The sequence below is a fragment of the Ectopseudomonas composti genome (assembly GCF_900115475.1).
GTDB lineage: Bacteria > Pseudomonadota > Gammaproteobacteria > Pseudomonadales > Pseudomonadaceae > Aquipseudomonas > Aquipseudomonas composti.
In genome coordinates this window covers 340,487-396,719 of record NZ_FOWP01000004.1, presented here as the reverse complement: position 1 = coordinate 396,719, position 56,233 = coordinate 340,487, and the positions used below count along the sequence as shown (strand labels likewise).

The 56,233-nt window shown below is 63.7% G+C and carries 54 protein-coding genes (2 of these 54 cut by a window edge); 25 read left to right on the top strand and 29 right to left on the bottom strand.

Translation table 11 applies throughout. The features are described from left to right. Together BM059_RS10310 and pap are read right to left on the bottom strand one after the other, a co-directional pair. A protein-coding gene (locus BM059_RS10310) for a thiolase family protein (RefSeq protein WP_074938423.1) crosses the window boundary here: on the bottom strand, positions 1-449 show its 5' portion. The gene continues 739 nt to the left of window position 1, outside the view; 449 of the gene's 1,188 nt are visible here — the first part of the coding sequence; its start codon is at positions 447-449; its stop codon lies off the left edge, out of view. Positions 450-714: 265 nt separating this feature from the next. Continuing rightward, positions 715-2,202, bottom strand: a complete 1,488-nt coding sequence (gene pap / locus BM059_RS10305) for a polyphosphate:AMP phosphotransferase (RefSeq protein WP_074938421.1) — start codon at positions 2,200-2,202, stop codon at positions 715-717. 143 nt (positions 2,203-2,345) lie between these two features. On the opposite strand from pap, the gene mnmC reads away from it, so the two are divergent. After that, the gene (gene mnmC / locus BM059_RS10300; RefSeq protein ID WP_074938419.1) at positions 2,346-4,307 is read left to right on the top strand and encodes a bifunctional tRNA (5-methylaminomethyl-2-thiouridine)(34)-methyltransferase MnmC2/FAD-dependent 5-carboxymethylaminomethyl-2-thiouridine(34) oxidoreductase MnmC1; all 1,962 of its coding nucleotides are present in this window, start codon (positions 2,346-2,348) and stop codon (positions 4,305-4,307) included. Positions 4,308-4,486: 179 nt separating this feature from the next. On the opposite strand, the gene BM059_RS10295 is transcribed toward mnmC, so the two are convergent. Next, positions 4,487-5,380: a DMT family transporter gene (locus tag BM059_RS10295; RefSeq protein WP_074938417.1), complete on the bottom strand. Its 894-nt coding sequence runs from the start codon at positions 5,378-5,380 to the stop codon at positions 4,487-4,489. Between the two features lie 149 nt (positions 5,381-5,529). Here BM059_RS10295 and BM059_RS10290 point away from each other — a divergent pair, with 149 nt between their 5' ends. The 4 genes from BM059_RS10290 to BM059_RS10275 all read left to right on the top strand — a co-directional run bounded on the left by BM059_RS10290 (position 5,530) and on the right by BM059_RS10275 (position 11,106). Continuing rightward, complete coding sequence (locus BM059_RS10290) at positions 5,530-7,446, top strand: DEAD/DEAH box helicase (protein ID WP_074938415.1); 1,917 nt, start codon at positions 5,530-5,532, stop codon at positions 7,444-7,446. Between the two features lie 20 nt (positions 7,447-7,466). Further along, positions 7,467-8,366 carry a LysR family transcriptional regulator gene (locus BM059_RS10285; protein WP_037003376.1) on the top strand — a complete coding sequence of 300 codons (900 nt, stop codon included), beginning with the start codon at positions 7,467-7,469 and terminating at the stop codon, positions 8,364-8,366. Between the two features lie 105 nt (positions 8,367-8,471). After that, positions 8,472-9,659 (top strand): MFS transporter, encoded by a 1,188-nt coding sequence (locus BM059_RS10280; RefSeq protein WP_074938413.1) that lies wholly within the window; start codon positions 8,472-8,474, stop codon positions 9,657-9,659. A gap of 259 nt (positions 9,660-9,918) precedes the next feature. Continuing rightward, positions 9,919-11,106, top strand: a complete 1,188-nt coding sequence (locus tag BM059_RS10275; protein WP_074938411.1) for a diguanylate cyclase — start codon at positions 9,919-9,921, stop codon at positions 11,104-11,106. Positions 11,107-11,435: 329 nt separating this feature from the next. On the opposite strand, the gene BM059_RS10270 is transcribed toward BM059_RS10275, so the two are convergent. From BM059_RS10270 to bglX, 4 genes are all read right to left on the bottom strand, one after another. After that, positions 11,436-11,969, bottom strand: a complete 534-nt coding sequence (locus BM059_RS10270; RefSeq protein WP_037003320.1) for a cytochrome b — start codon at positions 11,967-11,969, stop codon at positions 11,436-11,438. Between the two features lie 181 nt (positions 11,970-12,150). After that, the gene (mdoH, locus tag BM059_RS10265; protein WP_037003319.1) at positions 12,151-14,691 is read right to left on the bottom strand and encodes a glucans biosynthesis glucosyltransferase MdoH; all 2,541 of its coding nucleotides are present in this window, start codon (positions 14,689-14,691) and stop codon (positions 12,151-12,153) included. Next, positions 14,684-16,219, bottom strand: coding sequence for a glucan biosynthesis protein G (locus BM059_RS10260; RefSeq protein ID WP_074938410.1), 1,536 nt, complete (start codon positions 16,217-16,219; stop codon positions 14,684-14,686). The genes mdoH and BM059_RS10260 overlap by 8 nt, the downstream gene beginning before the upstream one ends. 259 nt (positions 16,220-16,478) lie before the next feature. Continuing rightward, entirely contained in the window at positions 16,479-18,773 is a 2,295-nt protein-coding gene (gene bglX / locus BM059_RS10255; RefSeq protein ID WP_074938483.1) for a beta-glucosidase BglX, read from the bottom strand. A 217-nt stretch (positions 18,774-18,990) separates the two neighbouring features. Here bglX and BM059_RS10250 point away from each other — a divergent pair, with 217 nt between their 5' ends. Further along, positions 18,991-19,863: a helix-turn-helix domain-containing protein gene (locus tag BM059_RS10250; RefSeq protein WP_037003314.1), complete on the top strand. Its 873-nt coding sequence runs from the start codon at positions 18,991-18,993 to the stop codon at positions 19,861-19,863. A gap of 200 nt (positions 19,864-20,063) precedes the next feature. After that, positions 20,064-22,694 (top strand): DEAD/DEAH box helicase, encoded by a 2,631-nt coding sequence (locus BM059_RS10245; RefSeq protein WP_074938408.1) that lies wholly within the window; start codon positions 20,064-20,066, stop codon positions 22,692-22,694. Positions 22,695-22,698: 4 nt separating this feature from the next. Here the strand turns inward: BM059_RS10245 and BM059_RS10240 are convergent, their stop codons facing one another. Both BM059_RS10240 and BM059_RS10235 read right to left on the bottom strand, forming a co-directional pair. Continuing rightward, positions 22,699-23,193, bottom strand: a complete 495-nt coding sequence (locus BM059_RS10240; protein ID WP_037003312.1) for a phosphate-starvation-inducible protein PsiE — start codon at positions 23,191-23,193, stop codon at positions 22,699-22,701. Positions 23,194-23,315: 122 nt separating this feature from the next. Further along, a complete protein-coding gene (locus BM059_RS10235) occupies positions 23,316-24,491 on the bottom strand; it encodes a diguanylate cyclase domain-containing protein (protein ID WP_074938406.1) in 1,176 nt (391 codons plus the stop codon). Positions 24,492-24,849: 358 nt separating this feature from the next. Between BM059_RS10235 and BM059_RS10230 the strand changes: the two genes are divergently transcribed. After that, a complete protein-coding gene (locus BM059_RS10230; protein ID WP_037003310.1) occupies positions 24,850-25,113 on the top strand; it encodes a YebG family protein in 264 nt (87 codons plus the stop codon). A gap of 41 nt (positions 25,114-25,154) precedes the next feature. On the opposite strand, the gene BM059_RS10225 is transcribed toward BM059_RS10230, so the two are convergent. Then, positions 25,155-25,397, bottom strand: coding sequence for a hypothetical protein (locus tag BM059_RS10225; RefSeq protein WP_074938404.1), 243 nt, complete (start codon positions 25,395-25,397; stop codon positions 25,155-25,157). Positions 25,398-25,479: 82 nt separating this feature from the next. Here BM059_RS10225 and BM059_RS10220 point away from each other — a divergent pair, with 82 nt between their 5' ends. After that, positions 25,480-25,884 (top strand): DUF488 domain-containing protein, encoded by a 405-nt coding sequence (locus BM059_RS10220; protein WP_074938402.1) that lies wholly within the window; start codon positions 25,480-25,482, stop codon positions 25,882-25,884. A gap of 282 nt (positions 25,885-26,166) precedes the next feature. Beyond that, entirely contained in the window at positions 26,167-27,048 is an 882-nt protein-coding gene (locus BM059_RS10215) for a DMT family transporter (RefSeq protein ID WP_074938400.1), read from the top strand. On the opposite strand, the gene BM059_RS10210 is transcribed toward BM059_RS10215, so the two are convergent. After that, complete coding sequence (locus BM059_RS10210; RefSeq protein WP_074938398.1) at positions 27,045-28,067, bottom strand: Leu/Phe/Val dehydrogenase; 1,023 nt, start codon at positions 28,065-28,067, stop codon at positions 27,045-27,047. The two genes, BM059_RS10215 and BM059_RS10210, sit on opposite strands and share 4 nt — an antisense overlap. Before the next feature lie 100 nt (positions 28,068-28,167). Between BM059_RS10210 and BM059_RS10205 the strand changes: the two genes are divergently transcribed. Beyond that, on the top strand, positions 28,168-28,971 hold the full coding sequence (locus BM059_RS10205) for a SirB1 family protein (RefSeq protein WP_074938396.1): 804 nt from the start codon (positions 28,168-28,170) through the stop codon (positions 28,969-28,971). Between the two features lie 29 nt (positions 28,972-29,000). Here the strand turns inward: BM059_RS10205 and BM059_RS10200 are convergent, their stop codons facing one another. From BM059_RS10200 to BM059_RS10190, 3 genes are all read right to left on the bottom strand, one after another. Beyond that, complete coding sequence (locus BM059_RS10200; RefSeq protein WP_074938394.1) at positions 29,001-29,357, bottom strand: PilZ domain-containing protein; 357 nt, start codon at positions 29,355-29,357, stop codon at positions 29,001-29,003. 59 nt (positions 29,358-29,416) lie between these two features. Further along, entirely contained in the window at positions 29,417-29,839 is a 423-nt protein-coding gene (locus BM059_RS10195; protein WP_074938392.1) for a DUF4124 domain-containing protein, read from the bottom strand. Between the two features lie 74 nt (positions 29,840-29,913). Then, positions 29,914-30,288: a tetratricopeptide repeat protein gene (locus BM059_RS10190; protein WP_037003302.1), complete on the bottom strand. Its 375-nt coding sequence runs from the start codon at positions 30,286-30,288 to the stop codon at positions 29,914-29,916. 151 nt (positions 30,289-30,439) lie between these two features. On the opposite strand from BM059_RS10190, the gene BM059_RS10185 reads away from it, so the two are divergent. The 3 genes from BM059_RS10185 to pyk all read left to right on the top strand — a co-directional run bounded on the left by BM059_RS10185 (position 30,440) and on the right by pyk (position 33,747). Beyond that, positions 30,440-31,246 carry a tetratricopeptide repeat protein gene (locus BM059_RS10185; RefSeq protein WP_074938390.1) on the top strand — a complete coding sequence of 269 codons (807 nt, stop codon included), beginning with the start codon at positions 30,440-30,442 and terminating at the stop codon, positions 31,244-31,246. A 69-nt stretch (positions 31,247-31,315) separates the two neighbouring features. Continuing rightward, positions 31,316-32,224, top strand: coding sequence for a universal stress protein (locus BM059_RS10180; protein ID WP_074938482.1), 909 nt, complete (start codon positions 31,316-31,318; stop codon positions 32,222-32,224). Between the two features lie 71 nt (positions 32,225-32,295). Then, positions 32,296-33,747, top strand: coding sequence for a pyruvate kinase (gene pyk, locus BM059_RS10175; RefSeq protein WP_074938388.1), 1,452 nt, complete (start codon positions 32,296-32,298; stop codon positions 33,745-33,747). Between the two features lie 97 nt (positions 33,748-33,844). Here the strand turns inward: pyk and BM059_RS10170 are convergent, their stop codons facing one another. From BM059_RS10170 to BM059_RS10155, 4 genes are read right to left on the bottom strand one after another with little or no spacing between them, the layout of a single operon-like run. Continuing rightward, on the bottom strand, positions 33,845-34,048 hold the full coding sequence (locus BM059_RS10170) for a hypothetical protein (RefSeq protein WP_037003297.1): 204 nt from the start codon (positions 34,046-34,048) through the stop codon (positions 33,845-33,847). After that, a complete protein-coding gene (locus BM059_RS10165) occupies positions 34,048-34,821 on the bottom strand; it encodes an enoyl-CoA hydratase (RefSeq protein ID WP_074938386.1) in 774 nt (257 codons plus the stop codon). The genes BM059_RS10170 and BM059_RS10165 overlap by 1 nt, the downstream gene beginning before the upstream one ends. Before the next feature lie 49 nt (positions 34,822-34,870). After that, on the bottom strand, positions 34,871-35,809 hold the full coding sequence (locus BM059_RS10160) for an iron-sulfur-binding ferredoxin reductase (RefSeq protein WP_074938384.1): 939 nt from the start codon (positions 35,807-35,809) through the stop codon (positions 34,871-34,873). Beyond that, positions 35,802-36,929: a GGDEF domain-containing protein gene (locus BM059_RS10155; protein ID WP_037003294.1), complete on the bottom strand. Its 1,128-nt coding sequence runs from the start codon at positions 36,927-36,929 to the stop codon at positions 35,802-35,804. The genes BM059_RS10160 and BM059_RS10155 overlap by 8 nt, the downstream gene beginning before the upstream one ends. 260 nt (positions 36,930-37,189) lie before the next feature. On the opposite strand from BM059_RS10155, the gene BM059_RS10150 reads away from it, so the two are divergent. Then, positions 37,190-38,713 (top strand): fumarate hydratase, encoded by a 1,524-nt coding sequence (locus BM059_RS10150; RefSeq protein ID WP_037003292.1) that lies wholly within the window; start codon positions 37,190-37,192, stop codon positions 38,711-38,713. Positions 38,714-38,787: 74 nt separating this feature from the next. Here the strand turns inward: BM059_RS10150 and dsdA are convergent, their stop codons facing one another. Continuing rightward, complete coding sequence (dsdA, locus tag BM059_RS10145; protein ID WP_074938382.1) at positions 38,788-40,143, bottom strand: D-serine ammonia-lyase; 1,356 nt, start codon at positions 40,141-40,143, stop codon at positions 38,788-38,790. 140 nt (positions 40,144-40,283) lie between these two features. On the opposite strand from dsdA, the gene BM059_RS10140 reads away from it, so the two are divergent. Beyond that, entirely contained in the window at positions 40,284-40,958 is a 675-nt protein-coding gene (locus BM059_RS10140) for a DUF1028 domain-containing protein (RefSeq protein ID WP_074938380.1), read from the top strand. On the opposite strand, the gene BM059_RS10135 is transcribed toward BM059_RS10140, so the two are convergent. Beyond that, entirely contained in the window at positions 40,955-41,929 is a 975-nt protein-coding gene (locus BM059_RS10135; protein WP_074938378.1) for a GlxA family transcriptional regulator, read from the bottom strand. The two genes, BM059_RS10140 and BM059_RS10135, sit on opposite strands and share 4 nt — an antisense overlap. Positions 41,930-42,023: 94 nt before the next feature. Here BM059_RS10135 and BM059_RS10130 point away from each other — a divergent pair, with 94 nt between their 5' ends. Next, positions 42,024-42,572 carry a cysteine hydrolase family protein gene (locus BM059_RS10130; RefSeq protein WP_074938376.1) on the top strand — a complete coding sequence of 183 codons (549 nt, stop codon included), beginning with the start codon at positions 42,024-42,026 and terminating at the stop codon, positions 42,570-42,572. Position 42,573: 1 nt separating this feature from the next. Here BM059_RS10130 and zapE read toward each other — a convergent pair whose 3' ends face one another. Genes zapE through BM059_RS10115 form a run of 3 tightly spaced genes read right to left on the bottom strand, consistent with a single transcriptional unit; the run spans position 42,574 to position 45,160 of the window. After that, positions 42,574-43,683: a cell division protein ZapE gene (zapE, locus tag BM059_RS10125; protein ID WP_074938374.1), complete on the bottom strand. Its 1,110-nt coding sequence runs from the start codon at positions 43,681-43,683 to the stop codon at positions 42,574-42,576. 5 nt (positions 43,684-43,688) lie between these two features. Next, positions 43,689-44,573, bottom strand: a complete 885-nt coding sequence (locus tag BM059_RS10120) for a carbon-nitrogen hydrolase family protein (RefSeq protein WP_074938372.1) — start codon at positions 44,571-44,573, stop codon at positions 43,689-43,691. Beyond that, on the bottom strand, positions 44,570-45,160 hold the full coding sequence (locus BM059_RS10115; RefSeq protein ID WP_074938370.1) for a GNAT family N-acetyltransferase: 591 nt from the start codon (positions 45,158-45,160) through the stop codon (positions 44,570-44,572). The genes BM059_RS10120 and BM059_RS10115 overlap by 4 nt, the downstream gene beginning before the upstream one ends. Before the next feature lie 111 nt (positions 45,161-45,271). On the opposite strand from BM059_RS10115, the gene BM059_RS10110 reads away from it, so the two are divergent. The 8 genes from BM059_RS10110 to BM059_RS10075 all read left to right on the top strand — a co-directional run bounded on the left by BM059_RS10110 (position 45,272) and on the right by BM059_RS10075 (position 52,198). Then, positions 45,272-45,670 carry a nuclear transport factor 2 family protein gene (locus BM059_RS10110; protein ID WP_074938368.1) on the top strand — a complete coding sequence of 133 codons (399 nt, stop codon included), beginning with the start codon at positions 45,272-45,274 and terminating at the stop codon, positions 45,668-45,670. Positions 45,671-45,792: 122 nt separating this feature from the next. Beyond that, positions 45,793-46,482: a thermostable hemolysin gene (locus tag BM059_RS10105; protein ID WP_037003279.1), complete on the top strand. Its 690-nt coding sequence runs from the start codon at positions 45,793-45,795 to the stop codon at positions 46,480-46,482. Then, entirely contained in the window at positions 46,466-47,914 is a 1,449-nt protein-coding gene (locus BM059_RS10100; protein WP_074938366.1) for an AMP-binding protein, read from the top strand. Before BM059_RS10105 ends, BM059_RS10100 begins: the two co-directional genes overlap by 17 nt. Further along, positions 47,911-48,570, top strand: coding sequence for an iron-containing redox enzyme family protein (locus BM059_RS10095; protein WP_074938364.1), 660 nt, complete (start codon positions 47,911-47,913; stop codon positions 48,568-48,570). Before BM059_RS10100 ends, BM059_RS10095 begins: the two co-directional genes overlap by 4 nt. A gap of 4 nt (positions 48,571-48,574) precedes the next feature. Next, the gene (locus BM059_RS10090; RefSeq protein ID WP_074938362.1) at positions 48,575-49,366 is read left to right on the top strand and encodes an SDR family oxidoreductase; all 792 of its coding nucleotides are present in this window, start codon (positions 48,575-48,577) and stop codon (positions 49,364-49,366) included. Between the two features lie 11 nt (positions 49,367-49,377). Further along, entirely contained in the window at positions 49,378-50,028 is a 651-nt protein-coding gene (locus tag BM059_RS10085) for a tetratricopeptide repeat protein (RefSeq protein ID WP_074938360.1), read from the top strand. 29 nt (positions 50,029-50,057) lie between these two features. Further along, positions 50,058-50,714, top strand: coding sequence for a response regulator transcription factor (locus BM059_RS10080; RefSeq protein ID WP_037003270.1), 657 nt, complete (start codon positions 50,058-50,060; stop codon positions 50,712-50,714). Continuing rightward, entirely contained in the window at positions 50,711-52,198 is a 1,488-nt protein-coding gene (locus BM059_RS10075) for an ATP-binding protein (protein ID WP_074938358.1), read from the top strand. The genes BM059_RS10080 and BM059_RS10075 overlap by 4 nt, the downstream gene beginning before the upstream one ends. Before the next feature lie 235 nt (positions 52,199-52,433). Here the strand turns inward: BM059_RS10075 and BM059_RS10070 are convergent, their stop codons facing one another. The 6 genes from BM059_RS10070 to BM059_RS10045 all read right to left on the bottom strand — a co-directional run. Next, entirely contained in the window at positions 52,434-52,736 is a 303-nt protein-coding gene (locus BM059_RS10070) for a ribbon-helix-helix domain-containing protein (RefSeq protein ID WP_037003268.1), read from the bottom strand. A 317-nt stretch (positions 52,737-53,053) separates the two neighbouring features. After that, the gene (locus BM059_RS10065) at positions 53,054-53,635 is read right to left on the bottom strand and encodes a DJ-1/PfpI family protein (RefSeq protein WP_037003267.1); all 582 of its coding nucleotides are present in this window, start codon (positions 53,633-53,635) and stop codon (positions 53,054-53,056) included. 97 nt (positions 53,636-53,732) lie between these two features. Next, positions 53,733-54,341, bottom strand: coding sequence for a DUF2846 domain-containing protein (locus BM059_RS10060; protein ID WP_074938356.1), 609 nt, complete (start codon positions 54,339-54,341; stop codon positions 53,733-53,735). 156 nt (positions 54,342-54,497) lie between these two features. Further along, positions 54,498-55,409: an SDR family oxidoreductase gene (locus BM059_RS10055; protein WP_074938352.1), complete on the bottom strand. Its 912-nt coding sequence runs from the start codon at positions 55,407-55,409 to the stop codon at positions 54,498-54,500. A 111-nt stretch (positions 55,410-55,520) separates the two neighbouring features. Further along, positions 55,521-55,805 carry a hypothetical protein gene (locus tag BM059_RS10050; protein ID WP_037003263.1) on the bottom strand — a complete coding sequence of 95 codons (285 nt, stop codon included), beginning with the start codon at positions 55,803-55,805 and terminating at the stop codon, positions 55,521-55,523. A 97-nt stretch (positions 55,806-55,902) separates the two neighbouring features. Next, positions 55,903-56,233 carry the 3' portion of a DUF1569 domain-containing protein gene (locus BM059_RS10045; RefSeq protein ID WP_037003262.1) on the bottom strand. 200 nt of this gene lie beyond the right edge of the window, so only the last 331 of its 531 coding nucleotides appear in the window; the start codon falls outside the window, past its right edge — the gene reads right to left on this strand; its stop codon occupies positions 55,903-55,905.

Here is a 56,233-nt window from a genome sequence, read left to right as displayed (position 1 = left end):
TTGCCCATGGGATAGTAGATGCCGGGGTTGTCCTTCTGCAGCAGCGGGTTGAACAGGTTGTCCATGTTCATGCTTTTCAGGGTCATGGTGATGGACTCGACGCCGCCGGCAACGATGATATCGCTGCCGCCGGACGCTACCTGGTTGGCGGCGATGGCGATGGCCTGCAGGCCCGAGGAGCAGAAGCGATTGAGGGTCATGCCCGCCACCGGGTTGCCCAGGCGCGACAGCACCGCGACGTTGCGGCCGATGTTCATGCCCTGCGCGCCCTCGTTGGAGCCTGCACCGACGATGCAGTCATCGACCAGCTTGGGGTCGATGCCGTTGCGCACCAGCAGCGCATCGACGCAATGGGCGGCCATATCGTCCGGCCGGGTCATATTGAACTTGCCACGGAAGGACTTGGCCAGGCCAGTCCGCACGCTATCGACGATCACTACTTCCCGCATGACGCACCTCGTTGTTATTGGATGGCGAATGGCGTGAAGATAAATCCAGCCGATCTCAGGGTGCGACCATCATTGATCTGGCGTATACGGGACGATGCCGGGCAGAGCCAGGATGCACTCCGGCACGATACAAAAGCATCGCGGCTAAAGCCGCTCCTACAGATATCCATATGCCCGTAGGAGCGGCTTCAGCCGCGATCAAAGCAGAACCCGTTGCAACCTGTGGGAACAGCTGGGCGGCATTCCGCTTTAGCAGCGACAGGCTTCAATCCCTGGCGAACGCCGCCTCGATGGCCTCATTGATGGTGCGCAGCACCTTGACCCGGGCGAAGCGCTTGTCGTTGGCCTCGATCAGCGTCCAGGGCGCGATCTCGGTGCTGGTGCGGTCGACCATGTCGCCCACCGCATCGGCGTAGTCGTCCCACTTGTCGCGGTTGCGCCAGTCTTCCTCGGTGATCTTGAAGCGCTTGAACGGGATCTGCTCGCGCTCCTTGAAGCGCTCCAACTGCGTCTGCTGGTCGATGGCCAGCCAGAACTTCACCAGGATCACCCCGGCGTTGGTCAACTGCTCTTCGAAGTCGTTGATCTCGCCGTAGGCACGCAGCCAGTCGGCCTGACTGCAAAAGCCTTCGACCCGCTCCACCAGCACGCGGCCGTACCAGCTGCGGTCGAAAATGGTGAAATGCCCGCGTGCCGGGATATGTCGCCAGAAGCGCCACAGGTAAGGCTGGGCGCGCTCCTCCTCGGTCGGAGCCGCCACCGGCACGATGCGGTACTGACGCGGATCCAGCGCGCCGGTGACACGGCGGATGGCCCCGCCCTTGCCGGCGGCATCATTACCCTCGAACGCAGCGATCAGGGCGTGCTTGCGCATGCGTTTGTCGCGCATCAACCCCGACAGGCGCGCCTGCTCGGTGGCCAGTTGCTCCTTGTAGTCGTCCTTGCCCAAGGCCTGGGTCATGTCCAGGCTGGCCAGCAGGCCGCGGTTGTCCAGGCTCGATACCAGCGGCGCGGCGTGCGGACGCTCAGGCTCACGCGTCTGGTTGGCCAGCGCGGCCTGAAGGCCTTCGAGCAGGATGCGTCCGACTGTCAGGCTGCGGTAGTAGTGATCGACGCCCTCGACCACGTACCAGGGCGCGTAGTCGCGGCTGGTGCGGCGCAGCACGCGCTCGCCATAACGCACGAACTTGTCGTAGGTCTTCGACTGCTGCCAGTCCAGCGGGCTGATGCGCCAGCTGTGCAGCGGGTCGTCCTTGAGCGCTTCCAGGCGCGCCTTCATCTGCTGTTTGGACAGGTGGAACCAGAACTTGAAGATCAGCGCCCCCTCGTCACAAAGCATGCGCTCCAGACGCTCAGCGCCGTCGATGGCCTGATCCAGCACGGCGTCCTTGAAATGACCATGCACGCGGCCCTGCAGCATCTGGCTGTACCAGTTACCAAAAAAGATCCCGATACGCCCTTTGGGCGGGAGTTGCCGCCAATAGCGCCACGCTGGTGGCCGTGCCAGCTCTTCATCGGTCTGTATGTCGAAGGTGCTGACCTGGATCAGCCGCGGATCCATCCACTCATTGAGCAATTTCACCGTCTCGCCCTTGCCAGCCCCCTCGACGCCGTTGATCAGCACGATCACCGGGAAACGCGACTGCTGCTTGAGCTCGTACTGCGCCTCCAGCAAGGCCTCGCGCAGCGCCGGCTCTTCGGCCTCGAACGTGGCCTTGTCGATACTGCGGCCGATTTCGGCGGATTCGAACATGCAATGACCTCCCTGGAATGATCATCAGAGCCTAACGGATAGAACGCGACTTTGCCTGACGGCGGCTCGACACGGATTGACCTGCGCCGGGAAAAGCACATGCGCAGCGGTTAGAATCGCCGCCTGTTTTATCGGGAGCCACCATGTCCGACGTCCACAATGCCCAGCTCGACTGGGACGAACACGGCCAGCCGCTGTCGCGCAGCTATGGCGACGTGTACTTCTCCCGCGCCAACGGCCTGGAGGAAACCCGTCACGTTTTCCTCGCCCATAACCAGATCATCGAGCGCTGCCAGGCCTTGCCGGCCGGCGGGCGCCTGGTGATCGGCGAAACCGGCTTCGGCACCGGGCTCAACTTCCTCTGCGCCTGGCAGGCCTTCGCCGAGCATGCCCCGCGTGACGCGCGACTGCATTTCGTCAGCGTGGAGAAATTCCCGCTGGCCCTGTCGGATCTGCAACGCGCCCTGGCCCTGTGGCCGGAGCTTGCGCCCTACGCCGAGCAACTGCTGGCGCAGTATCGCGCCATGCATCCCGGCTTCCAGCGCCTGCTGCTCGATGGCGGCCGCGTGGTGCTGACGCTGATGATCGGTGATGTGCTCGAGTGCCTGCCGCAACTGGACGCCAAGGTCGACGCCTGGTTCCTCGATGGCTTCGCCCCGTCGAAGAACCCGGAGATGTGGACTGACGCCCTGTTCACCGAGCTGGCGCGACTGTCGGCACCAGGTGCCACCCTGGCCACCTTCACCAGTGCAGGCTTCGTCCGTCGCGGGTTGATCGCGGCGGGTTTTGCCGTGGTGCGGGTCAAGGGCTTCGGCCATAAACGCGAAATGCTGGCCGGCCCTTTCCAGGCTGAGCCGGTGCAGCGCCCAGCGCCCTGGTTCGCCCGACCGACATTAACGACAGGCGAACGCCAGGCCGTGGTGATCGGCGCCGGTCTCGCCGGTTGCGCTACCGCCGCCAGCCTGGCCGCACGCGGCTGGCGCGTGACCCTGCTGGAGCGTCACGACGACATTGCCCGCGAGGCATCGGGCAACCCGCAAGGCGTTCTCTATCTCAAACTCTCTGCCCATGGCACGGCACTGTCGCGTCTGATCGTCGCCGGCTTCGGCCATACCCGCCGCCTGCTCGAATGCCTGCAACGCGGCCAGGACTGGGATGCCTGCGGCGTGCTGCAACTGGCCTTCGATCGCAAGGAAGCCGAGCGACAGAGCAAACTGACCGCTGCCTTCCCCAACGACCTGCTGCATTCGTTAAGCCAGGCCGAAGCCGAGGATCGCGCCGGCATCGGCCTACCGGCCGGCGGTCTGTTCTACCCGGATGCTGGCTGGGTACACCCGCCGGCGCTTTGCCGGCAGCTGGTGCAACACCCGCTGATCGAACTACGCCCCTATCAGGAAGCGCTGAGCCTGAGTCGACAGGATGATCGCTGGTGCGTCGAGGGACAGAACGGCGTGCTGGCCGAGGCCCCCGTACTGGTGCTGGCCTGCGCAGCTGAAATCGGCCGACTGTTACCCGGTGCCACCCTGCCGCTCAAGCGCATCCGTGGGCAGATCAGCCGCCTGCCGGCCAGCGACGCGAGCCGTGCGCTGCGCACCGTGGTCTGCGCCGAAGGCTACGTCGCTCCGCCGCGCGAAGGCGAACACACCCTGGGCGCCAGCTTCGACTTCCACAGCGACGACCTGGCGCCCAGCGTCGCTGAGCACGCCGGCAACCTGGAACTGCTGCGGGAGATATCCACCGATCTCGCCGAACGTCTGGACGCGCAAGCGCTCGACCCAGCGACGCTAGAAGGCCGCGCCGCATTTCGCTGCACCAGCCCGGACTACCTGCCACTGGTAGGCCCGCTGGCCGCTGGCCAAGCCTTCAACGAGGCCTATGCCGTGCTGGCCAAGGACGCCCGCCAGGTGCCGGAAACGCCCTGCCCCTGGCTACCCGGCCTGTACATCAACAGCGGCCACGGCTCACGCGGGCTGATCACCGCGCCACTGTCGGGCGAACTGATCGCCGCCTGGCTGGATGACGAACCGCTGCCTGTGCCGCGCGACGTAGCCGAGGCCAGCCACCCCAATCGCTTTATGCTGCGCACGCTGATTCGCGGGAGCTGATCGACGGTGCGCGCGGCGCACCCTACTGTGTAGCCCGCGTAGGGTGCGCTCCAATCTTAGGGCGTACTCGGCGTTGGCTTGCGGTGTCGCGCTACATGCCGATTCGCGGTAGCTGAGAAAGGGCCACGGCGCGCGTCCCTTCCATTGGGTGCGCTGTGCGCACCGAAACGATCCAACACTTACGCTCTGGCCTCGGCCAATACAGGCTTGGGCTTACGAAACACCAACACGTTGCCCAGCATCACCAGCCCGAGACCGAACAGCGCAGGAGCCGTCCACTGGTAACCCTCGGCGAACACCGAGATGTTCAGTGCCACCACCGGGAACAATACGGTGCAGTACGCCGCGCGCTCCGGCCCCATGCGCCCGACCAGGGTCAGGTAGGCGGTGAAGCCGATCACTGAGCCGGGAATCGCTAGGTACAACAACGAGCCGACGTAGCGCGCGTTCCACTCGAAGGCGAACGGCGTGCCGCTGAGCAGGCAGATGCCCACCAGCATCAGCGCGCCGTAGAGCATGCCCCAGGCATTGGTCGTCAGCGGTTTGAGCCCGGCCTTCTGCTGCAGGCTAGAGAGCATGTTGCCAGCAGAGAAGAACAGCGTGCCGCACAGCGCCAGGCCGATGCCCAGCAGGCTTTCGCGGCTGGCCTCGTGCCCGGCCAGCTCCGGCCAGAACAGCAAGCCAAGACCCGCCAGTCCCAACGCGCCACCGAGCAGCACATTGGTGGCGATACGCTGCTTGAAGAACAGCCGCGCATTGATCGCGTTCCATAAGGTGGCGGTGGAGAAGATCACCGCGATCAGGCCGCTGGGGATCCACTGGCTGGCGGTGTAGAAGCACAGGAAGTTGAGGCAGAACAGGCACAGCCCCTGCAGCAGGCAGATGCCCTGGCCACGGCGATCCAGTGGTTGCAGGCGGCCACTGAGCCAGAGCATGGCGAACAGCACGGCCGAAGCCAGCGCGAAGCGATAGGCGATGGAAGCGGCGACGGCCACCTCACCCATCTGCAATTTGATGGCGATCCAGGTCGTGCCCCAGATCAGTACGGTAAGCAGGTAAAGCGACAGGTTCATCGACTATCTCCCAAGACTGAGTGAAGTCTGGAAGCGATACGCGCGGGGCGCTTGCACAAAGTTGCGCATTTATCGCTGAGCCATCACTGCCTGCCATCGCGCTGCAGGCTTTATCATGCGCGCTTTATCAGTCAGGTCATTCTCACCGCATGCTTTCCGCCGTCGCGCGCTATAAACAGCTGCTTTCCAGCGCCCTCTCCCGTTACTTCCCCCGCACCACCGCCTACCTGCGCGCCGAGCGCGAAGCCGCGCAGCCGCGCAAACCGGTGCGCAAGCAGAGCAAGAAGAAATCCACCGGCAACAAGAAAGCCGGCAGCCGCAAGGCCGCCAGCGGCAAGCCTGGCCCTGCTGGAATCTACCCCGCGACCCGACTGAAGATCGACGAAGCCCAGGTGCAGGCCATGCGCGAACGCGTGGCCCAGGCGGTAAGCGCTGGGCTGATCGGCGCGCCGTCTGACGAACAGTGGGCGATGATCCTCTGCCGCGCCCCGCTGGCGCGCATCTTCGCCGGTGCCGGCTCCGGCAAGTCGAGCACCCTGGTACTGCGTGTGGTGTTCCTGCTCTGTCACCTGGAGGTCGAGCCGAAACGCCTGACGGTGATCTCCTTCACCAACGCCTCCTGCCACGAGCTGCGCGAACGCCTGCAACGGTTGCTCGACTTCTGGCACTACTCGCACGATGCGCGCCAGTGCGTACGCACCTTCCATGCCGCCATGGCGACGTTGGCCAAGGAAAGCCTGGGCAACCCGCGCTGGTTCGAACAGTTGGACGACCCCAGTGACGAACCGGACAACCCCCTCACCGGCGGGCGCCTGCGCCCCGCGCAGCAGCGCCTGCTCAAGCAGGCCTACCAGAACGCCTACGCCGCCGATGCACGCTTTCGCACGCTGAGCCATCGCCTGCTCGGTTTACCCGCCCCCGAAGAGCCACTCAAGGGCAAACCCAGGGCGCCGCTGGATGCCTGCAAGCTGCCTGGCGAATTCACTGCCCTGCCGCTGTTCGAGTTGCTGCACGGACAGATCGACTTCGCCGAGAGCCTGGGAATTCGCCTCGACCGCCTGGACGTGAAAACGCTGGGCTGCGCGCCCCGCGAGCGTGATTTCATCGAGGCCATGCAGCGCTTCCACCAGCACTTCAGCACGCTGCTGCACAGCCAGGGTTTGATCAGTTTCAACGGCGCCTTCGCGCAGCTGAGCGAAGGCCTACAAGGCACCGGCGACGGTAAACCCGGCCCCGCCCTGCTCGCCCTGAGCCACTTGCTGATCGACGAATTCCAGGACATCTCGCCACAGATCGTGCTGTGGCTGCAGGCCGTGCATCGCCGCCTGCATGCGGCGGGCGAGCGCATCAGCCTGATGGCCATCGGCGACGACTGGCAATCGATCTACGGCTGGCGCGGCAGCTCGCCGGAGCTGTTCATCGATTTCGACCGGCATTTACCCAGCCGGGGGCGCGGCAAGAGCACCACCCTGCTGATGGGCACCAACTACCGCAGTATCGAGCCGGTGATTCGCGATGGCGAGAAGGTGCTGGCCGAAGTGCGCAGCAAGCAGGCCAAGACCTGCGTCGCGGCCAAAGCGATGCAGCCGAGTGATCATGGCGTCAGGCTGATCCAGCGCTTCGACCTGGCCAGCGGCCTACCGGCGTTGCTCAGAGAAATCACCGCGCAGTGTCAGCACGTCAGCCAACGCCCAAACGCGGATCGCACCGCCGTGCTGCTGCTCAGCCGGCGCAACGAGCCATTGCAGCAGGTGCGCGCACAACTGGACAAGGCGCTGCCGGTGAAAACCATGACCATTCACCGCGCCAAGGGCTTACAGGCCGAAGTGGCGATCATCCTCGACGACTGCCTGCCCGTGGAGAAACACCCGCTGCGTAACGCGCTATACACCCAGTGCGGCTTTTTCGCCGGCAGCTACGACCAGGCCATGCAGGACGAAGCACGGCGCCTGGCTTACGTGGCCATTACCCGCGGTGTGAGCCGGGTGCTGTGGTACACACGCAAGGCTCAGGGCGCCACGCAGTGCTTGGCAGCGAGCCGGCCTATCGCGCAAGCTTCAGGCTGATCGGCACTTCGGGCGTTCCCATGGACAAACTGCTGGCTCTGCGCACCTTCGTCGCCACCGTACGCTGCGGTGGTTTCTCCGCTGCGGCGCGGCAACTGGGCCTGGCCACCTCGTCGGTGACACGCGCGGTCAACGCCCTAGAGCAGGAGCTGGGCTGTGTGCTGCTCAACCGCAACACACGGCAGATCAGCGTCAGCGAGGCTGGACGCGAGTATTTCGAGCGCGCCCTGGCCATCCTCAACGCACTCGACGAGGCCGATGCCGCCGTGACCGACAACGGCGAAGAGGTACGTGGCAGGCTGGCCGTAAGCGTGCCGGTGGAGTTCGCCCGACGCATCATCGCCCCGCACCTCGGCAAGCTGCTGCAGCGACACCCACAACTGGAACTGACCCTGCGCGTGACCGACGAGGTGGTCGATCTGCTCAGCGAACGGGTCGACCTGGCTCTGCGCCTGGGCGCCTCCATCGTCAGCGACGACGTGGTCAGCCAGCGTGTCGGCAGCTTCCACCGCTGGCTGGTGGCTAGCCCGCAGTACCTCGCACGCACCTCGCCGGTCAGCCACCCGGACGCACTGCAGGCGCACGCCTGCCTGCAGTATGACTACGGCAGCCCGGCGAACTACTGGCGTTTCGAGCAGCAGGGCGCGACGCTGCAGGTGCCGATCAGCGGACGCCTGCGCAGCAACAACGCCGATATCCTGCGCCAGGCGGCGCTGGATGGTCAGGGCATCGCGCTGCTATCGGACTGGCTGGTACGCGACGACGTGGACAATGGCAAGCTGCAGCGCCTGCTGCCCGACTACGAAGTCGCACCTGGCCCGCACGAAGGCACCATCCACCTGCTGTACCTGCCGAACCACCGCGGTTCTCGGCGCATCGCCGCCTTCAGCGAATTCCTCCAGGCATTGCTGAAGGATTAGGCCTTTGCACAGTGCGCAACGCACTGTTGCCCAGCGGGTGGATTCTCCATGCGGCGCGGTCTGCCTAACCTTGCGTCTGTCGCCCCATCCCATTGAGACCCGATCATGACCAGCCAGAGCACTTCGCTCACCCACGAGTCCGCATCACTGCCGCAAGCCTTGGTACTGCTGTTCGCCCTGTGCTGCGGCGCCATCGTCGCAAACCTCTACTACGCCCAGCCGATCATCGAACTGATCGCCCCGGATGTTGGCCTCAACGCCGAACGCGCCAGCCTGATCGTTTCGCTGACGCAGATCGGCTATGCCCTCGGCCTGCTGTTCCTGGTGCCCTTGGCGGACCTGCTGGAAAGCCGACGGCTGATGCTGATCACCACCGCAGCCGCCCTGCTCTGCCTTCTGGCCGCCGCCTTCGCGAGTCAGCCGGATCTGTTCCTCGGTCTGGCGCTGCTGATCGGCCTCAGCTCGGTCTCGGTGCAGATGCTGATTCCCCTGGCCGCCAACCTGGCACCTGAGGCCAGCCGTGGCCGCGTGGTGGGCAATATCATGAGCGGCCTGTTGCTGGGCATCCTGCTGGCACGGCCGCTGGCCAGCCTGGTGGCTGGCGAGTTCGGCTGGCGCGCGGTGTACCTGATGGCGGCAGGCCTGATGCTGGTGATCACCCTAGTGATCGCTACTACCATTCCGCGCCACGCCCCCAGCCACCGCGCCAGCTACGGACAACTGCTGGCCTCGCTGATACACCTGCTGCGTCGCTACCCGACCTTGCGGCGCCGTGCGCTCTACCAGGGCCTGATGTTTGCCAGCTTCAGCCTGTTCTGGACAGTGGCGCCGCTGGAGCTGTCGCGTCATCTCGGTTTGAGCCAGCAGGACATCGCCCTGTTCGCTCTTGCTGGGGCCATCGGCGCGGTGGCAGCGCCCATCGCCGGACGCCTGGCCGATGCCGGCCATACCTGGCGCGCCAGCCTGGCGGCACTGATCCTCGCCCCCTTGGCTTTTGCCCCCAACCTGCTGAGCACTGGGCTGGGCTGGATCGGCCTGATCGCCACCGCCATCGTGCTGGATTTCGCCGTGCAGATGAGCATGGTGCTGGGCCAACGCAGCATCTATGCGCTGGAGCCGCAAAGCCGCGCCCGCCTCAATGCGCTGTACATGACCAGCATCTTCGTCGGCGGCGCCATCGGCTCGGCGTTGGCCAGCCCTGTCTACGAGCGTTTCGGCTGGTCAGGCACAGCGCTACTGGCGGCGGGATTGCCGCTGCTGGCACTGCTGGTGTTTATCAGCAAGGAGGAGTGAATATTTTTGGCAGGCAACAAAAAACCCGCCGAAGCGGGTTTCTTCCCAACCACCCGACATACTGTCGGCGGCCAATCCTGGCCTGGTTATCTTCCTTGATCCTCAGCGATCCATCGCTGCAGGGGATGTGTGTAGATTAATGATCAAGCGTTAGTATCAATAGCAGCGCTTGGCGCCAGAGCGTGTAAGACATTCGCCATAGCGTTACTGATTGACGATTCCGCCGGGCACCTTATGCTCAGTGAAACTAGGAGTCGTCATGCATTCAGCCTCGGAAGCTCTCCGTTCAATCCCGGAAAACCGCTATGCCGAACAGTTGCGCCGCGGTTTCCGTTTCTTGCGCTTCAGCCAGCCGCTGGAATGCGAGTACCACCAGTACATCAGCAAGGTGCAGGCGCGCTACCAGAAAATCGCCGTGGTCCTGGGGCTGGGTATATGGATGATTTTCACCCTTGTCGACCTACTGCGCCTGGATCTGTGGCAACGCTTCCCTGACTATCCAGCACCTCTGTGGGCACTGCTGCTGGTGCGTTGCTCGATCATCCTCACCCTCTTCCTGCTCACCCTGCTGCTGTTCAACGGTAGTCGCAAGCACTACGGCCCTCAGGTGATTACCGTCACTCTACTGAGTCTGGTACTGGGCACCACGCTGACGATCATTTTCTACCAGAACCTGAACGTGCCCATCTCCAATAGCGTGCTGCTACTGATGGCCATCACCCTGTTCTTTCCACTCGGCCTGTCGTTTCGCAGCAATTTGCTTCTGGCCGCGGCCAGCCTGCCGCTGGTCGTCTTGCCTGGGCTGTGGCTATTGGCGCAAGCGCAACAGGTCGATTACCTGCGACTGTGCTTCATCTTCGGCCTGGCCCTGCTGATCTGTGCGATGGGGGCCTATGTCAGGGATCACACCCAACGCGAGCAATTTCTGCTGCTGCAACTGCTGGACTGGCAAGCCAACCATGATCCGCTGACCACCCTGAACAACCGTCGCAGCTTCACTCAGCATCTGGACGTCGCCCTTCGCCAGGGTAGGCGCGAGTCAGCCAAGGTCGCGTTGTTGATGCTCGACATCGATCATTTCAAGCGCTTCAACGATCATTACGGACATCAGGTCGGTGACGATGCCCTGCGTCAGGTCGGCAAACTGCTACAGAGCTTCGCTCGCCGCCCCATGGATATGGCGGTACGCCTGGGCGGAGAGGAGTTCGCCCTGCTGCTCTATGAATGCGATGCTGACCAACTGCAAGCAATTGGAGAAGCGCTGCGTAATGGATTAGCCACGCTGAACATTCCCCATTCTGCTTCGCCGACGGCCAATCACCTCACTGTCAGCATGGGCGCCCGCCTGGCCAAGGATGGAGAAAGCAGTGAAGAGTTGTACCGCCGAGTGGATCGCCTGCTGTATCAGGCCAAGCAGGCAGGCCGAAACCATCTGACCCTGGGTTGAACTTTCCCGGGCAACAAAACCGGCGGGAGCGATTTTCGACGTCACTGGCGACAGCCTGAACACTTGCCGCCCGACCGGTTTTTGCTCCTGCAAAACCGGCATTGCCGACATCTTTGGCGGTCAAATCGCAGGCAACAAAAAACCCGCCGAAGCGGGTTTCTTCCCAACCATCCGACATCCTGTCGGTTGCCAATCCTGGCCTGGTCATCTTCCATGATCCTCAGCGATCCATCGCTGCAGGGGATGTGTGTAGATTACTGCTCGAACCAGCAGGACAAAAGCGGCGCTTACCGCCACTGCGTGTAAGACATTCGCTATAGCCGGCAGGATCAACGACCGATCATGCGTGCCAGCACGTCCTCACCGCCCTGACGGCGATGAACGAAAGCCATGGCCGCGTGACCAATCACCATGAACAGCAGCAGCCAGCCAAGATTGCCGTGCAGCAGGCTGGCAGGAGCGATCATCCACTCGATTTTGCCATCGCTGAAACCGGGCATGACGCTCATGCCGAAGGCCACGAATTCGCGCCCCGAGCCGTACTGGCGCAACAGAGCGATAAAGGGAATCACGAACAACAGGCCATACAACGCCAGATGGCCAATGCGCGCGAACGAGCTTACTGGCGCTGGCCGGCGGCCGCTGTTGTACAGCGCCCAAAGCACGCGAATCACCACCAGCACCATGAGCAACAGCCCCGTCGCCTTATGCGTACCCCAGGCGAATTTGTCCAGGCCGCTGTCCTCAACCAGGGTGTGCGCGAGCACGGTCACGAATTGCCAACCGAGCAGAACGGCCATACCCCAGTGCAGCAGGCGCGTCACGGCGCCATAGCGCTGCGCGGAATCATGCAGGTTCGACATCACGGTTCTCTCCAATGTCATCAATGAAATCTACGCGGCTTCATGCCGCTATCGGTGCGAAAGACCCGTTCCAGAGCCAATGGTGCCGCGCCGACTCAAATCATGAGCAAGAGAGATGTTAGCAAGGATGTCAGAAAGGCATCACGACACGTCCCCGTGAATACGAGGACGTGCCGGATGATCAGGCGTCGCGCAGCGCTTCGCGCCAGGCGTGGTATTGCGGTTCCTGCCAGATACGCGCATGCAGGCGCGCCATGCCGTCAGGATCGTTGAGCAGACGCCAGCGGGTCGCCTCGACCTGACCTTCAGGTCCGGCATTGAGGATTTCCTCGATACGCTCATCGCGCAACGCTTCGGCCGCCGGCACCACCTTGGCGTGGCGGGCGCGAGCCATGGCGCAGACCAGGGCGTTGTACAGCGGGTCGACCACGGCACGCAGGAAGCCCTTGTGCAGCGCTCGCGAGCTGTTCAGTTGCTCGTACTCGGAAGTGTTGCTCAGCTCACGCGGCACCTTGTGCTCTTCAGGGATCAGGAACAGCTTGCTGCGCCGCGCTGCCAACCCCGGCGCAGTACGGCTGGTCAACACCGAGACCACCGGCGACAGCACCAGTGACACCACGATAGGCGCCAACCACCAGAGAAAATCCGGGTTGAGCCAGGCGACCAATGCAGTCCAACTGATACCGATCAACACCTGGGTGCCATGACGGCGGAACGCCTCGCTCCAGGGCGTCGAATCATCCACGCGCTGCGGCGAGTTCCACTGCACCGACCAACCAAGGAAGGCGGCGGTGACGAACAGGCTGTGGAACAGCATGCGTACCGGCGCCAGCAACACCGAGCAGGAGGCTTCCAGCAGCATCGATAACAGCACGCGCGTGCGGCCACCGTAGGCCTCCGCGCCCTTGATCCAGATCAGCAGCACGCTGAGCAGCTTGGGCAGGAACAGCAGGGTCATGGTGGCGGAGAACAGCGCAACGGCCTCTTCCGGCTGCCAGCGCGGCCACAAGGGGTAGAGCTGGTTGGGCTGCAGGAAGTACTCCGGCACCATCAACGTATGGATTGCCAGCAAGCTGGTGGACAGCACCAGGAACAGCAGCCACAGCGGCGCGGACAGGTAGGACATCACGCCAGTGAGGAACACCACGCGGTGCACGGCATGCATGCCACGCACCAGGAACAGACGGAAGTTCATCAGGTTGCCGTGGCACCAGCGGCGGTCGCGCTTGAGCTCGTCGAGCAGGTTAGGCGGCAACTCTTCATAACTGCCTGGCAGGTCATAGGCGATCCACACGCCCCAGCCAGCACGGCGCATCAGCGCCGCCTCGACGAAGTCGTGGGAGAGGATCGCGCCAGCGAACGACCCCGTTCCGGGCAATGGCGCCAACGCGCAGTGCTCGATGAAGGGTTTCACCCGAATGATCGCGTTGTGGCCCCAGTAGTGCGATTCACCCAGTTGCCAGAAGTTGAGGCCTGCGGTGAACAGCGGCCCGTAAACACTGGTGGCGAACTGTTGCAGCCGCGCATAGAGGGTATCCATGCCGGAAGCCTTGGGCGCGGTCTGGATGATCCCGGCGCCTGGGTTGGCCTCCATCAGCCGCACCAGGCGAGTCAGGCATTCGCCGCTCATCACGCTGTCGGCATCGAGCACCACCATGTAGCGGTAGTTGCTGCCCCAACGACGGCAGAAGTCGTCGATGTTGCCGCTTTTGCGCTTAACCCGGCGCCGGCGGCGGCGGTAGAAGATATGGCCGAAGCCTTCCACCTCACGGCACAGCTCCATCCAGGCCTGCTGCTCGGCCACACAGATGTCCGGGTCGTTGCTGTCGCTGAGGACGAAGAAATCGAAATGCTCGAGTTGCCCGGTGGCCTTGAGCGACTCGAAGGTCGCACGCAGGCCGGCGAATACACGCGGCACGTGCTCGTTGGCAATCGGCATGACCAGTGCGGTACGTGCCCGCGGCGAAATCGGCTCATCACCGCAACTGCTGGCGGAGATGCTGTAGCGGTCACGCCCCTTGAGCAACTGGAAGAAGCCCATCAGCGCGGTCCAGAAGCCCATCGACACCCAGCAGAACAGCAGGGCGAACAGCGCCAGGATGCTGGTCTGTACCACATAGGGCAGGATCTGCCGTGCCGACTCCTGCCAGGGCTGCTCGAACACCAGACCCAGATCGACCAGCGACCAGCCCTGATAAGGCAGCACCGACTTCATGTACCAGGTGGCGACCACCGTTTGCGTGATCATCAGCACCAGCAGCGCAGTTCGGCGCACTGCGGCGACATGCCGCCAACGCTCTTCGGCGAAGTCTTCGCTCTCGCGCGTGCGCGGCCGCGGGCTCGGTTTCTCGCCCTTCAGACGGCGCCAGCCGCGATCTAGGATGTTGATCTGCCAGGGCTCCGGCACCATGCGTGTGCGCGTGATTGGCGGCGTCGAATCGATGGTTGGACGACCCTGGTGGTCCTGCACGATGCGGCAACCGCGCTCGAGCGCATCCGGCCAACCCAGCGTCAGCCGGGCCGGCACCGAGTCGAGCATCTCGCGGGTTTCTTCCAGGGGTTCAGCGGCCGCGAGATCGTCCTCGTGCAGGGCACGGTGCAAAGTGGCGAGATCCCCACCCTGCTCCTCCAGTTGCTGTGCCAGAGCCTGCTGCCGCTCCTGATCGAGCGGCAGTTCGCCCAGGTACTCCTGGATTTTTGAAGGGTCTAGAGTGTTATTCATGGGAAGGCAGCTGATAGCTCCAGGTTTCCGACAAGGGCTTGCCGTCCTCGACCAGGGCGGCACGCATTTCTACCGGCTGCGCCGGGTTCTTGACCTTGATCCGCAGGGTCAACCGCCAGCCCTTGCTGACCGGGTTGTAACGCAGGCTGTCTTCCAGCAGTTCGGCGTTGCCATCGACACTGACCTGCGCACTCGGCGCCGCATCGGGCGAACGCTTGGCCAGTTCCTCACCGACGAAATCAACCACCAGCGCGGTACTGCCATCGGCCTGACGGATCAGGTTGGCCTGCTTGATGTCGCCCTCGGATAGACGAGTCTGGCTGACCATGGCCAGCTCTGGATCATGCAGCTTGGCGTCGTCACGGCTGAAGTGTAGGCGATAGGCGACATCCAGCGACTCACCCTGGGCCGGCAGCTTGTCCGGGCGCCACAGCGCGACGATGTTGTCGTTGGTTTCGTCCGGCGTGGGGATCTCCACCAGCTCGACATGACCCGTGCCCCAGTCACCGACGGTTTCCACCCAGCCGCTCGGGCGCAGCTCGTAGCGGTCGTCGAGATCCTGGTACTGGTTGAAGTCGCGACCACGCTGCATCAGGCCGAAACCGCGCGGGTTATCGATGCGGTAGCTGCTGACGTTGAGGCGCTGCGGGTTGTTCAGCGGACGCCAGATCCACTCGCCATTACCGGCATGGATGGCCAGACCATCGGAGTCGTGCAGTTGCGGACGATAGTTCGGGCGTGGCCAGGGTTGGTTGGCGCCGAACAGGAACATGCTGGTCAAAGGTGCGATACCGAGCTTCTCGACGTTTTCGCGCAGGTACACCTTCGATTGCACCTCGAGCACGCTGTCGCGGCCCGGCTTGATTTCCATGCGGTAAGCGCCGGTGGCGCGCGGCGACTCGAGCAGCGCGTAGATCACCAGGCTGCGACGATCCGGTTGTGGCTTCTCGATCCAGAACTCGCTGAAGCGCGGAAACTCCTCGCCGGACGGCAGCGCGGTGTCGATAGCCAGGCCACGAGCGGAAAGACCGAACACCTGGCCCTTGCCAACGATGCGGAAGTAGCTGGCGCCCAGCACGCTCATCACCTCATCGTGCCGACCGTTGGTATTGATCTCGTTGATCACCTTGAAACCGGCGAAGCCGAGATCCTTGAGGTCATCCGGGTTCAGGTTCAGATCACCGAAGTCGAACATCGACGGGTCGTACTTGATCTCGTTAGTGCCTTCGGCGGTCACTTCGTTGATCTTCACCGGGATATCGAAGTGCATACCTTGATGGAAGAAATAAAGCCGGAACGGCGTTTTGCCGTCAGCCCAGTGTGCTTTTTCTTCGAGGAAGCGAACCTTCTGATAACTGGCGAACGGCAGCTCGCGCAGCGAGGCCGGCAGGCGGCTCTGCGGCGCACTGTAGCTTTCTGCGGCAAGTGCCTTGGCCTTGACCGCCACATCATCCAGATCGAATGCCCAGCTATGGGCAGCGAACAGCATGGGGAGCACACAAAGGGCCAGCTTGCCGGCCTTGCCCATACGGGCTCCAGAACAACGACTCATCGACACAAAGCCTCCAGGGCAACACGTACTGACAGACAGCGGCCAGCCCACGGGCGGTCGCTGCAGAGAGTTAAAATCGGGCGAATGGTATAAAAACAACGCGAGCACGATGCAGACAGCCAACCGAACGGCGACGTCTCCGCATGCGCGGATTCTTTCTGCGCATTATTACCAGATCGTGAAGTCCGGCACAGGTGCTCGAGCGAGTATATTTTCGCCTCCTAGAGCCACTCCGTCATTGGCGTGGCAACAATTCGAAACGTGCCTCCTGCACGCTCTCCGAATCCAACCCCAGTTGGACACGGAAGGCACCTGGCTCGCTGACATGCTGCAGGCTGGCGTTGTAGAAGCGCAGCATAGGTTCGTCGATCTCGAAACTCAGCTCACGCGTCTCGCCTGCCTCAAGCTTGACCCTGCGAAAATCCTTGAGTTCCTTCACCGGACGGATCACCGAAGCGGCCTCGTCGTGCAGGTAGAGCTGCACCACGCTCGCACCAGCCCGTGACCCGGCGTTCTTGAGCGTGACGCTGACGCGAATCTTTTCATCAGGCCCCATGCGCTCGGCGGACAGCTTTGGCGCCGAAAGCTGGAACTCGCTGTAGCTCAAACCATAGCCGAACGGATACAGCGGACCATTGGGCTCCTCGAAATACTGCGAGGTGTAGTTGCCAGGTGTGCCCGGCGTATAGGGACGGCCCAGCCGCAGGTGATTGTAGTAGGTGGGAATCTGCCCGACCGAGCGCGGGAAGCTGATAGGCAACTTGCCGGAAGGATTGTGCTCGCCGAACAGCACATCGGCGATGGCGTGGCCGCCCTCGATCCCGCTGTACCAGGTTTCCAGCATCGCATCGGCGTTATCCTTCTCCCAGCTCAGCGCCAGTGGTCGGCCGTTCATCAGCACCAGCACCAGCGGTTTGCCGGTGGCCTTGAGCGCGCGCAGCAGGGCCTGCTGGCTGTCCGGCAGATCCAGGCGGGTACGGCTGGACGACTCGTGCGACATCCCCCGCGCCTCCCCTACGGCGGCGACGATGACGTCAGCCTGGGCAGCGACACGCACGGCCTCTTCCAGCATCTGCTGCGGCGTGCGCTTGTCCAGCACCACCTCAGGGCGGTCCCAGTTGAGCTGGTTGAGGTAATTGATCACGTGGGCATCGTCGGTGACGTTGGCGCCCACGGCGTAGAGCAGCTTGCCCTGCCCTGCGAGCACAGTTTCCATGCCCTTGCGCAAGGTCACGGCCTGTTCGGCCACACCGACCGCCGACCAACTGCCGAGCATGTCCACTGGCGAATCGGCCAGCGGACCGATCAGGGCGACGGTGGTCTTCTTGCTCAGCGGCAGGGTGTCGCCGTGGTTTTCCAGCAGCACCAGCGAATCACGCGCCATCGCGCGCGCATCGGCACGGTGCAGGCGGCTTTCGGCGTTGACGTCGGCCGGGTCATCCTCGGCACGACCAATACGACGGAATGGGTCGTGGAACAGGCCCAGGTCGTACTTGGTATTGAGCACATGCGTGACAGCCTCATCCAGCACGCTCTGCGGTACCGCGCCGCTGCGTACCAACGCCGGCAGTTCCTGATCATAGAGCGTATCGGCCATGCTCATGCCGACGCCCGCGGTGATGGCCAGACGCGCCGCATCGCGGCCATCGGCGGCCACGCCGTGGCGCAACAGCTCGGTGATCGCGCCATGGTCGCTCAGCGCCACCCCCTTGAAGCCCCACTCGCGGCGCAACAGGTCACGCAGCAGCCAGGTGTTGGCCGAAGCGGGTACGCCGTTGATTGCGTTAAGCGCAACCATCACCCCGCCTGCACCGGCATCGATGGCGGCGCGATAAGGCGGCAGGTAGTCCTGATACATACGCATCGGGCTCATGTCGACCACGTTGTAGTCGCGCCCGCCTTCCACCGCGCCGTACAGGGCGAAGTGCTTGACGCTGGCCATGATGCGCTGCGGATCGCTGGGGTCCTTGCCCTGGAAACCATGCACCATGGCCGTGGCGATGCGCGAGACCAGGTAGGGATCTTCGCCGAAGCCTTCGGAGGTGCGACCCCAGCGCGGATCGCGGGAAATGTCCACGGTCGGCGCGAAGGTCATGTCCAGGCCATCGGCACTGGCTTCGAAAGCCGCGACCCGCGCACTGTTCTCGATGGCGGCAATGTCCCAGCTCGAGGCCAGCCCCAAGCCGATGGGAAAGGTGGTGCGATGGCCATGAATGATGTCGTAGGCGAAGAACACCGGAATGCCCAGGCGGCTGCGCAGCGCGGCCTCCTGCATCGGGCGGTTTTCCGGGCGCACCACCGAGTTGAAGGTCGCACCGATGCGACCGGCCGCCATCTCCTCGCGAATGCGCTCGCGCGGCATGTCGCCTCCGATGCTGATCAGGCGCAGTTGGCCGACCTTTTCCTCAAGGGTCATACGGCCCACCAGGTCGGCGATGAAGGCCGATTTGTCATCGAGCGAAGGCGCGGCAACCAGCAGGCTGGGGGTGATCAAGGCAGAGACGAGAGCGAAATGGCGCAGGTATTTCATCGGGAGCAGCATCCGGGATGCGAATCATTGTTTGAATGGCCGCCACGATACTCCGAGTCCTCGCGCCGCGCCGCGGGTTGGTGCAAAAAAACTTAAGCGCCATTCAAAGGCGTTCCAGAAATTAAGACCCCAGGCTTACACAAACTTGCGCATTTTTTTCTTCGCTACTGGTTTTGCACTGCGGCGGGCGTAGCATGGCTGCATTGAGGAGAAGGTGATGGCGCAATTCGAACATCTGCAGGTTTTCCAGAGCATGAGCCGCTCGCCCAATGCGCGGCTGCACGCCATGGCCGAGCTGGGCAATGGCATCGCCGTGGCGCGCTGGAGCAATGCCCATGATGCGCGCGACTACCTTGCCCCCAGCCATCACACGCTGTCCTGCTATCTGGCCGGCGGTACCGGCACGTTTCGTCGCGAGCAACCCGGTAATAAAGGCGCCCCGGACAAACTGTGCATCCTGCCGGCCGAGCATCAGTCGGCCTGGATCATCAATGGCGAGATCCAGCTTGCTCACCTTTATATAGAGCAGGAGCAGTTCGCCCTCGGCGCGATGGCCCTGCTCGACCGCGAACCACGCAGCCTGCAACTGGAGGAGGCGACCTTTCTCGAAGACGCCGAACAGTCCGCGCGCTTTCGTCAGCTGTGCGCCCTTGACTGGCAAGAACCCGGCGAACGTCTGTTGGCCAGCAGCCTGGCCCACCAACTGCTCGATCATGCCCTGCTCAACCAGGTTGGAATGCGCCAGGGCCTGCGCCTGAAAGGCGGCCTGGCACCACTGCAACGCAAGCGCGTACGTGAATTCATCGAGCAGCACCTGGACACACCTTTGCCGCTCAGCCAGTTGGCCGCGCTCTGCGCCCTCTCGGAATACCACTTCGCGCGCATGTTCCAGAGTAGCTTCGGCCTGCCGCCGCACCGCTACGTACTGGCTCGACGCCTGGCTCGTGCCTGCCAGATGCTGCGTCAGTCATCGCTGCCGCTGGGCGAAATCGCCCTGGCCAGCGGGTTCGCCAGTGCCAGCCACTTCAGCAATCGCTTCCGCCAGGCGCTCGGAGCAACGCCAGGGCAATACCGCGCAGCCTTTCTGTAAGGTGGGTGCACCCCGCCAACTCCGCTGCGGCGGGTTACCCCTGCCCTAATCACCGAACGCCTGGAGCGATGGCCACGACAGCACGTCGGCAATCTCGATGCCACGCCTGCTAATCCCCACGCGGCTATGCGAAAATCTGCGGCTTTGCATTGCCACGGCCCAGTCATGCGCCCATTACTCGTCACCACGGGGCTTCGTTGATGCCCCTGGATATTCACCAGTTACGCCAGGAAGACTGGCGCTCGGAGTTCGGTGCTGGCGACCTGCGCCGTGGCATCGCCTACGCGGAAGAAAAGCGCAGCAAACTGCTCAACCTCAAGGACAACAGCCTGCTCGCCAATTGCCGAGGCTCGGGCGGGCAAACCTATCAGCAGCGCATCACCCTGCATCCCTACGGGCGCAAATGGAGCGTGACCGGCCATTGCAACTGTCCGGTCGGCTTCAACTGCAAGCACGTGGTCGCCGCCTTGCTCACCTTGGAAGCTCAGCAGCGCGCCGGCAGCGACCTGTCGGACATCATCGTGTTGAACAAAGAGCTGGCGGAAATGCGCCTTGAAGGCATTGCCCCTACGCCCGTCCTCAGCCTTGGCAGCCAGGTGCGCGTGCACTTCGATGCGCGCAAGGGACGCATGCAGGAACAGACCCAGCACCGCGCTGCACTGGCCTTCGACTACGCCGGACACAAGGTTTTCGGCAAGCCGGCCAGGGATCTGGTCAAACGTCTGGACGACGAGACCAACCTGCGCCTGATCCGCGATGCTGGTGCCGAAGCCAGCCTGCGCAAGCACCTGGAAAGTCTTGGTCTTCAAGTCGCCCTGCGGCAAAGCGAAGCGCTGCCGGCTGAAGCTGGCGAGCCGTTCGAACTGGAGCGCGAACGCGACTGGCTGGATTTCGTCCAGCGGCAACTGCCACAGCTGCGCGCCGATGGCTGGCAGATCCACATGCGCCCGGACTTCCAGTACAACCTGGCCGAGGTCGACGACTGGTACGCCGAAGTCGAGGAAGATCCGCAGCAAAACTGGTTCGATCTGGAGCTGGGCATCGAAGTCGAAGGCCAACGCCTGAGCCTGTTGCCGATCCTGCTCCAGGCCATTCGCCGCACGCCCTGGCTACTGGCGCCAGAAGCACTGGCACAACGCTCGGATGAAGACCGCCTGCTGGTCAACCTGCCGCACGGCGGCAAACGCATCGCCCTGCCCTTCGCACGCCTCAAACCGCTGCTGGCCACACTGGGTGAGCTGTATTTCCGTGACCCCGGCGACGATCATCTGCCGCTGCGCCTGGGCCGCGCCGACGCTGCCCGCCTGGCCGAGCTAGCCAAAGGCCCGGCCCTGAGCTGGCAGGGTGGCGATGAGCTGCGTGGCTTTGCCGAGCGGCTGCAGCACCTGTCCATCCGCGAAATCGCTGCGCCCCCCGGGTTGCACGCCGAGCTACGTGCTTACCAGCTGCAGGGCCTGAACTGGATGCAGACCCTGGCCGAGTTGCGTGTCGGCGGCGTTCTGGCCGATGACATGGGCCTGGGCAAGACCCTGCAGACCCTGGCGCACATCCTCTGCGAGAAACAGGCGGGACGCCTCGACAAACCCGCACTGATCGTCATGCCCACCAGCCTGATTCCCAACTGGCAGGACGAAGCCGCACGCTTCACCCCGCAGTTGCGCGTACTGGCCCTGTACGGCAGCAAGCGCAAGGCGCTGTTCGAGGAGATTGCCGCGCACGACCTTATTCTCACCACCTACGCGTTGTTGCCGCGTGATCTCAAAGCGCTCAACCAGCATCGCTATCGCCTGCTGATCCTCGACGAGGCGCAGAACATCAAGAACCCGCGCAGCAAGGCGGCCACTGCCGCCGCCCAGGTCCAGGCCGACCTGCGCCTGTGCCTGACCGGCACGCCACTGGAAAACCACCTGGGCGAGCTGTGGTCGCTGTTCCACTTCCTCATGCCCGGCTGGCTGGGCGATGCCAAAACCTTCACCCGCGACTACCGCACGCCCATCGAGAAACGCGGCGACAGCCATCGTCTGGCCCATATGAATGGACGCATTCGCCCCTTCCTGCTGCGCCGCACCAAGGAACAGGTAGCCAGCGAACTGCCGCCGAAGACCGAGATTACCCAATGGGTCGAGATGACCCAGCTGCAACGCGATCGCTATGAAACCCTGCGCCTGGCCATGGACCAGAAGGTGCGAGACGAGATCGCACGCCAGGGCCTCGCGCGCAGCCATATCGTCATTCTCGAAGCGCTGCTGCGCCTGCGCCAGAGCTGCTGCGACCTGCGCCTGCTGGGTGAAGATGGCAGCGCCTTGAGCGCCAGCGATTCGGGCAAACTCAGTGCCCTGCTGGACATGCTCCAGGAGTTGGTGGGCGAAGGCCGCCGCGTGCTGCTGTTCTCTCAGTTCACCTCGATGCTGGCGCTGATCGAGGCGGAACTGCAGACGCGCAAGATCGCCTACGCCAAGTTGACCGGCAGCACCCAGGACCGGCGTACACCGGTCGAGCGCTTCCAGGCCGGGGAATTCCCGGTGTTCCTGATCAGCCTCAAGGCTGGCGGTAGCGGCCTCAACCTGACCGCCGCCGACACCGTGATCCACTTCGACCCCTGGTGGAACCCGGCTGCCGAAGCCCAGGCCAGCGACCGCGCCTACCGCATTGGCCAGGACAAACCGGTGTTCGTCTACAAACTGATCGCCCGTGGCAGCGTCGAGGAAAAGATCCAGCAACTGCAGCAGGCCAAAGCCAACCTCGCCAAAGGCGTGTTGGACGGTGGCAGCCAGGGTCAATGGAAGTTGGATGAAGAGGACCTGGCGGCGCTGTTCGCGCCGCTCGGTTAACGCTTCAGTCGGACGTATCGTCGCGCTCGGCCTCGGCATCCGCGCGGTTGCGTGCCTTGTTGCGCGGATGCGAGCCAGCCACGGACGGGAAACGCGACGAGGCATAGCGCACCACCAGAATCGCCAACGCCAGCAGCAGGATCGCCCCCGAGACCATCACCACGCCCCAGCTCGGTTTGTGCGTGTGGGAGATATCGGAAATCAGCAAGCGGGTCAGCGCGGTGATCGCCACATAGATCATGAAGCGAATCGGCATATGGTTGGTCTTGAAATAGATCCCCACCATCGCCGCCAATTCCAGGTAGATGAACAGCAGCAGGATGTCATCGACCGTGATGTGGCCCTTATCCAGCATGCCGATGAAGGTCATCACCCCGGCCCAGGCCGTGATCGCCCCGATGGCGAACAACGCCAGGTAATGGAAAGCCTCCATCAACAGATTGCCCAGCGACTCCGCCAGGCCATGCATGCCTTCACGCAGACGTTCCGCCCAATTCATCGTTCACTTCTCCCCAAACAAGCATGACGCCCGAACACCCGACATGGATGAACGCTGACGAGCATGCAGGAAAAACACCAGCTTGAGGATGATGCGAGGATGTGACGGAAAGACACAGGTGCTCAGACTACGGCGAGCACTGGCTGGCGTGACTCGGGCCAGGCAAAGCAGTGCTTGCCCGCCTCCTTGGCGCGGTACATGGCGGTATCAGCGGCCGCTATAAGGCGACGACGATCCTCGCCATGCTCGGCGTAGCGCGCCAGACCGACACTGACACCTACACGAATTTCGGGATACTGCGCCAGCAACGGTACATCCAGCGCATTGATCAGACGCTGCGCCAGTCGCTCGACCGCCTCGGCATCACCGGCAGCGATCACTGCGAATTCGTCACCACCAAGCCGCGCCAGTACCTCGCCTTCACGCATCACGCCCTGCCATAGGGCAACCACGACCTTCAAGGTGGCGTCACCAGCGGCATGGCCATATTGATCGTTGATCGGTTTGAAGCCATCCAGGTCCAAGTAGAGTAATGCTACCTGGCGCTCACCGCGCCGCGCCAAAGCCAGTGCCTGATCCAGCATTTCGTTGAAAGCGCGCCGGTTGGGCACTCGGGTAAGGCTGTCGTGCTGCGACTCGAAGGCAAGACGCTCGAGCAACTCGGCCCGCTCGCTCAGGTCACGACGCAGATCGACGAACAGCAACGTCAGCAGCCCCAGCATCAGCAGCGCACCACCGCCACCGCCCCACAACGCCAGCTCAGAACGCCATTGCAGATCGAGTTTCTGCTCTCTGAGAGAAGCAGCTACACCGCTCTCGATATTGCTTATGCGCAGGCGCATTTCGTCCATGTAAATCTTGCCATTGTCTTCGCGCAGCAGCTTCTGCGCAGCGACCTGGCCCTGTTCTCTACGCACGACGATGGTCTGGGCCAGCTCGCTGCGCTTGAGCTGACTGAGCCTGGCGATAGCCGCTATATCCGCCCCGTAGAATTGCAGCATCGGGTTCTCGGCAAGCAACAGCAGATGCTCATCCAATTGCCCGATAGCACGTTCGTATGGCGCCAGATACTGAACCTCGCCGGTCAGAAGAAAGCCGCGCTGGCCTATCTCCGCATCCTGCAAGGTGGAGAGAAGCGACGACAACCGATACAAAGACCGATACAACTCTTGTACATCACGACCACTGGAGAGGCTCGCCTGGCTTCCCCATATCGCTCCGATCAACAACATCAGGCTCAGATAAAACAACGCAACCAGCGCGAGCAGCTTGCGTTCGACACGACCGACTGACTTCACGGTGAGTACCTGAATTATTGGGGCTTTACGTGGTTTAGGATGATGCGTGAGCTGACTATAGATGCGCTTGCACACACCGTACAAGACGTTATCCGTAAAAGTCTGGGGCGCACTCGTGGCGCGCCTATACATATACACAAGCTGTACAATCTTACCGATTTAGCTTCTGCCTCATGCCCTGCAAAAATACCCACGCCCCTCCCAAACCTGCACCACCAGCACAGGCGAACCGAGCCATCTATGCTCTTCATCAAGCGCGATGCTGGCCAAACGGCAGCGAGTCCTTTATTCTCGCCACCACTGTACAAACAACCAGTTAATTACTGACCGACACATATGAAGGCAGACGAGGTGATGAATGGCCGTCGAAGTGGTGTACCGCAGCAGCCGCGATCCGGAGCGCTTGTTTATGGATAAGGCCGAAGCAGACCGTTACGACAAGATGCTTGAGCTGGCCGAGCGCCTGAGCGAGGTGCTGCACAAGGCGGTGCCGTCCTTGAACGAGGAGCAGGGCGAGGAACTGGGGATCTTCATGGCCAAGAACCGCGACATCTTCGCCAAAGCGTTCAAGAGCCAGCCGGACGCGCTGGACGAACTCGAGATCGAAGCCGCCAGCGAATGACCAAGTGTAGGAGCCCCTTGCACGCGCAAGGGGCTCCGACTTCATGCGTTGCGGTCGGGATATCGCCCCGCCGCCTGCTCCAGCCAGGCCGGCAACTCCTTGCGCCTGACGCCCTCCTCTCGTGCACGGGCCAGCTGTTCGAGCATGTACTGCCGCTTGGGTTCATCGCCATCGGCAAGGGAAAGCGCCAGATCGCGATCACTCCACTGGCGAATGCGCCGGAACAACCACCAGTGAAAGTACAGCCCCGCAGCGGTAGTGACGACGATAATGAAATAGTCCATGGTGAATCCTCCTTTCACCACGCTAATCGAGCCAGCATGTAGCGCCAAGTGCAGCGTTGCCGCAGGCCAGGGAGAGAACTCGGTGATTCATTGCAAGCGGGTTTATCTCGACGCGCAGGCCAGTGACGGGCAGCGCGTGCTGGTCGATCGACTATGGCCACGGGGCATTTCCAAAGACGCCCTGGCGCTCGCTGAATGGTTACCCGACGTCGCCCCCTCGACCGCACTACGCAAATCCTTCGCCCACAGCAATGAAGCCTTCGATGATTTTCGCACCGCCTACCGCCGTGAACTGAGCGCCCACCCCGAGCACTGGCAGCGCCTGCTGCACTCGGCAGCGAGGGGCACGCTGACGCTGCTCTATGCGGCGCGCGACGAAGAGCATAACAACGCCCGGGTGCTGGCGGAGTTCCTCGAAGATGAACTGCAGCGTCATGACTCGCCCAGCTCACCGGTTTGCTACCAGGGCGAATTCGACGGTTATTGACCGTACGGCAACGGCAGGCTAGCCTCCAGGCTTCTGCGACATATCCGAAGCTGTTTTCATGACCCTCACCGCGCATTGCCACAACGACTCCGTCAGCGCCGCCTATCGCGTCGCTGTCGACGGCTGCGCGCCACCACCTGCCTGTCGCGCCGGCACCCCTCCACCGCCGGCCCTTGTCCAAGCGGGTTGATCCCGCTCTTCCTCGCTCCGTTTCATCGCCTTAGCGACGCGCGCCCTTGCGCACGTGCGGAGCTCATGTGGATTTTCGACAGGTGTTCCCTCATGTGTTTCGATTCGACTTCCCTGCGCACCTATGGCGCGACGGCTCTGTTCGTACTGCTCTGGTCCGGTGGTGCGATCTTCGCTCGCCTGGGCCTGGACCATGCTTCGCCCTTCGCCTTCCTGCTGCTGCGCTTTGCCCTCGCCTTTGCCGCGCTGGTGCTGATCGCCAGTCATTCTGGAGTTTGGTTGCCCGAGCGCGACCTGCGTTGGGCAACCGCCAGGGCTGGCCTGCTGATGATCGGCGGCTACAGCATCTGCTACATGCTGGCGCTGGCCGAAGGGGTCACACCCGGCGTGCTGGCAACGGTGCTCGGTGTACAACCCATCCTGACCCTGATGCTGCTGGAGCGGCGTACTTCGCTGCTGCGCGTGCTCGGCTTGCTGCTGGCCCTGGCCGGGCTGGCGATAATCGTCGCGGACAGCCTGATAAGCAGCGCGATGCCGCTGTCCGGTGTGGCACTGGCTCTCGGCGCCCTGCTCTGCATAACCGGCGGCACCATCGCCCAGAAGAACCTGCGGCAGACGCCCATGCGTGCCCTGCCGCTGCAGTACGGTCTCTGCCTGTTGGGCAGTCTGATGCTACTACCCAGCCAGGAGTGGCAGGTGCGTTTTGTCATCGGGTTGATCATGCCGCTGTTGTGGATGGGGCTGGTGGTGTCGGTGGGCGCACAATTGCTGCTGTATCGGCTGATCCAGACCGGCAATCTGGTCAATGTCACCAGCCTGTTCTATCTGGTGCCGGTGACGACGGCGCTGCTCGATTACCTGCTGCTGGGCAATCGTCTTTCGGCCAGCGCTCTGGCCGGGATGGCCGCGATCCTGCTCGGGCTAGCCCTGGTCTTTCGCTTCGCCCCTCGCCTGGAGCGCGCGAATAGCGGTTAGGCGCCGTATAGCAGACGCTCGGCCAGATAGTCGGCGACGCGCGCCGGGGAGCGTTTTTCCGCCTGGGCATGGGCGTAGATTTCGGTCAGCCGGCGGCTGATCTGCGCCAGGTGCGCGTTGATTGCCGGCAGTTCCTCGCCGCGATGACGCAGCGCCACGTAGATCAGCCCGCCAGCGTTCAGTACGTAATCCGGTGCGTAGAGAATGCCGCGCGCTTCCAGCTGGTCGGCCACCTCGGGGTTGGCCAGCTGACTGTTGGCTGCCCCGGCCACCGCTGCGCAGCGCAGGTGGGCGACCGTCTGCGCGTTCAGCACACCACCCAGGCCGCAGGGCGCGAGAATGTCGCAGGGCGTGCTGAGCAGCGCATCGCTGGTAACCGGATGCGCGCCCAACTGCTCGACAGCCAACTGCACACGCCCGGCATCGAGGTCGCTGACCAGTAATTCGGCACCCGCAGCATGCAGCAGCTCGGCCAGGGCGAAACCGACGTTGCCCAGGCCCTGCACAGCGACCCGCAACCCTTCCAGATCGTCACTGCCCAGACGTGCCTGAGCAGTGGCGCGAATGCCCGTGAACACACCCAACGCCGTGTGCGGCGACGGATCGCCTTCGCTGGTAGTGCTGGTGGCGTGTTGGGTGTATTGGGCGATGCAGTCCATGTCGGCGCTGGAGGTGCCGCTGTCGACGGCGGTGATGTAGCGCCCGTTGAGGGTCTCGATGAAACGCCCGAAGGATTCGAACAGCGCAGCCCGACTCGGCAGATGAGGCGGACGGATGATCACCGTCTTGCCGCCGCCGTGGTCGATACCGGCCAACGCTGCCTTGTAACTCATGCCTTGGGCCAGACGAATGGCATCGGCAATCGCGCTCTGTTCATCGGCATAGGCCAGGTAACGACAGCCGCCGAGCGCTGGCCCGAAACGGGTGTTGTGAATGGCGATAACGGCCTTGAGACCGCTGGCCGGATCCTCGACCAGGTGCAGGGCCTCGAGGCGGGCGGCTTCCATCATGCTGAACATGGACGAGCTCCCGGTCGGACTTCAGACCCCAGTATAGGAGAGCCACACTGGACGACGACCTTGCCAGGGACTACAACAGCAGAAGTCAGCGGAGAATGCGATGAGCCCACGCCAAGCCTGCCTGCAGTGCCTGCAACGCGACCCACCCGCCCTGTTCGAGGCGGCCCTGTGGATTGCCGTCGAACACGATGACTCGCTTCAGCCACCCCAGGTGCTGAGCGAACTGCACAGCCTGCAATTGCAGGTCAGCGCCGGACTGCCCGCCCTGCCTGCCCGCGAGCTGGCCCAGCCGCTGCTGCGCAGGCTTGCCGAGCTCGACTTTCAAGAGGACGACGAAGGCGTGACACGTCCACGCCATGCGCTCCTGCATCATGTGCTGCACAGCCGTCGAGGCCAGCCGCTGACCCTGGCTCTGATCGCCCTGGAATTGGCGCGGCGACTGGAGATTCCGTTACAGGGGGTGAACTTCCCCGGACATTTTCTGCTGCGCGTACCCGGCGCGGATCATCTGCTCGACCCTTGTGGCGGACGCCGCCTGTATACCCGCGACTGCCGTGAGCAGCTGTATCGCCAGCTGGGTTCAGGTGTGGAACTCAGCGCTGCGCACCTGCAGACGGCCGATGCCAGTGACATGCTGCGGCGCCTGTCACGCAATCTGCGCCTGCTGCATCTGCAGCACGATGAGCCGGAAGCGGCACTCAAGGACGCCGAGCGCGTCCTGCAACTGGGCCAGCCGAACCTAGTCGACCACCTGGCCCGCGCAGATGTCTATCAACGGCTCGATTGCCCACAGGGTGAGCGCTACGACCTGGAGCGCGCACTGCTGTTCTGCGAGGAGGAAGGCCTGCGCCTGCAACTGAGTCAGCGCTTGCGTAACCTGGCGCGTGTTCCGGCGGTGCATTGACGCTGCAGAGCGAGCGCCCCGAGGAACAATCAGGCAGACGCAGCCAGGCTGTGAAAACTGAAGTAGTAGCGCAGCGCGTCGATCATCTCGACGTAATCGGCAGGTGGTGCGACCAAGGCAAAACCGGAGTCGTAGACACCTGGGTTGACGTCTTCGCGGCACCACTGGCAGTTGGCGGAGAAATCGATGAAGTGCATGCCGTGCTGGCCCGGAATCTTCAGGCGCATGTCAAAGCGTGCGCCCACCAGCATCGGCAACTGGCTGATCAGCATCAGCCCGTCGAGCGAGACATTGCCGATGGAGCCCATCGGCTTGTCGGTAATGCGGTTGAACACCTTCAGGTAGTAGGGCAACTGATGGCGTTCGATTCGGCGCTGGCTACGCATAGTGGCAAATCGCTACAAAGGGTCTTGAGTATGGCCCTACTACGACCACTTAACCACCCTCAAGAACAGCGTTGGGCTATCCGCTCGCGCAACTGGCGACGAGCGGTGTCTGTCTCTTCATAACTGTAGTAGATGCGTTCGCCGTTGGTGTCGGTGCGGTAATAGTTGAAACCCTCGGGTATCTGCGCCAGGCGCCGGCGCAGATCACGGCATTCGTTGTCTCGCTCTTCACGTTGTGCAGCCGCAGAAGCCGCCGCCTGTTGCTGCTCTTCGCGCCGCGCGTCGTAAAAGCGCTGGCTGCGCGCTTCGCGCTCACGCGTGTGCGCGTCACGCTCGACTACCTGCGGTTTCACCTGCACGGTTTCAGCCCCCGCTACCGGGCGCTGACCGAAATGCACCCGCCCCTGCTCATCCGTCCAGCGATAGATCTCGGCCGTCGCCAGCGTCGGCAGCAGCGCGGCGATCAGCAATAAGTGACGCATGTTCATCCTCCATGAAGGCCATGCGCCAGCTTATACCGCGCCGCGGTGCCAAGAAATGCCGAACGACAAAAGGCTCAGAGTGCCGCAGGGCTGGCCTTGGCCGCCGGCGCCGGGCTGTGATGCCCCAGCTGCTCCAGGGTCTGCAGGCGGGCACGGGCGCGATAGGCATACTCGCTGGCCGGGTAGCGCGTGATGATGAACTGATAGGTCTGCGCCGCATCGACGAACAGGCTCTCGCGCTCCAGGCATTGGCCGCGCAGCAGGGAAATCTCGGGCTGCAGGTAGCTGCGCGAGCGGCTCTTGCGCTCGGCCTGCGACAGCTCCAGCGCGACCTGGGCGCAATCACCTTCGTTATAAGCGCGATAGGCGTTGTTCAGATGATGGTCGAGCGAGACACGGGTGCAACCCGTAGCAACCAGTGCCACGGCAAGAATGATCAGGGTACGCATGGGCAAGTCCTCCAATGAGCAGTGTATCGACAGTGCCGGGAAAAACTGAACCGCGACAAACCTCCGATGGGTTTTGCTGCCAGCGCCTTGGCGCTGCCGCACGTGCTGACTAGACTGCGCGGCATCGGCCGACTCCGGCCAAGGAGCCCGCATGTCGCTCGTCCGCCTGCTTTGCCTCGTCATCAGCGCCAACCTGCTGAGCGCCTGCGCACCGACCACGCCGCTGTTCATCGCCCAGATCACCACCAACGAGGTGGTCGAGTACAAGGCACTGAAAACCAAGCGCATGACCGCCGCCATCGAGGAAGAAGGCGACCTGCTGACCTACAGCGCCATGGCCATCCGCGACGCCCATAGCGACAAGGCCGAAACGCTGTACCTGGATGGCTACCGCGACCGCCAACTGAGTGGCGAGGTGCGTGCCATCGCCCTGTATCAGATCGGCCTGATCTACATGAACCGCTTCAACGAGCAACGCGACGATCCCAAGGCGCTCAACTACTTCTACAAGGTGCTCAACGAATTCCCTGCCAGCCAGGCCGCCAGCCGCGCCGAAGAGCGCATCGCGATGATCCGTCAACGCGCGGACGAGCCGATCCAAAAAACCTCGCGCGAGCTGCTGGCAAACTGGCAACCGAGCCAGAACCTCGACCTGTACAAGCCCAGCCTCGACCCGGACATGACCCTGCTATCGCGCCGCGCCGTGCTCAAGGGGCGCGTCGACGAGGCCGAGCAGCTCTACCTGCTGGGCCTGGCCGACCCACACGTGCCGGCGGACATCAAGGAAAAGGCGCTGTATCAGCTGGCGCTGATGCACATGGCAGCAGACAACCCCAGAGCCAATCGCGACAAGGCCATCGCCTATCTGCGCCGCCTGCTCGTGCAGTTTCCCGAAAGCGAGCTGAGCGCCAAGGCCGCGCGCCATCTGGACCTGGCGCTCAATCCAGGCATGCGCTGACCCATATCAATGCCGCTCGCCGGAGCATGGTCTGTAATGCAGGTACAGACTCCAGGCGAGGACGCTGCCATGCAACTGCAACGACTGTTGGTCGTCATCGACGCCGAACACCAGCAACAACCCGCCCTGCAACGCGCCGTCGAAGTGGCACGCGAAACCGGCGCCGAACTGCACCTGCTGCAGATCGAGTACCACCCAAGTCTGGAGGGCAGCCTGCTGGATAGCCGTCTGCTCAACCGCGCTCGTGAAGCCATCGTGCGGCAAAGCTGCGAGCATCTGCGCACCCGCGTCGCCCACTTGAGCGATGAAGGCTTCCAGATCGACGTGGACGTACGCTGGAGCAAGCGCCGCCACGAAGAGGTTCTCGCCCGTGTCGCGGCGCTGCAACCGGACATCCTGTTCAAATCGACCCACCCCAGCAGTACGCTGCGCCGCCTGCTGTTCAGTGATACTAGTTGGCAGCTGATCCGCCGCTGCCCGATACCGCTGTGGCTGGTGCACGACACCGAGCCGCGCGGCCAGAGTATGTGCGTCGCACTCGACCCACTGCACAGTGCGGACAAACCTGCCGCACTCGATCATCAGTTGATTCGCACCAGCCAGGCCCTGCAGGCCGCGCTCGGCCTGCACGCCGAATACCTGCACGCACAAGCGCCGCTGCCACGCTCATTGTTGTTCGACGCCGAGGTAGCGCAGGAATATGAAGACTACGTGACCCAATGCAGCCGCGAGCATCGCGAAGCCTTCGACAAGCTGATCGCCCAGCACGCCATCGATAGAGCACAGGCCCACCTGCTGGACGGTTTTGCCGAAGAAGTCATCCCGCGTTTCGTGCGTGAGCACAATATCGGCCTGCTGGTGATGGGCGCCATCGCCCGTGGCCATCTGGACAGTCTGCTCATCGGCCACACCGCAGAGCGGGTGCTGGAACGCGTCGAGTGCGATCTGCTGGTGATAAAACCGGACGGCAAAGGGTAGTGCACAGGAACAATGACTACAGCTCAAGGCCGTAGTAGCCTCCCGGACATAGTTCACTAGGGAGTTCGTGCATGACCTTTCGCCGCACCAAAATCGTCGCCACCCTGGGCCCGGCCAGCAACTCGCCGGAAGTGCTGGAGCAACTGATCCTCGCCGGTCTCGACGTGGCCCGTCTGAACTTCTCCCACGGCACGCCGGACGACCACAAGGCGCGTGCCGCCCTGGTTCGCGAGCTGGCAGCCAAGCACGGCCGCCACGTCGCCCTGCTCGGCGACCTGCAAGGCCCGAAGATCCGCATCGCCAAATTCGAGAACAAGCGCATCGAGCTCAAGGACGGCGACCTGTTCCGCCTCTCCTCCAGCCACTCGCGCACGGCCGGCACCCACGACGTGGTCGGCATCGACTACCCGGCGCTGATTCAGGACTGCGACGTCGGTGACGAACTGCTGCTCGACGACGGTCGCGTGGTCATGCGCGTCGAACTCAAGGGCGCCGACGAGCTGCACTGCCGCGTGCTGATCGGCGGCCCGCTGTCGGACAACAAGGGCATTAACCGCCGTGGCGGTGGCCTGACCGCACCAGCCCTGACCGAGAAAGACAAGGCCGACATCAAGGTCGCCGCCGAGATGGACCTGGACTACCTGGCCGTGTCCTTCCCGCGCGATGCCGCCGACATGGATTACGCCCGTCGCCTGCTCACCGAAGCCGGCGGCAGCGCCTGGCTGGTGGCCAAGATCGAACGCGCCGAAGCCGTGGCCGATGACGAAGCGCTGGACGGCCTGATCCGCGCCAGCGACGCGGTGATGGTGGCCCGTGGCGACCTGGCCGTGGAAATCGGCGACGCCGAGCTGGTCGGTATCCAGAAGAAGATCATTGCCCACGCCCGTCGCCTGAACAAAGCGGTGATCACTGCCACGCAGATGATGGAGTCGATGATCCACAGCCCGATGCCGACCCGCGCCGAAGTCTCCGACGTGGCCAACGCCGCGCTGGACTATACCGATGCGGTGATGCTGTCGGCCGAAAGCGCCGCCGGCGAATACCCGGTCGAAGCCGTGCAGGCCATGGCCCGTGTGTGCCTGGGCGCCGAGAAGCACCCGACCAGCAAGCAGTCCAGCCACCGCATCGGCCGCCAGTTCGAGCGCTGCGACGAAAGCATCGCCCTGGCCACCATGTACACCGCCAACCACTTCCCGGGTGTGAAGGCCATCATCAGCCTGACCGAGAGTGGCTACAGCCCGCTGATCATGTCGCGCATCCGCTCGTCGATCCCGATCTTCGCTTTTACCCCGCACCGCGAAGCCCAGGCCCGCGTGGCGCTGTTCCGTGGTGTCTACACCGTGCCGTTCGACCCGGCTGCGCTGCCAGCCAACAAGGTCAGCCAGGCCGCGGTAGACGAGCTGCTCAAGCGCAGCGTGGTCGAGCCGGGCGACTGGGTCATCCTGACCAAGGGCGACAGCTACCACGGCACTGGCGGCACCAACACCATGAAGATCCTCCACGTCGGCGATCAGATGGTGTGATCCACCCGTGAATGCAGAAGGCCGCTCATCGAGCGGCCTTTTGCTTTCTTGCGGTAGATTCACCGTGCCCAGCAAATACAGCACAAAACGTCTGCCGTCAGGTGCGCACGAAATAGGCAATGGCGATCAGCGACAGACCGATCACCAGCAGCCAAAGGGTGCCGTCGACCAGATAGGGAAAACCCATTAGGCCCAGGCCACAGAGGAAAGGCACGGGCTTGCTCTGGCGCCGCCCGTAGATGACGAAGCCCAGACCGATGCTGCCGAACAGCAGGCCCCAGAGCAGCGTGGCGCTGTCCATCAGGCGAACCTCGTGAAATCCGCCGGGCGCCGTTGCATGAAAGCCGTCAGCGCCTCGATGGCCTCCGGCGAACGCAGACGTTGGCCGAACAGAGCCCCCTCCTCCTCGATCACCTTACGCAGCTCCTCGCGCCCTGGCGCGCGCATCAGGCGTTTGCTGTCGGCGACAGCCGAGGGTGCCAGCTCGAGAAAACGCTGCGCCATCTCGCGCGCCTTGCTCAAGGTCGCCGCACCATCGTCCAGCGCCAGGTTGGCGATGCCCCAGGCTGCGGCCTGCTCACCGCTGAATGCCTGACCAAGCAACAGCAACTCGGCAGCCCGTGCATGCCCCAGCAGACGCGGCAGGATCAGGCTGGAGCCGTACTCGGGACACAGTCCGAGATTGACGAACGGCATCTTCAACTGCGCATCACGACTGACGTAAACCAGGTCGCAATGCAGCAACAGGGTGGTACCGATCCCCACCGCAGGGCCAGAAACAGCAGCGACCACCGGTTTGCTGAATTCGAACAGGACGCGCATGAACTGGAACACTTCGCTGTTCAGGCCTGCGGGCGGTGCCTGAATGAAGTCGGCGACGTCGTTGCCGCTGGTAAAGCACGCCTCGCCGCCCGTCAACAGCACCACGCGCACGCTCGGGTCGCGCTCGGCCTCATCCAGCACTTCGGCCATGCCGGCGTACATGGCGCGGGTCAGCGCATTCTTCTTGTCCGGGCGGTGCATGCGCAGGGTCAACAGACCGCCGTCGCGCTCGATGTGCAGGTGTTCGCTCATGCCAGGGCTCCAATGGGTGCGTCGTACGCACCGACTGTGGGGCCACAACCTAGGCGCGCGTGAGAAAGACGTCGGCGAGCATCTGGCCGCGTGGCAAACCGGCCATGTAGAGGCGCCGCGCGAAGCTGTCGACCGTCTTCGGATGGCCGCAGAGTAAGGCGAGGGTCTGCCGCGAAACAAGGCGCAGTTCGGCCAAAGCAGCCGGCAACTGCGCCGCCGTTATCAGCTCCACCTGCAGGTTGGCGTGCTGCGCTGCCAAGGCCTGAAGTTCGCTCGCCAGATAGTGCTCGGCCGGCTCATGCGCGACGTGCAGCAGACGGATGACGCCTTGGTGCTCCTGGCGCAGCGCGTCACGCAAGATCCCGTACAACGGCGCCAGACCAGTACCGGCGGCGAGTAGCCAGAGCGGCCGGGTCTGCCAGTCACCGTCGTAATGCAGGGCACCGCCACGCAGCTCGCCAAGTCGCAGCCCATCGCCAACCTGCAGACGCCGCGCTGCATCGCAGAACGCGCCGGGCAAGCGGCAGTCGATGTGAAATTCCAGCCAATCGTCATCGCCCGGCACGCTGGCCAGTGAATAGGGCCGCGCCACGCCTTGATCGGTCCACAGCAGCAGATGCTGTCCGGGGCGATAGCGCAGCGGCTTGGCCGGCTGCAAACGTAGGCGCAAAACCTGCGGGCTGAGCCAGTCCAGGGCGAGCACCTTGGCTGCCAGGCCATCACGCTGCGGGTCGAAGGGTTCAACCTGCAGGTCCTCGATCACCTGGCACTGACAGGCCAGGCGCCAGCCCTCGGCACGCTTGTCGGCCGCCAGCGCCTCGGGCTGGCGATCCTCTGGCTCACCGGCGACGCAGCGCACCAGGCAAGCATGGCAACTGCCGGCTCGACAGCTGTAGGGCACGGCCACGCCGCCGCCAAGCAGCGCATCGAGCAAGTTGGTGTGATGGGCGACCTGTAGCTGCTGGTCACCAACGCGCAGCTCAGGCACCCGCGCTCTCCCAGCTGGCATCGCAACGATTGCGTCCGCCGCGCTTGGCCTGATAGAGCGCCAGATCAGCACGCTGCAGGGCTTCATCGAGATCGTCACCCGCAACCAGCATCGTCATGCCGGCGGAGAGACTGAGATTGTCGACCGTCACGCCCAAAGGCTCGGCTTTGGAGAACGCTTCGCGCAGGCGCTCGCAGCAGGCGGTGAATTGATCAGCATCGGTATTGGGCAATAGCAGGACAAATTCCTCACCGCCGTAGCGGGCAATGATGTCGCCATCGCGCAGACAGGCGCGGGCGACCGCAGCGAAGGTTTGCAACACCCGGTCACCAGCGGCATGGCCATGAGCATCGTTGATTCGCTTGAAATGGTCCAGGTCGATCAACGCCAGGCCGTGCTGGCGCCCACGCCCCATATGCTCCAGCTCACGGCTGGCTAGGCGCAGGAAATGACGGCGATTGAACAGACCGGTGAGTTCGTCGGTGGCAACCAGATCCTCGAGCTGACGCATCATTCCACGCAGCGTGTCTTGGTGTGCCTGCAGGGCAAAGCGGCGCTGGCGCATGCGCTTGCGCATGGCCTGCACGTAGCTGGAGAACAGGCACAGCCAGACCAGCAGGATGAACAGCACCCACACCTGCAGCCAGGCCATGCTCGGGTCCAACAGCTGCATGCGGTAGGCCTCGACCAGCACCATCGCGGTGAAGCCGAAGAAGGCGAACGCAGCACAACGCACGAACACCCGCGGCGGCAGCTGGAATACGCCGAACAGCAGAATCAGGACGTAGAAAACCATCATCACGCCGCGCGCACTGTCGAACAGCGCCAGCACCGGCGGTTGCCAGGCCAGCGCCACCAGCACCTGGGCTTCGGTCAGGCTGGGATCGTCAAAACGCAGGTTGCGACCGGAAAGAAACAGCCAAAGAAACACCAGTTGGCTGCCCAGCACGCCCAGCGTCAGCCAGGCAGCAGTACTGATCGAGCCGAGAAAAAGGCCATTGAGTACAGCGAACCAGCAGACGAGTGCCATCATCGCGTAAGTCGCGAAGGCCATGGCGAAGCGTTTGAGCAGGAGGCTCTGCAGGCTGCGTTGCGTTCCCCGGCGAGTCGTTGAGCTCATGGGCTCCGTCCCATACTGGCATCTGGCCGTACTCTACCCCTGTGATCACAAAAAGCCTAGAGCGCCGATAACCGCCCAATGCCGCTGGCATCGACCTTCGGCTGCTGTGCCCGCTGCAGTCGGCTGCGGTATACTGCCGCGCCTTTTTGGGCGGCTCTGAGAATATCGTCAAGGTGATTTTCAGAGATGCCCTTCCGCCGTTGCGCCGGGTCGTTGTCCGGCGCTTCCTTGTTGATGTTCCCTGATAGAGGAGCGCCCCAATGACCGTGATCAAGCAGGACGACCTGATTCAGAGCGTTGCCGACGCACTGCAGTTCATCTCCTATTACCACCCCGTCGACTTCATCCAGGCGATGCACGAGGCCTATCTGAAGGAAGAGTCGCCGGCCGCCAAGGACTCCATGGCGCAGATTCTGATCAACTCGCGCATGTGTGCCACCGGCCATCGCCCGATCTGCCAGGACACCGGCATCGTCACCGTATTCATCAAGGTCGGTATGGACGTGCGCTGGGACGGCGCCACCATGAGCGTCGACGACATGATCAACGAGGGCGTGCGTCGCGCCTACAACCTGCCTGAGAACGTTCTGCGCGCCTCGATTCTGGCCGACCCGGCCGGTGCCCGCAAGAACACCAAGGACAACACCCCGGCAGTGATCCACTACTCCATCGTCCCCGGCGACAAGGTGGAAGTGGACGTTGCAGCCAAGGGCGGCGGTTCCGAGAACAAGTCGAAGATGGCCATGCTCAACCCGTCCGACTCGATCGTCGACTGGGTGCTGAAGACCGTGCCGACCATGGGTGCTGGCTGGTGCCCGCCGGGCATGCTCGGCATCGGCATCGGCGGCACTGCCGAGAAGGCAGCAGTGATGGCCAAGGAAGTGCTGATGGAGCACATCGACATCCACGAACTGCAGGCCCGTGGCCCGCAGAACCGTATCGAGGAGCTGCGCCTGGAGCTGTTCGAAAAGGTCAACCAGCTGGGTATCGGCGCCCAGGGCCTGGGTGGCCTGACCACCGTGCTCGACGTCAAGATCATGGATTACCCGACCCATGCCGCATCCTTGCCGGTGTGCATGATCCCCAACTGCGCCGCCACCCGTCACGCCCACTTCGTGCTCGACGGCTCCGGCCCGGCCGAACTGGAAGCGCCGGATCTGGACGCCTATCCGGAAATCGTCTGGGAAGCCGGCCCGAGCGCGCGTCGCGTCGACCTCGACACCCTCACCCCGGAAGACGTGCAGAGCTGGAAGCCGGGCGAGACCGTGCTGCTCAACGGCAAGATGCTCACCGGCCGCGACGCTGCGCACAAGCGCATGGTCGACATGCTGAACAAGGGCGAGCAACTGCCGGTGGACCTGAAAGGTCGCTTCATCTATTACGTCGGCCCGGTCGATCCGGTCGGTGACGAAGTAGTTGGCCCGGCTGGCCCGACCACCGCCACGCGGATGGACAAGTTCACCCGTCAGATCCTCGAGCAGACCGGCCTGCTGGGCATGATCGGCAAGTCCGAGCGCGGCCCGATCGCCATCGACGCGATCAAGGACAACAAGGCCGTGTACCTGATGGCCGTCGGCGGTGCTGCCTACCTGGTAGCCCAGGCGATCAAGAAGTCGAAGGTGCTGGCCTTCGAAGAACTCGGTATGGAAGCCATCTACGAGTTCGACGTGAAGGACATGCCGGTGACCGTTGCGGTCGACACCAACGGTGAGTCGGTGCACATCACAGGGCCTGCAATCTGGAACAAGAAGATCGCCGAAAGCCTGGCGGTGGAAGTGAAGTAAGCGTCAACGCTGCAAAGCAGAAGCCCGGCCATGTGCCGGGCTTTTGCGTTCTCAGGACATGAATCCGTAACCCGTCAGGCGCTCTGCAACAGCTGCCGGCCACGCGCCAGGTAACTGTCCATCTCCGCCTCCGGCACCATGCTGCCGCCGGTCGCCCATACCAGATGGGTCGCCTGCAACATATGCAGCGGCGTCAGGCCCATGCGCTGGCGATAGCCCTGCTGCTCGCCGAGCACACGCAGCACACCTGGCATGCCGGCCAGGGCCGACGGTTCCAGGCGCTGACCTTCACTGCGCTCCAGCAATGCCAGGTAGCGGAACAGCTGTTCGTCGCTGACCGTGTAATAACCATCGATCAGACGCTGCATGGCGCGGCCAACGAAACCGGACGGCCGCCCTACGGCAAGTCCGTCGGCAGCCGTGCGGTTGTCGATGCCGAAATCCTGCACCGCCAGTTCCTCATGTCGGCCTGTGTGCACGCCGAGCAGCATGCACGGCGAATGCGTCGGTTCGGCGAACAGGCAGTGCACCGCGTCGCCGAACGCCAGCTTCAGCCCGAACGCCACACCACCCGGCCCGCCGCCCACGCCACAAGGTAGATAAACGAACAGCGGATGCTCGGCATCGACCACAACGCGGGCTGCCGCCAGCTGCTGCTTGAGACGTTCGCCGGCCACCGCATAGCCGAGGAACAGGTGCCTGGAATTCTCGTCATCGACGAAGTGGCAGCGCGCGTCGGCCTCGGCCTGGCGCCGCCCCTGCTCCACCGCGACGCTGTAATCGCTGGCGTACTCGACCACCGTCACGCCATGGGCACGCAGCTTGTCCTTCTTCCATTGGCGCGCATCGGCGGACATATGCACTGTGGCCTGGAAGCCTAGACGCGCACTGATGATGCCGATGGACAGCCCGAGATTGCCGGTGGACCCCACCGCCACCTGATAGCCACCGAAGAAAGCGCGCATCTCCTCGCTGTCGAGGCAGGCGTAATCGTCGTCGAGGCTCAGCAGCCCGGCAGCCAGTGCCAGGTCCTCGGCGTGCTTGAGCACCTCGTAGATACCGCCACGGGCCTTGATCGAACCGGAAATGGGCAGGTGGCTGTCGCGCTTGAGCCACAGGGCACCGATCTCGTCCCCGACCTGGGCCTCCTCACTGAGCAGCGCGCGCATCTGCGGCAGGGGCAGAATGTCCGACTCGATGATCCCGCCACTGGCGGCCGTGTGCGGGAACACGCGAGCCAGATAAGGCGCGAAACGCTCCAGGCGCGCACTGGCACCGGCCACGTCCGCGGCGCTCACGCCCACATCGCCCAGTGCCTCGCTGACGGGCGCCACGGCGGGGTTGAACCAACTGGTTTCACGCAGGGCGATCAGCTCGTCGAGCAGCGGATAGTGCGCGCGCCACTGGGCGAGCGACTGACCAAGGATCATCGGCAGTTTCCTCATTGCAGGCCGTTAACAGCGGCCATTAGATGACGCCCGCCGCCATCTGGCAAAGGCCGTGAGCGGCAGGCAAGCGGAACGATACCTGCCAAGACGTGGCCTAACCGGGAAACCGCCAAGGAGTTGCCATGACCTTTTCCATCGTTGCCCGCTGCCCGCGCAGCGGACAGTTCGGCGTCGCCGCCGCCACCGCGATGCCCGCCGTCGGTAAACTGCTCAGCCATGCCGCCGCTGGAGCAGGAGCGGTGGCGACCCAGGCTCAGGTCAACCCCTACCTGGGCCTGGATGGCCTGGTACTGCTGCGTCAGGGGTTATCGGCGAAACAAGCGCTGGAGCGGCTCAAAGACACCGACCCGTGCATGGAGCTGCGCCAATGCGCGCTGATCGACGCTCAGGGCGACAGCCTGTGCTGGACCGGCGATAAGTGCCTGCCCTGGGCCGGCTCGCTGAGCGGCGAGCAGTTTTCCGTACAGGGCAATCGCCTGGTCGGGCCACAGGTGCTGGACGCCGTGGCCGAAGCCTTCCGCCACGCGGAGACACGCCCACTGATCGAGCGCCTGATCGAAGCCCTGGACGCTGGCGACCGCTGCGGCGGCGACCGGCATGGCGAATCCTCCGCAGTGATCTATGTGGTCGATCAAGAGGAGTATCCGCTGTGGGATATCCGCGTCGACCATCACCTCGACCCGGTGGCCGAACTACGCCGCCTGCACAAGGTGTTCGCCCGTGAAGTGCTACCGGAGATCCTCGCGATGCCGACACGCGACAATCCGGCGGGCCTGGCGGCGGAAGATTCGGTTTAACGCGCCGCCGTACCGAAGCGCCGCCGATAATCGCCAGGCGACAACCCCACCAGGCGGGTGAATACTTTACGAAACGCACCACTGTCGCCATACCCCACCTGCCAGGCCACCTGCTCGATGCTCTGGCGGCTGAACTCAAGCAGCTCGCGCGCCTTGCTGACACGCAACTGCTGGCAGTACTCGGTCGGTTTCATGTCGGTGGCTGCGCGAAATCGGCGCAGGAACGTACGCTCACCCAAGCCCGCACGAGCGGCCATGTCGGCCAGGCTCACCTCCTCGCCAGCCTGCCCCGGAAGCCAGCGCTGCACGGCCAGCACTGCCGCGTCACCATGGTCAAGGCTGGGCGCGAAGCTGCTGAAATGCCGCTGCGACTCACGGTTCAAATCGACGACCAGAAAACGCGCGGTCTCCGCCGCAATGGTCGGCCCCATCAGGCGCGTCACCAGCGCCAGCCCAAGATCGGTCCAGGCCATCAGGCCACCGGCAGTGATCAGATCACCGTCGTCGATGACCATGCGCTCGGGAAGTACCTGGACGAGCGGGAAGCGAGCCGCCATCTGCGCGGCCAACGCCCAGTGGGTGGTTACCGTACGGCCATCGAGCAAGCCGGCCTCGGCCAATGCGAACGCCCCGACGCAGACCGACGCCAGCAGCACACCCGCGCCATGCCGTTCACGCAGCCAGTCGCGATAGCAGACGGCGAGCGGCTGGTCGGCATCGCCATCCAGACAGGGCGGCAGAATCACCACCTGCGGCGCCCCCTCATCCTGCGGCAAGCTGTCGAACACCCGTCGCACGCTTCCTGCCTCATTGGCCTGCCAGTGACTGATACGCAGCCGCGGCAGCCCCTGGCGCTCCTGCCCCGCCGCCATCCGGTTGGCCACACTGAACAGGTCCCCCAGCCCATGCACCGCAGCGAGCTGCGCACCGGGGTAGAGCAATAGTCCGATCTCCAGACAGCGCTCGCTCATTGTCAGTTTTTCCCCGCAGATTGTCGGTCCCGCCCATCCTCGCGAATGCGCCAGGGCGATAAGGTGTGTGTCACATCATCCCACGGAGAACACCATGAGCAAGCGCGCCCTGATTCTGATCGACATCCAGAACGACTATTTCGAAGGCGGCAAATGGGAGCTCGACGCCATGCACATCGCTGCCACCAACGCCACCTCTGTCCTGGCGGCAGCACGCACAGCAGGCGACAAGGTGATCCACGTGCGCCATGAGTTCGAGAGCGACGAGGCGCCCTTCTTCGCACCTGGCAGCACCGGCGCGCGCATCCATTCCCAGGTACAGCCATTGCCGGACGAGTCGGTGGTGCTCAAGCACCAGGTCAACGCCTTTCTCGGCACCGACCTCAAGGCTCAACTCGACGCCGCCGGTATCGAGCAGGTGACGCTGGTCGGCGCCATGAGTCATATGTGCATCGACGCCGCAGCCCGCGCCAGCAGCGACTTCGGCTATGCCGCCACGGTCATTCACGATGCCTGCGCGACGCGCGACCAGGAATTCGAGGGGCAATCGATTCCGGCCGCCCAGGTGCATGCCGCCTATATGGCCGCACTGGCCTTCGCCTATGCGAACGTGGTTTCGACCGAGCAGTATCTGGCCGGCTGAATCAGCTGGCGCCGAAGCGCTGCAGTTGCATCTCGCGCAGGCGGCTCAGCGTGCGCCGGAAGGCGAAGCCGAGATAACCCTGGGTGTAGAGTTCATCCAGCGCCACCTCGGCCTCGATATACAGCGGCACACGACGGTCGTAGCACTCGTCGACCAGGGCAATGAAACGCCGCACCGCATCGTCGTTGCGCGACAGCGCCGGCAACTGCCGATCTCCGGCATCGACCCGCTCGGCACCATCTTCGGTGCCACGGGCGATGCGCCCTTCGCGCTGCTCGCCGCCAAGACAGGGCACTTCGCCGAGCAGGATGGCCGGGAAGCGCTCGCACAATTCGATGAAATCCACCGCCGCCAATGGCTGCTCGCACAAAGCGCTGAACCGGCACCACAGCGCTGCCGAGCTGTGGCCGAGGGTCGCAACGCTGCGATGGGCCAGCGCCACGGGCTCACGGCTAACGACCTGCCCCTCGCTCAAACGAGCGAACAGCTCACCCAAGGCTTGCGGCTGTCGAACCCAATAGCGTTGAACCTCGGCACCGGGATGCAGGCGATGATCCTGTTCGCCGTCCACGGCAACGACCTGCATATGCATCTGGAGCGCAGCGATGGCCGGCAGGAAGCGCTCGCGGTTGTAGCCCTCGGCGTAGAGCTGATCCGGCGGCTGATTGGAGGTCGACACCAACACCACGCCCTGCTCCATCACCAGGCTGAGCAGGCGGCCGAGCAGCATGGCATCACCAATGTCGCTGACGAACAGCTCGTCGAAGCACAGCACACGTACCTCGCGCCCCAGTTCCTCGGCCAACAGGCGTAGCGGGTCGGCTTTGCCAGTCAACTGGAACTGCCGACGATGCACCCATTGCATGAAGTGATGGAAATGCTGGCGCCGCGCCGGCACCCGCAGAGCGTTGTAAAAGCTGTCCATCAGCCAGGTTTTGCCACGGCCGACCGGCCCCCAGAGATAGACGCCGAGCGGCCGTTCGCCACGCTGCACGGCCTCAAAACACCGTTGCAACGCCTCGACCGCATGGCGCTGGGCGGCATCAACCACGAAGCCGGCGGCGAGCGCTCGCTCGTAGGCGGCCTGCGGCGAATCGAGCGGCGCATGCATCGAGGTCAACGCAGCACCAACCGGCCGTCATCGAACTGCCGCGGCCAGTCACGGCGGGTGAACACTTGGCCTTGCTCGCGCACGCGACGCACTTCATCCAGATCCAGCTCGCAAATCAGCCAGTGGCTGTGGGTGGGGCACAGCTCCTCACTCTCGGCGACGATACCGCTGGCCGGCATGCCGTAGTCCGATGGCACGTACAGCGAGGCGCGGCCATAGCCTTCGTCGAGCGATGGCGACCAGGGCGCCAGGCCGACGGTGGGCGAATGCAGCACGGCGATCTGGTTCTCCAGCGCACGGGCCTGAGCGCCAATGCGCACGCGGTGAAAACCAGCCACGGTGTCGGTGCAACTGGGGGCGAGGATCAGATCGACGCCCGCCTCGGCAAGGGTATGCGCCAGCAGCGGAAACTCGTTGTCGTAGCAGATCAGGATGCCCAGCTTGCCCAGCGCCGTGTCGAAAACCTTGAGGCCGCTGCCCGCCGCGATGTGCCACTGCTCCACTTCGAAGCGGGTCATGATCAACTTGTCCTGAGAGCCCAGGCAGCCGTCCGGGCCGAACAACCAGGCACGATTGCGGTAAATGCCGTCATCATCCAGCACCGCCACGGAACCGGGCTGCAGGTAGATTTTCAGCCGCCGCGCCAAGCTCTCGCACAACGCCAGCCAGCGTGGCAGCAGCGGCTGGATGCCGGCGATGGAACCGTGCAGGTCGCCACGCTCGGCTTCCGGCAACTGGCCGGTCAGCACCAGGCCGGCGTACTCCGGCAGCAGTAACAGGTCGGCGCCCCGCCCGGCTGCGTCCTCGCACAGCGAGGTCAAGTGCTCGGCGTAGGCGTCCCAGGTGGTGAATAGGTCGATGTGGTACTGGCAGGCGGCGACCTTGATCATACGGCAAGCTCCTTCAACCAGAACGACATGGGTTTGGCCGACTCCTCGGCTTCGTCCAGATCGCGCCAGTGGTAATGGGTGTGCAATTCGGGATAATGACGGTAGCCACGGCGCGTCCAGAACGCGTCCAGCGGCTGGTAGTCGGCGGGCCGGCGTGGGTGGTCGAGCGGGCGCTGCACAGCGCAGAACGCGCACCAGTCGAAGCGGCCCAGCGCAAGCGCATGGGCCTCGCGCTCGGCGAAAAAGCGCACACCCAAACCCCGCTCGCGCCAGGCTGGCAAAACCACCGACTCGGCGCAGTAGAAGACTCGCGCCGGGTTCCAGCCCGCAGCGATGAACGGCTGCTGAAATTCCTCGGTTTCATCGGCCAGTGGCAGCGCCGTGGACGCACCAACCACACGGCCCTGGTCACGTACCAGCACGCACAGGCTATCGGCACTGCGCACGTAGGTGGCCAGGTACTCGGCCTCGTAGTCGAGGTTGCCGTCGTAGAGATAGGGAAACTCGCGGAATACCTGGATGCGCAGGCGCGCCAGGTCGTCGATATGGGGTTCGATCTCCGCCCCCCGGAGCAGCCGGATATCCATTGCAGTCGCTCGCCAGCAACAGGGTGGCGCCGGTAGCTATACCAGCAGTAAACGGTGAACTTATCATGCGGGCCAACGAACCACTAACCACGCTACGAAAGGAACTTAGCCATGACCGCCACCGAACTGGTTCAGGCCTACTACACCGCCTTCAACGCCGGCGACATGCCCGCCTTCCTCGACCTGCTGACAGACGACGTGGTGCACGACATCAACCAGGGCGAACGCGAGATCGGCAAGGCCACCTTCGCCGCCTTCATGGACAAGATGAACCGCTGCTACCGCGAACGCCTCACCGACATCGTGGTGATGCAGAACGCCGATGGCAGTCGCGCCGCCGCCGAGTTCGTGGTGCACGGCGAATACCTGGCCGACGACGAAGGCCTGCCGCCCGCCAATGGCCAGACCTACGTGCTGCCGGCCGGAGCTTTCTTCGCGATCAAGAACGGCAAAGTGGCGCGCATCAGCAACTACTACAACCTCAATGACTGGGTTGCGCAGGTGGGCTGAAAAGCACACAAGGCACGTGGGCGCCCATCTGCGGGCGCCCGAAACATTCTGCAAAGGCTTAATACAGCGTTAAGCCACCCCCTCACACAATTGGCCCCAGGTTCATCACCGAGGTTCCGAGCATGGAACTACCCTGGGCGCATCATGATCGTCCCGTTGCCCGAATCGGGCGCGGCGATAGTTACGAACTCCACCTGGCTTCTCTCAACAGCGCCCGTCGCGTTGCCCTGGAGCAGTTCATCCGCCAGCGCTTCGAGTTGCAGCACGGCGCACGCATCCGCCACTTCATGCCTTGCCTGTTCGGCTTGGAAAACCAGACCGGCCAGTTGCTTGGCGCGGTGGGCGTACGCAGCGGCAACAGCGGCCCATTGTTTCTCGAGCGTTATCTGGACGAGCCGATCCAGGCTGCCATCGGCGCGCGCCTGGGCAACAGCGAGCCTGGCCGTGGTGAGCTGGTGGAAGTGGGCAACATGGCCGCCGATAGCCCTGGCGCGGCGCGCCTGCTGATCGTCGCCCTGACCGATCTGCTGGTGGCCATGGGTTTTCGTTGGGTCACCTTCACCGGCACGCCGACGCTGCTCAACAGTTTCCAGCGTCTGGGCCTGACACCCATCGCCCTCGGTGAAGCCGATCCGGCGCGCATGGGCGATGAGTTGGCCGACTGGGGCAGTTACTACGACAACCGCCCGTTGGTCATGGCCGGCGACATTCATGGCGGCCACCAGCGTCTGCTGCAGCTGGGTGCCTATCCGCGCCTCGGTCATCAACCGCTCTATGCCCTGGAGGACATGCCCAATGTGGTCTGCAGCTGAATCCTTGTTCGCCCGCCTGGGCGAGTTCGGCCCGCACATCGCCCTGGCCGAAGGCGAACGCACCTTGACCTATGCCGAACTGCTCGGCGCGGTCGCGGCGCGTGGCAGGCACTTGCGTGCACTCGGCGCCCATCGCGTGGCGCTGGCCCTGGACAACGGCATCGACTGGGTGCTGTGGGACCTGGCGGCACTGCACGCTGGTCTGGTTTGCGTACCGGTGCCAGCGTTCTTCTCTGCCGACCAGCAGCGCCATGTGCTCGACAGTGCCGGCATCGACTGCCTGATCGGCACACGCGCACCTGGCTTCGCGACCGTGGAGGCCGATATCCATCGCCGCTCGGTGGCGCAACCTGCGGCGCTGCACCAGAACACCTGCAAGATCACCTATACCTCCGGCACCACCGGCCAGCCCAAGGGCGTGTGCCTGGATCTGGAGACGCAGCTGGCAGTGGCCGACAGCCTGGTCAAGGCCAGCGTCAGCCGCAAAGTACAGCGGCACCTGTGCATCCTGCCGCTGGCGACCCTGCTGGAAAACATCGCCGGCGTTTACGCGCCGCTGATGGCCGGCGCCCGGATCGAGCTGATGCCCATGGCGCAAATCGGCCTGACCGGGGCCAGCGGCTTCGATCTAGCACGCTTTCTCCAGGCGCTGCATGCCGCTCAGCCGCACAGTCTGATCCTGCTGCCGCAATTGCTGCTGGCGCTGGTCAGCGCTGGCGAACGCAAGTTGCCGGTGCCGACCTCGCTACGTTTCGTCGCCGTCGGTGGCGGCCGGGTATCCGCACAATTGCTGGAGCGGGCTGACGCGTTAGGTCTTCCGATCTTCGAGGGTTACGGGCTGTCCGAGTGCGCCTCGGTGGTGTGCCTGAACACGCCCGAGCAGCGCCGCATCGGCAGCACCGGCCAGCCGCTTGGCCATCTGCAGGTGACCCTGGCAGCCGACGGCGAAGTGCTGGTCAAGGGCGCCCGCATGCTCGGTTACCTCGGTGAACCGGCGCCGCAAGGCGAATGGCTGGGCACCGGCGACCTCGGTCATTTCGAGCACGGTTTCCTGGTGCTGCACGGGCGCAAGAAACATCAGTTCATCACCGCCTTCGGGCGCAACGTCAACCCAGAATGGGTCGAGTCCGAGCTGGTGCAACAGCTGCCCATCGCCCAGGCCTGGCTGCACGGCGAGGCGTTGCCGGCCAACGTCGCGGTGCTGGTGCCGCGCTTCGCCAATACCCCCGATGCGCAGCTGCAGGCGGCCGTGGACGCCGTCAATCACGGCCTGCCGGACTACGCCCGTGTGCATCACTGGCTGCGCGCCGATGCCCCTTTCAACGCGAGCAACGACCTGGCCACGGCCAACGGTCGCCTACGCCGCGTCGCCCTGTTCAATCATTACCAAAGCGCCATCCATGACCTGGTGGCAGAAGGAGTACACGCATGAGTTTCTACGAATCCCTGCTGGCCCAGACCCAGGCCGAACGCGACTACCTGCTCGGCGCGCCGATCATCCAGCAGGCCATGACCGGTCAGGTCGCCCTGCGAAGCTACATTGCCTTCCTCACCGAGGCCTACCACCACGTCAAGCACACCGTACCGCTGCTGATGGCCTGTGGCGCACGCCTGCCGGAACGCCTGGAATGGCTGCGCGAAGCCATCGCCGAGTACATCGAGGAAGAAACCGGCCACCAGGAATGGGTACTCAATGACATCGGCGCCTGCGGTGCCGACAAGGAAGCGGTACGCCACGGCACCCCACACATGTCTACCGAACTGATGGTGGCCTATGTCTACGACCGCATCGCTCGGCACAACCCGGTGAGCTTCTTCGGCATGGTCAATGTGCTCGAAGGCACCAGCATTGCCCTGGCCACCCAGGCCGCCGGCATCATCCAGGACAAGCTGCAGCTGCCGAACAAGGCCTTCAGCTACCTCAACTCCCACGGCAGCCTGGACCTGGAGCACATCGAGTTCTTCAAGAAGCTGATGAACCAACTGGACAACGACGATGACAAGGCCGCCGTGGTGCATACCGCCAAGGTCGTCTACCGCCTGTACGGCGACATGTTCCGCAGCCTGCCGCTGTCGAGCGAGGAGTAAGGTCATGCAACCGACGGATTGCCGTGCCCTGCTTACCGGCGCCAGTGGCGGCATCGGCCTGGCCCTGGCGCATCGTCTGGCCAGCGAAGGCGCTCATCTGCTGCTGGTGGGCCGTCGCCTGGAACCCCTGCAGCCGCTGCTGCAACGCTTCCCGCAGAACGTGCAACTGGTGCAAGCCGATATCGCCACCCGCAGCGGACGTGATGCACTGGTCGCCGCGGCGCAGAACTTCGGTGGGCTGAATTGCCTGATCAATGCGGCCGGGGTCAACCGCTTCGGCATGCTCGACCAGCAGGACGAGCAGCAGATCGCCGAGCTGATTGGCCTCAACGTCACCGCCACGCTGCAACTGACCCAACGCCTGCTGCCACTGCTACGTGCACAACGGCGCGCCCTGGTGATCAACGTCGGCTCGACCTTCGGCGCCATCGGCTATCCCGGCTTCGCCGCCTACTGCGCCAGCAAGTTTGCCCTGCGCGGCTTCTCCGAGGCGCTGCGCCGCGAACTGGCCGACACTCACGTACGCGTCCTGTATTTCGCACCACGGGCCACGCGGACCTCGATGAACGCGCCCAGCGTGGTGGCGATGAACGATGAACTCGGCGTGGCCATGGACGACCCCGCGCAGGTGGCAGAGGAGTTGCTCGACACCATCCGCCGCGAACAGGAAGAGCGTCACCTGGGCTGGCCAGAGCGCCTGTTCGTGCGTCTCAACGGCTTGTTGCCACGCGTGGTCGACCAGGCCCTGCGCAAACAATTGCCGATCATCCAACGCTTCGCCCGCAACAAACACTGAGGAGCTTGCCCATGAACCTATTTCGCACCCTGATCATCGCCACCCTAGGCCTCACCACCCTGCCCGCCTTCGCCCTCAGTGACAATGGCCAGGCTCAGTTGCAACAGTTGCAGGCACGCTGGGCCGAAATCAACTACCAGACGCCGGAGAAGCAGCGCGAAGAGGCCTTTGCCAAACTCGTCACCCAAGCCGACGCAGCGCTGGCCAACGAGCCCAAAGCCGCCGAACTGCTGATCTGGCGCGGCATCATCCTCAGCACCCAGGCCGGCGCCAAGGGTGGCCTCGGTGCTCTGGGCCTGGTCAAGCAAGCCAAGGCCAGCCTGGAGCAAGCCATGGCCATCGACCCGCAAGCACTGGCCGGTTCGGCCTATACCAGCCTTGGCAGCCTCTACTACCAGGTACCGGGTTGGCCGATCGGCTTTGGCGATGACGAACAGGCCGAGAAGATGCTGACCCAGGCCCTGGCCATCAACCCGGACGGACTCGACCCGAACTACTTCTACGGCGACTTCCTGCAGCGGCAGAAACGTTACGAGCAAGCCCGTGCGGCATTGGAGAAAGCCCTGGCTGCCAAGGATCGTCCTGGCCGCGAACTGGCCGACAAGGGCCGCCGCGCAGAAGCCACGGCGCTTTTGCAGCAAGTCGAGAGTAAACTCCAGTAACTCTAGGACGTATCCCTACAGGAGTTGCCATGCGCATTCTTCTCGTCGAAGACGATCAGGCACTGGGCGAAGGTATTCGCACTGCACTGAAACCCGAAGGCTACACCGTGGACTGGCTGCAGGACGGCGCCAGCGCGCTGCATGCGCTGAGCCACGAGAGTTTCGAGCTGGCCATTCTCGACCTCGGCCTGCCGCGCATGGATGGCCTGCAGGTGCTAAAGCACCTGCGCTCCAACGCCAATCCGGTGCCGGTGCTGGTGCTCACCGCGCGTGACGCCACCAGCGACCGCATCGCCGGCCTCGATGCCGGTGCCGACGACTACCTGATCAAGCCCTTCGATGTCGCCGAACTCAAGGCGCGCCTTCGCGCCTTGCTGCGGCGCAGTTTCCAGCGCCCGCAACCGGCGCTGGAATACCGCGGCATCAGCCTCGACCCGGCGAGCCAGGTGGTCGAGTACCAGGGCCAGACCATCAACCTGCCACGCAAGGAATTCCTCCTCCTGCACGAGTTGCTGATCCAGCCCGGTCGCGTGCTGACCCGCGACAAGCTGCAACAGGCGCTCTATGGCTGGGACGAGGAGGTGGAAAGCAACGCCCTGGAAGTGCACGTGCACCACCTGCGCAAGAAATTCTTCCCGGAGCTGATCCGCACGGTACGCGGCGTCGGTTATCTGGTGGACAAATGAGGTTGCTGAAAACCTTCGGCTCCATCCGCACCCGTCTGCTCGCCCTGCTTCTGCTGCTGGTTGCTGGCAGCTTCGGGTTGATCAGTCACAAGATCTACAACGACTCGGTGCACGAAGTACGCGAGCTGTTCGATGCTCAGCTGTCGCAGACTGCTCGCCTGCTCATGGGCCTGGTGCGCCATGACCTCAGCGAGACCGAACGCCGCGAGATGCAGGCAGTGCTCGACGAAGCCCTGCTGCTGCACAGCTCGCGCAACCCGGACAACCTGCTCGGCCACGAATACGAAGGCAAGCTGGCCTTCCAGATGCTCGACGACGATGGCGAGCTGCTGTTCCAGTCTGCCAGCGCGCCACCCGGTCTGCTCAACGACATGATCCAGCAGCTCGGCCTGGTATTGCCGGACAACGATCAGCCGATGCAGCAGCGCCTGGCGCAACTGGCCCGCTACCTGATCGGCTACCACACCCTGACCATTGGCGAACACAACTGGCGCGTATTCGTCCTGCATGACAGCCGCGATTACCACTGGGTGCTGGCCGGCGAGCGTGAGGACGTGCGCGGCGAGCTGATCGACAAGATCGCCAAACGCAGCCTGCAACCGCTGCTGATCGGCCTGCCCATCGTCGGCCTGCTGCTGTGGCTGACCGTGGGCTGGGGTTTATATCCGCTCAAGCGCATGGCCGATGCCATTCGCGGCCGCGCGCCGGACAACCTGGCGCCGCTGGTCTTCCCGCCGCTACCCAACGAACTGGAGCCGATGGCGGCGGCGCTGAACCGGCTGCTGATGCAGGTCAACCAGTTGCTCGAGCAGGAAAAGCGCTTCATCGCCGATGCCGCCCACGAGTTGCGCACGCCCCTGGCGGTGCTGCGTATCCATGCGCAGAACGCCCTGGAAGCACCCGACGCCGGCGACCGCGAAGAGGCATTAAAACAATTGGGTAACGGTGTCGACCGTGCCACCCGCGTGGTGACGCAGTTGTTGACCCTGGCGCGGCTGGACCCCAATGGCGTGCGCCTGAACATGGACGATCTGAACCTGCTGGCCTTCCTGCGCAGCGAACTGGCCGAGCTGACCCCGCTGGCACTCAATCGCGGCCAGGAGCTGATTCTCGAAGCTCAGGAGCCGGGCGACTATCACCTGCCAGCTGACGGCCCCAGCCTGGGCATCCTGTTGCAAAACCTGGTGAGCAATGCCGTGCAGTACACGCCCGACGGCGGCTGCATTCAGGTACAGCTGCAGGCCACGCCCATGGAACTGGTGCTGCAGGTGCTCGACAGTGGCCCCGGTGTGCCGGTGGAGTTGCGCGAGCGCTTGTTCGAGCGCTTCTTCCGCATTGGCGAAGGCCAGGGCGCCGGCCTGGGGCTGTCCATCGTGCGCCGCGTGGTCGAATTACATCAGGGCAGCATCGCTCTCGACGAATCACCGCTCGGCGGCCTGCGCGTCAGCGTGCGCCTGCCCAGGCGTATCAGCAGCGCTGCCTGATGGATCGGGATGGCTAGGCTGACGACTCAGCATAGCCATCCCCAATCAGCAGGATAGAGACAATCCGTTTTATCAATCGAAGCGTTTTTTCGATCATGCACGCCTGTTCACTCGCCACTACAGGAGCCAAACCGCATGAGCATGATCAAACGCCTCTTCCAGCAATCCCACCCTGCCCAGCAAGCAGATATCCCTAACGTGCAGGAGCATCCCAACTTCTGGATGTACCAGTGACTCAGCCGCTGGCCCCCACCACCCTCAGCGGCACCTGACGCCCGGCCTTTTGAGCCAGGTAGCGGGTGCAGCTGACGCGCAGGAACGAGGCGAAATTGACCACTTCGCCGCGAAAGTCCATGACCTCTTCGTAGAGTTTGGCGATCAGTTGGTTGGTGGTCATGCCATCGACCTCGGCGATCTCGCGCAGGATGTCCCAGAACTGATTCTCCAGGCGCAGCGTGGTCACCACGCCGCGGATGCGCAATGAGCGCGAACGCGATTCGTAGAGGATCGGGTCAGCCTTTACATAGAGTTCGCACATCGGTCGTGCTCCTGAGAACCTGTTCACGATCTGCTGCGCTTCGGCCCTACTGCGTTAAAAACAGGCTCGGGATGCTCATTTACAGCTCGTAAACTCCGCTTCCTCGCCTGTTTTTGCCTTGTATGGCTCTAGCTCGCGAGATCGTGAACAGGTTCTGAACGGTAGGGCGGGTGCAACTCGCCACATGCGGACTGGCGGGTTGTACCCGCCCTACGTCTTGCCCGCGTCGTAGCCCGGTGCAGTTAGTGCGTAGCCCGGATGCAATCCGGGAAACCTGCCGCATGATGCGCCGAGGATTGCCCCCGGGCTACACCTGCTTACAAGCGGATTTCCGTGCCGAGCACCTTGAGAAACGCCGCCAACCAAGCCGGATGCGCAGGCCAGGCCGGTGCGGTGACCAGTTTTCCCTGCACGTGAGCCTGATCCACCGGGATGTCCACGTAGGTGCCGCCGGACAGCCCCACCTCTGGTGCGCAGGCCGGGTAGGCGCTGCACTCGCGACCTTCGAGCACGCCAGCGGCGGCCAGCAGTTGCGGGCCATGGCAGACGGCAGCGATGGGTTTGTCGGCCGCGGCGAACGCCTTGACCAGGGCAATGACCTCGGCGTTCAGCCGCAGGTACTCGGGCGCACGGCCACCGGGCACCAGCAGCGCGTCGTAGTCCTCGGCACGCACCTTGGCGAAGTCATAGTTGAGGGCGAAGTTGTGCCCCGGCTTTTCGCTGTAGGTCTGGTCGCCCTCGAAATCGTGGATGGCAGTGCGCACCGTCTGCCCCGTGACCTTGTCCGGGCAGACCGCATGCACGGTGTGGCCGACCATCTGCAGCGCCTGGAACGGCACCATGGTTTCGTAGTCCTCGGCGTAGTCGCCGACCAGCATGAGAATCTTCTTGGCAGCCATGATCGTCTCCTGAAGGTAGGTGGAACGAACGCCATTATTCGCCCCTCTTACTTCCGACAGGTAACAGCCGGGTACTACTCCCCCGCCACGCTCGAGTTCAGATACCGACCTTGTCCAACGACTCACCGATCGAGCGCCAGAAGCCGCGCTGCGGCCGCTCCGGCTCCGTGTGGCTGGTTTCGATGCGCGCCATCGGCTGCACCTGGCGGGTGGCCGTCAACTCGGCCTGCGCCAGCTCGGCTGACACCAGTTGCAAGGGGCCGTCACCACCGCCCTCCAGCGCACCACCGGTCGGCGGCGGGCCATCCTCGTCGTAACGCAGGTAATAAGTGGCGCCAACAGCGGCGTCGAGGGTGAAACTGGCGATCAGGGTAAAGTCGAGCGGCCCATCGGCCAGCAGCGTCCAGAAGCTGCCTACCAGCGGCCGACGCATTTCCAGCTTGTAGTTGGCGGCATCGAACTCCAGCACCAGGTAGCCATTGCTGGGCAGGCTGCCGATCAGGCGGTTGTCGAGAAACAGCCCTGGCGCCTCCAGCTCCTGGTCGGCCCAGTCGTTACGCGGACGATAGAGATAGACCAGCGCATGGTTCTCGTCACTCAGCACGTGAGGCGTGAAGGCATCGCCTTGCGTGGCACCGAAGAAAGCACCCGGGGTGGAGCAGGCGGCAAGCAGGACGATGGGCAGCAACGACAGCAGACGGCGCATCGGGCATTCCTTTTGAGAGTCATGCAGCGAGCTTAGCCGCGCGGTGTACCGGCGGCACCCGACGAAAGTGCGGCCAAGGGCGTGCCTGTTCGAACGCCGATCGCGAAAACGCAAAAGGCCGGCATCGCTGCCGGCCTTTTACTGTTCACGCGCTGCTCAGAGCGCGTACTTTTGCAGATTCGCCATCATTTCCTTGAGCGCCTCGACGTTGTCCGCCGGGTGCGCAGCGCCCTCGAAATCGCAGATGCGTTGCCATTGCGCTGCAACGTCTTCCGGGCTGAAACCGGCCTTGGGATCGAAGCCGGCGCCCAGGCTGCGCTCCCAACGCACCTTGCCGACCCAGCCACCGCCGACTTCGTACAGGCCGCCGGTGTCCTGGCAGGCTGCGCTGCCCAGGTACACGACCAGCGGGCTGACCAGCTCGGGCTTGAGTTGCTCGAACACCTGCGGTGGGATCAAGCCTTCGGTCATGCGCGTGGCACCGGTGGGGGCGATGGCGTTGACCAGAATGTTGTTCTTGCGGCCTTCGATGGCCAGGGTGCGCGTCAACCCGTACAGGCCGAGCTTGGCCATGCCGTAGTTGCTCTGGCCGAAGTTGCCGTAAATGCCGGACGTCGACGAGGTGAAGATCACCCGGCCGAAATTCTGTTCGCGCAAATGGGGCCAGGCCGCGTGAGTAGTCTTGTAGGCGCCTTCGACATGGACCTTGTAGACCAGATCCCAGTCGGCGTCTTCGATCTTGTGGAAACTCTTGTCGCGCAGGATGCCGGCGTTGTTGACCAGCACATCGATGCGGCCGAAATGGTCCAGCGCGGTCTGCACGATCTTGTCGCCGTCAGTCACCGAATCATGGTTGGCCACCGCAGTACCACCGAAGGCGCGAATCTCTTCAACCACCTTGTCGGCAGCCGAGACGTTGGCCCCTTCACCGTGGGTACTGCCGCCGAGATCGTTGACCACCACTTTGGCGCCATGACGGGCGAACAGCAGCGCGTGGGCACGGCCCAGGCCACCACCGGCACCAGTGACTATGACCACTTGATCTTCGAAACGGATGGCATCGCTCATCGACAGCTTCCTCGGGCAGGTTGTGAATGCGCCGAGTGTCAGACAGCCCCGCGCGCTTCACAAGGCGCGCGGGGCTGCTGAATGACGGCCGATAATGCGACCTTATGCGGCTCAGTTACCGGAACCCGAGCCCGAGCCATCGCCGCCACTGCCATCGCCACTGCCCGAATCGGCACCGTCACCGCCTGGGTTGCCATCAGTGTTAGGGCCCTGGACAGGTGGGATGCCTTCACCGTCATCGGCCGGGTTCATCGGGTTGGTATCTCCGGGAGTGGTCGGCGTGGTGGTGCCCGTTCCCGGGGTGCCCGGCGCATTGGTGTCGCTGCCAGCGAAGGCAGGCAGTGCCATCGCGCCCAGAATCCCGCTCAGCAGCAGTGCAGATAACTTCTTGTTCATGGTTAACCTCTACTTTCCTGTGAGTGACACAGTTACTGAGTCGTCCACGGCGCCGGAGGTTCGACAAAAATTATTCAGGCACCAGCTCACTCCGCGCTCAGGCAATACGGATCAGGCTCAGGTGGTTGTACAGGTGCAACACGTGCGCCTCGGCGTATTCGGCATGCTCGAGCGCACCGTAGGCGAAATGCGGTTGCAGTTCGCCCGCATGAGCGGCGAAGCGTTCGAACGCCGCCTGCAAACGCTGCAATGCCAGCGCCTGACTGGCCGGTTCACTCAGAGCGGCGGCACCGGGGATCGCTTCATCCAGCGGGTGGCGCATCGCCCCACGCGCACTGAACACGGCGAACGCCGCGGGCCCCAGGCTGTGGCGAAACCAGGCTGGCTTCAGCTCGGGATAACCGTCGATGGAATAGTCGATGCTCTGC

Coding starts and splice junctions, on each gene's coding strand:
- BM059_RS10110 (WP_074938368.1), top strand. CDS start 45,272: ATGACCGCCACCGAACTGGTTCAGGCCTACTACACCGCCTTCAACGCC.
- BM059_RS10210 (WP_074938398.1), bottom strand. CDS start 28,067: ATGTTCAGCATGATGGAAGCCGCCCGCCTCGAGGCCCTGCACCTGGTC.
- BM059_RS10080 (WP_037003270.1), top strand. CDS start 50,058: ATGCGCATTCTTCTCGTCGAAGACGATCAGGCACTGGGCGAAGGTATT.
- BM059_RS10285 (WP_037003376.1), top strand. CDS start 7,467: ATGGACAAACTGCTGGCTCTGCGCACCTTCGTCGCCACCGTACGCTGC.
- BM059_RS10180 (WP_074938482.1), top strand. CDS start 31,316: ATGCAACTGCAACGACTGTTGGTCGTCATCGACGCCGAACACCAGCAA.
- BM059_RS10225 (WP_074938404.1), bottom strand. CDS start 25,397: ATGGACTATTTCATTATCGTCGTCACTACCGCTGCGGGGCTGTACTTT.
- BM059_RS10260 (WP_074938410.1), bottom strand. CDS start 16,219: ATGGGCAAGGCCGGCAAGCTGGCCCTTTGTGTGCTCCCCATGCTGTTC.
- BM059_RS10150 (WP_037003292.1), top strand. CDS start 37,190: ATGACCGTGATCAAGCAGGACGACCTGATTCAGAGCGTTGCCGACGCA.
- BM059_RS10135 (WP_074938378.1), bottom strand. CDS start 41,929: ATGAGCGAGCGCTGTCTGGAGATCGGACTATTGCTCTACCCCGGTGCG.
- BM059_RS10120 (WP_074938372.1), bottom strand. CDS start 44,573: ATGATCAAGGTCGCCGCCTGCCAGTACCACATCGACCTATTCACCACC.
- BM059_RS10185 (WP_074938390.1), top strand. CDS start 30,440: ATGTCGCTCGTCCGCCTGCTTTGCCTCGTCATCAGCGCCAACCTGCTG.
- pyk (WP_074938388.1), top strand. CDS start 32,296: ATGACCTTTCGCCGCACCAAAATCGTCGCCACCCTGGGCCCGGCCAGC.
- BM059_RS10205 (WP_074938396.1), top strand. CDS start 28,168: ATGAGCCCACGCCAAGCCTGCCTGCAGTGCCTGCAACGCGACCCACCC.
- zapE (WP_074938374.1), bottom strand. CDS start 43,683: ATGCATGCGCCGCTCGATTCGCCGCAGGCCGCCTACGAGCGAGCGCTC.
- BM059_RS10190 (WP_037003302.1), bottom strand. CDS start 30,288: ATGCGTACCCTGATCATTCTTGCCGTGGCACTGGTTGCTACGGGTTGC.
- BM059_RS10055 (WP_074938352.1), bottom strand. CDS start 55,409: ATGAGCGATGCCATCCGTTTCGAAGATCAAGTGGTCATAGTCACTGGT.
- BM059_RS10295 (WP_074938417.1), bottom strand. CDS start 5,380: ATGAACCTGTCGCTTTACCTGCTTACCGTACTGATCTGGGGCACGACC.
- BM059_RS10100 (WP_074938366.1), top strand. CDS start 46,466: ATGTGGTCTGCAGCTGAATCCTTGTTCGCCCGCCTGGGCGAGTTCGGC.
- BM059_RS10280 (WP_074938413.1), top strand. CDS start 8,472: ATGACCAGCCAGAGCACTTCGCTCACCCACGAGTCCGCATCACTGCCG.
- BM059_RS10270 (WP_037003320.1), bottom strand. CDS start 11,969: ATGTCGAACCTGCATGATTCCGCGCAGCGCTATGGCGCCGTGACGCGC.
- BM059_RS10050 (WP_037003263.1), bottom strand. CDS start 55,805: ATGAACAAGAAGTTATCTGCACTGCTGCTGAGCGGGATTCTGGGCGCG.
- BM059_RS10140 (WP_074938380.1), top strand. CDS start 40,284: ATGACCTTTTCCATCGTTGCCCGCTGCCCGCGCAGCGGACAGTTCGGC.
- BM059_RS10250 (WP_037003314.1), top strand. CDS start 18,991: ATGGCGCAATTCGAACATCTGCAGGTTTTCCAGAGCATGAGCCGCTCG.
- BM059_RS10070 (WP_037003268.1), bottom strand. CDS start 52,736: ATGTGCGAACTCTATGTAAAGGCTGACCCGATCCTCTACGAATCGCGT.
- dsdA (WP_074938382.1), bottom strand. CDS start 40,143: ATGATCCTTGGTCAGTCGCTCGCCCAGTGGCGCGCGCACTATCCGCTG.
- BM059_RS10095 (WP_074938364.1), top strand. CDS start 47,911: ATGAGTTTCTACGAATCCCTGCTGGCCCAGACCCAGGCCGAACGCGAC.
- BM059_RS10085 (WP_074938360.1), top strand. CDS start 49,378: ATGAACCTATTTCGCACCCTGATCATCGCCACCCTAGGCCTCACCACC.
- BM059_RS10090 (WP_074938362.1), top strand. CDS start 48,575: ATGCAACCGACGGATTGCCGTGCCCTGCTTACCGGCGCCAGTGGCGGC.
- BM059_RS10240 (WP_037003312.1), bottom strand. CDS start 23,193: ATGAATTGGGCGGAACGTCTGCGTGAAGGCATGCATGGCCTGGCGGAG.
- BM059_RS10165 (WP_074938386.1), bottom strand. CDS start 34,821: ATGAGCGAACACCTGCACATCGAGCGCGACGGCGGTCTGTTGACCCTG.
- BM059_RS10060 (WP_074938356.1), bottom strand. CDS start 54,341: ATGCGCCGTCTGCTGTCGTTGCTGCCCATCGTCCTGCTTGCCGCCTGC.
- BM059_RS10230 (WP_037003310.1), top strand. CDS start 24,850: ATGGCCGTCGAAGTGGTGTACCGCAGCAGCCGCGATCCGGAGCGCTTG.
- pap (WP_074938421.1), bottom strand. CDS start 2,202: ATGTTCGAATCCGCCGAAATCGGCCGCAGTATCGACAAGGCCACGTTC.
- BM059_RS10155 (WP_037003294.1), bottom strand. CDS start 36,929: ATGAGCTCAACGACTCGCCGGGGAACGCAACGCAGCCTGCAGAGCCTC.
- BM059_RS10200 (WP_074938394.1), bottom strand. CDS start 29,357: ATGCGTAGCCAGCGCCGAATCGAACGCCATCAGTTGCCCTACTACCTG.
- BM059_RS10275 (WP_074938411.1), top strand. CDS start 9,919: ATGCATTCAGCCTCGGAAGCTCTCCGTTCAATCCCGGAAAACCGCTAT.
- BM059_RS10245 (WP_074938408.1), top strand. CDS start 20,064: ATGCCCCTGGATATTCACCAGTTACGCCAGGAAGACTGGCGCTCGGAG.
- mnmC (WP_074938419.1), top strand. CDS start 2,346: ATGTCCGACGTCCACAATGCCCAGCTCGACTGGGACGAACACGGCCAG.
- BM059_RS10105 (WP_037003279.1), top strand. CDS start 45,793: ATGGAACTACCCTGGGCGCATCATGATCGTCCCGTTGCCCGAATCGGG.
- BM059_RS10170 (WP_037003297.1), bottom strand. CDS start 34,048: ATGGACAGCGCCACGCTGCTCTGGGGCCTGCTGTTCGGCAGCATCGGT.
- bglX (WP_074938483.1), bottom strand. CDS start 18,773: ATGAAATACCTGCGCCATTTCGCTCTCGTCTCTGCCTTGATCACCCCC.
- BM059_RS10290 (WP_074938415.1), top strand. CDS start 5,530: ATGCTTTCCGCCGTCGCGCGCTATAAACAGCTGCTTTCCAGCGCCCTC.
- BM059_RS10075 (WP_074938358.1), top strand. CDS start 50,711: ATGAGGTTGCTGAAAACCTTCGGCTCCATCCGCACCCGTCTGCTCGCC.
- BM059_RS10195 (WP_074938392.1), bottom strand. CDS start 29,839: ATGCGTCACTTATTGCTGATCGCCGCGCTGCTGCCGACGCTGGCGACG.
- BM059_RS10130 (WP_074938376.1), top strand. CDS start 42,024: ATGAGCAAGCGCGCCCTGATTCTGATCGACATCCAGAACGACTATTTC.
- BM059_RS10065 (WP_037003267.1), bottom strand. CDS start 53,635: ATGGCTGCCAAGAAGATTCTCATGCTGGTCGGCGACTACGCCGAGGAC.
- BM059_RS10115 (WP_074938370.1), bottom strand. CDS start 45,160: ATGGATATCCGGCTGCTCCGGGGGGCGGAGATCGAACCCCATATCGAC.
- mdoH (WP_037003319.1), bottom strand. CDS start 14,691: ATGAATAACACTCTAGACCCTTCAAAAATCCAGGAGTACCTGGGCGAA.
- BM059_RS10215 (WP_074938400.1), top strand. CDS start 26,167: ATGTGTTTCGATTCGACTTCCCTGCGCACCTATGGCGCGACGGCTCTG.